The organism is Streptomyces sp. NPDC090021 (genome assembly GCF_044748225.1).
In the GTDB taxonomy this organism is placed as follows: Bacteria; Actinomycetota; Actinomycetes; order Streptomycetales; family Streptomycetaceae; genus Streptomyces.
On the sequence record NZ_JBIVFO010000052.1, the window covers coordinates 1 to 45,335 of the forward strand.

36 protein-coding genes and 2 pseudogenes are annotated in these 45,335 nt (G+C 74.0%); 21 read left to right on the forward strand and 17 right to left on the reverse strand.

Annotated features, from left to right (window positions below; translation table 11 throughout):
• Nucleotides 1-102: 102 nt before the first annotated feature.
• From ACIPXC_RS31025 to ACIPXC_RS31035, 3 genes are all read left to right on the forward strand, one after another.
• Nucleotides 103-744, forward strand: coding sequence for a tetratricopeptide repeat protein (locus tag ACIPXC_RS31025; protein WP_401624749.1), 642 nt, complete (start codon nt 103-105; stop codon nt 742-744).
• A 207-nt stretch (nt 745-951) separates the two neighbouring features.
• The gene (locus ACIPXC_RS31030; protein ID WP_401624694.1) at nt 952-2,085 is read left to right on the forward strand and encodes a hypothetical protein; all 1,134 of its coding nucleotides are present in this window, start codon (nt 952-954) and stop codon (nt 2,083-2,085) included.
• Between the two features lie 74 nt (nt 2,086-2,159).
• On the forward strand, nt 2,160-3,251 hold the full coding sequence (locus ACIPXC_RS31035) for a phosphotransferase family protein (RefSeq protein ID WP_401624696.1): 1,092 nt from the start codon (nt 2,160-2,162) through the stop codon (nt 3,249-3,251).
• Between the two features lie 49 nt (nt 3,252-3,300).
• Here ACIPXC_RS31035 and ACIPXC_RS31040 read toward each other — a convergent pair whose 3' ends face one another.
• Nucleotides 3,301-3,774 (reverse strand): hypothetical protein, encoded by a 474-nt coding sequence (locus tag ACIPXC_RS31040; protein WP_401624698.1) that lies wholly within the window; start codon nt 3,772-3,774, stop codon nt 3,301-3,303.
• A gap of 216 nt (nt 3,775-3,990) precedes the next feature.
• On the opposite strand from ACIPXC_RS31040, the gene ACIPXC_RS31045 reads away from it, so the two are divergent.
• The 4 genes from ACIPXC_RS31045 (at nt 3,991) to fxsA (ending at nt 7,986) form a co-directional block, all read left to right on the forward strand.
• Nucleotides 3,991-4,431 (forward strand): Lrp/AsnC family transcriptional regulator, encoded by a 441-nt coding sequence (locus ACIPXC_RS31045; RefSeq protein ID WP_030663734.1) that lies wholly within the window; start codon nt 3,991-3,993, stop codon nt 4,429-4,431.
• A gap of 92 nt (nt 4,432-4,523) precedes the next feature.
• On the forward strand, nt 4,524-6,152 hold the full coding sequence (locus ACIPXC_RS31050) for an amidohydrolase (protein ID WP_401624700.1): 1,629 nt from the start codon (nt 4,524-4,526) through the stop codon (nt 6,150-6,152).
• A 363-nt stretch (nt 6,153-6,515) separates the two neighbouring features.
• Nucleotides 6,516-7,301, forward strand: coding sequence for a polyprenol monophosphomannose synthase (locus ACIPXC_RS31055; RefSeq protein WP_401624702.1), 786 nt, complete (start codon nt 6,516-6,518; stop codon nt 7,299-7,301).
• Between the two features lie 91 nt (nt 7,302-7,392).
• Nucleotides 7,393-7,986, forward strand: coding sequence for an FxsA family membrane protein (gene fxsA / locus ACIPXC_RS31060; protein WP_401624704.1), 594 nt, complete (start codon nt 7,393-7,395; stop codon nt 7,984-7,986).
• A 69-nt stretch (nt 7,987-8,055) separates the two neighbouring features.
• On the opposite strand, the gene ACIPXC_RS31065 is transcribed toward fxsA, so the two are convergent.
• The 3 genes from ACIPXC_RS31065 to ACIPXC_RS31075 all read right to left on the reverse strand — a co-directional run bounded on the left by ACIPXC_RS31065 (nt 8,056) and on the right by ACIPXC_RS31075 (nt 10,964).
• Entirely contained in the window at nt 8,056-8,430 is a 375-nt protein-coding gene (locus ACIPXC_RS31065; RefSeq protein WP_007262928.1) for an RNA polymerase-binding protein RbpA, read from the reverse strand.
• A gap of 313 nt (nt 8,431-8,743) precedes the next feature.
• Nucleotides 8,744-10,126, reverse strand: coding sequence for an MFS transporter (locus ACIPXC_RS31070; RefSeq protein ID WP_401624706.1), 1,383 nt, complete (start codon nt 10,124-10,126; stop codon nt 8,744-8,746).
• A 67-nt stretch (nt 10,127-10,193) separates the two neighbouring features.
• Nucleotides 10,194-10,964 (reverse strand): glycerophosphodiester phosphodiesterase family protein, encoded by a 771-nt coding sequence (locus ACIPXC_RS31075; protein WP_401624708.1) that lies wholly within the window; start codon nt 10,962-10,964, stop codon nt 10,194-10,196.
• 173 nt (nt 10,965-11,137) lie between these two features.
• Between ACIPXC_RS31075 and ACIPXC_RS31080 the strand changes: the two genes are divergently transcribed.
• On the forward strand, nt 11,138-12,640 hold the full coding sequence (locus tag ACIPXC_RS31080; RefSeq protein WP_401624710.1) for a PLP-dependent aminotransferase family protein: 1,503 nt from the start codon (nt 11,138-11,140) through the stop codon (nt 12,638-12,640).
• Between the two features lie 167 nt (nt 12,641-12,807).
• Here the strand turns inward: ACIPXC_RS31080 and ACIPXC_RS31085 are convergent, their stop codons facing one another.
• Both ACIPXC_RS31085 and ACIPXC_RS31090 read right to left on the reverse strand, forming a co-directional pair.
• Nucleotides 12,808-14,409, reverse strand: coding sequence for a hypothetical protein (locus ACIPXC_RS31085; protein ID WP_401624712.1), 1,602 nt, complete (start codon nt 14,407-14,409; stop codon nt 12,808-12,810).
• A 69-nt stretch (nt 14,410-14,478) separates the two neighbouring features.
• Nucleotides 14,479-14,673, reverse strand: coding sequence for a hypothetical protein (locus ACIPXC_RS31090; RefSeq protein ID WP_030031218.1), 195 nt, complete (start codon nt 14,671-14,673; stop codon nt 14,479-14,481).
• A gap of 301 nt (nt 14,674-14,974) precedes the next feature.
• On the opposite strand from ACIPXC_RS31090, the gene ACIPXC_RS31095 reads away from it, so the two are divergent.
• The gene (locus ACIPXC_RS31095; RefSeq protein WP_401624714.1) at nt 14,975-15,391 is read left to right on the forward strand and encodes an ankyrin repeat domain-containing protein; all 417 of its coding nucleotides are present in this window, start codon (nt 14,975-14,977) and stop codon (nt 15,389-15,391) included.
• A 320-nt stretch (nt 15,392-15,711) separates the two neighbouring features.
• A complete protein-coding gene (locus tag ACIPXC_RS31100) occupies nt 15,712-17,109 on the forward strand; it encodes a HEAT repeat domain-containing protein (RefSeq protein WP_401624716.1) in 1,398 nt (465 codons plus the stop codon).
• Nucleotides 17,110-17,185: 76 nt separating this feature from the next.
• Here the strand turns inward: ACIPXC_RS31100 and ACIPXC_RS31105 are convergent, their stop codons facing one another.
• Genes ACIPXC_RS31105 through ACIPXC_RS31115 form a run of 3 tightly spaced genes read right to left on the reverse strand, consistent with a single transcriptional unit; the run spans nt 17,186 to nt 19,433 of the window.
• Nucleotides 17,186-18,052: a biotin-dependent carboxyltransferase family protein gene (locus ACIPXC_RS31105; RefSeq protein WP_401624718.1), complete on the reverse strand. Its 867-nt coding sequence runs from the start codon at nt 18,050-18,052 to the stop codon at nt 17,186-17,188.
• Nucleotides 18,049-18,669 carry an allophanate hydrolase subunit 1 gene (locus ACIPXC_RS31110; protein WP_401624720.1) on the reverse strand — a complete coding sequence of 207 codons (621 nt, stop codon included), beginning with the start codon at nt 18,667-18,669 and terminating at the stop codon, nt 18,049-18,051. Before ACIPXC_RS31110 ends, ACIPXC_RS31105 begins: the two co-directional genes overlap by 4 nt.
• Nucleotides 18,666-19,433: a LamB/YcsF family protein gene (locus tag ACIPXC_RS31115; RefSeq protein ID WP_401624751.1), complete on the reverse strand. Its 768-nt coding sequence runs from the start codon at nt 19,431-19,433 to the stop codon at nt 18,666-18,668. The genes ACIPXC_RS31110 and ACIPXC_RS31115 overlap by 4 nt, the downstream gene beginning before the upstream one ends.
• A 116-nt stretch (nt 19,434-19,549) precedes the next feature.
• Between ACIPXC_RS31115 and ACIPXC_RS31120 the strand changes: the two genes are divergently transcribed.
• The 4 genes from ACIPXC_RS31120 to ACIPXC_RS31135 are packed head-to-tail and all read left to right on the forward strand — an operon-like array spanning nt 19,550 to nt 27,139.
• Complete coding sequence (locus tag ACIPXC_RS31120) at nt 19,550-21,052, forward strand: hypothetical protein (RefSeq protein ID WP_401624722.1); 1,503 nt, start codon at nt 19,550-19,552, stop codon at nt 21,050-21,052.
• Complete coding sequence (locus tag ACIPXC_RS31125; protein ID WP_401624724.1) at nt 21,049-21,453, forward strand: hypothetical protein; 405 nt, start codon at nt 21,049-21,051, stop codon at nt 21,451-21,453. Before ACIPXC_RS31120 ends, ACIPXC_RS31125 begins: the two co-directional genes overlap by 4 nt.
• A complete protein-coding gene (locus ACIPXC_RS31130) occupies nt 21,450-22,352 on the forward strand; it encodes a hypothetical protein (RefSeq protein WP_376121878.1) in 903 nt (300 codons plus the stop codon). Before ACIPXC_RS31125 ends, ACIPXC_RS31130 begins: the two co-directional genes overlap by 4 nt.
• Nucleotides 22,353-22,411: 59 nt before the next feature.
• Nucleotides 22,412-27,139, forward strand: a complete 4,728-nt coding sequence (locus ACIPXC_RS31135; protein WP_401624727.1) for a hypothetical protein — start codon at nt 22,412-22,414, stop codon at nt 27,137-27,139.
• 225 nt (nt 27,140-27,364) lie between these two features.
• Here ACIPXC_RS31135 and ACIPXC_RS31140 read toward each other — a convergent pair whose 3' ends face one another.
• Nucleotides 27,365-27,799 (reverse strand): hypothetical protein, encoded by a 435-nt coding sequence (locus tag ACIPXC_RS31140; protein ID WP_401624729.1) that lies wholly within the window; start codon nt 27,797-27,799, stop codon nt 27,365-27,367.
• A gap of 384 nt (nt 27,800-28,183) precedes the next feature.
• On the opposite strand from ACIPXC_RS31140, the gene ACIPXC_RS31145 reads away from it, so the two are divergent.
• The 4 genes from ACIPXC_RS31145 to ACIPXC_RS31160 are packed head-to-tail and all read left to right on the forward strand — an operon-like array spanning nt 28,184 to nt 32,534.
• The gene (locus ACIPXC_RS31145; protein ID WP_401624731.1) at nt 28,184-31,036 is read left to right on the forward strand and encodes a nitrate- and nitrite sensing domain-containing protein; all 2,853 of its coding nucleotides are present in this window, start codon (nt 28,184-28,186) and stop codon (nt 31,034-31,036) included.
• Nucleotides 31,033-31,470 carry a roadblock/LC7 domain-containing protein gene (locus ACIPXC_RS31150; protein WP_030964627.1) on the forward strand — a complete coding sequence of 146 codons (438 nt, stop codon included), beginning with the start codon at nt 31,033-31,035 and terminating at the stop codon, nt 31,468-31,470. The genes ACIPXC_RS31145 and ACIPXC_RS31150 overlap by 4 nt, the downstream gene beginning before the upstream one ends.
• A 55-nt stretch (nt 31,471-31,525) precedes the next feature.
• A complete protein-coding gene (locus ACIPXC_RS31155) occupies nt 31,526-31,927 on the forward strand; it encodes a DUF742 domain-containing protein (protein ID WP_401624753.1) in 402 nt (133 codons plus the stop codon).
• Nucleotides 31,908-32,534, forward strand: a complete 627-nt coding sequence (locus ACIPXC_RS31160) for an ATP/GTP-binding protein (RefSeq protein ID WP_030964629.1) — start codon at nt 31,908-31,910, stop codon at nt 32,532-32,534. Before ACIPXC_RS31155 ends, ACIPXC_RS31160 begins: the two co-directional genes overlap by 20 nt.
• 167 nt (nt 32,535-32,701) lie before the next feature.
• On the opposite strand, the gene ACIPXC_RS31165 is transcribed toward ACIPXC_RS31160, so the two are convergent.
• The 4 genes and pseudogenes from ACIPXC_RS31165 to ACIPXC_RS31180 all read right to left on the reverse strand — a co-directional run bounded on the left by ACIPXC_RS31165 (nt 32,702) and on the right by ACIPXC_RS31180 (nt 35,449).
• A complete protein-coding gene (locus ACIPXC_RS31165) occupies nt 32,702-33,892 on the reverse strand; it encodes a lipid-transfer protein (protein WP_401624734.1) in 1,191 nt (396 codons plus the stop codon).
• Entirely contained in the window at nt 33,889-34,347 is a 459-nt protein-coding gene (locus tag ACIPXC_RS31170) for a Zn-ribbon domain-containing OB-fold protein (RefSeq protein ID WP_401624736.1), read from the reverse strand. Before ACIPXC_RS31170 ends, ACIPXC_RS31165 begins: the two co-directional genes overlap by 4 nt.
• Before the next feature lie 70 nt (nt 34,348-34,417).
• Nucleotides 34,418-34,710 (reverse strand): annotated as a pseudogene (locus tag ACIPXC_RS31175) (Mpo1-like protein).
• Between the two features lie 58 nt (nt 34,711-34,768).
• Entirely contained in the window at nt 34,769-35,449 is a 681-nt protein-coding gene (locus ACIPXC_RS31180) for a M15 family metallopeptidase (protein WP_401624738.1), read from the reverse strand.
• 29 nt (nt 35,450-35,478) lie between these two features.
• Between ACIPXC_RS31180 and ACIPXC_RS31185 the strand changes: the two genes are divergently transcribed.
• On the forward strand, nt 35,479-35,988 hold the full coding sequence (locus ACIPXC_RS31185; protein ID WP_401624740.1) for an NUDIX domain-containing protein: 510 nt from the start codon (nt 35,479-35,481) through the stop codon (nt 35,986-35,988).
• A gap of 310 nt (nt 35,989-36,298) precedes the next feature.
• Here the strand turns inward: ACIPXC_RS31185 and ACIPXC_RS31190 are convergent.
• A pseudogene (locus ACIPXC_RS31190) lies at nt 36,299-38,164 on the reverse strand (glycoside hydrolase family 31 protein); the annotation flags it as partial.
• A gap of 1,396 nt (nt 38,165-39,560) precedes the next feature.
• Between ACIPXC_RS31190 and ACIPXC_RS31195 the strand changes: the two are divergent.
• Entirely contained in the window at nt 39,561-41,537 is a 1,977-nt protein-coding gene (locus ACIPXC_RS31195; protein WP_401624742.1) for an acetoacetate--CoA ligase, read from the forward strand.
• A gap of 94 nt (nt 41,538-41,631) precedes the next feature.
• Entirely contained in the window at nt 41,632-42,552 is a 921-nt protein-coding gene (locus tag ACIPXC_RS31200) for a hypothetical protein (RefSeq protein ID WP_401624744.1), read from the forward strand.
• 60 nt (nt 42,553-42,612) lie between these two features.
• Here ACIPXC_RS31200 and ptsP read toward each other — a convergent pair whose 3' ends face one another.
• Both ptsP and ACIPXC_RS31210 read right to left on the reverse strand, forming a co-directional pair.
• On the reverse strand, nt 42,613-44,283 hold the full coding sequence (gene ptsP / locus ACIPXC_RS31205; protein ID WP_401624746.1) for a phosphoenolpyruvate--protein phosphotransferase: 1,671 nt from the start codon (nt 44,281-44,283) through the stop codon (nt 42,613-42,615).
• A gap of 74 nt (nt 44,284-44,357) precedes the next feature.
• The gene (locus ACIPXC_RS31210; RefSeq protein WP_386460078.1) at nt 44,358-44,807 is read right to left on the reverse strand and encodes a PTS glucose transporter subunit IIA; all 450 of its coding nucleotides are present in this window, start codon (nt 44,805-44,807) and stop codon (nt 44,358-44,360) included.
• Nucleotides 44,808-45,335 lie beyond the last annotated feature (528 nt).

The following is a 45,335-nucleotide window of genomic DNA, read 5'->3' on the forward strand; positions in this document are numbered from 1 at the left end:
AGCGGGTACTTCCTCGGCGCAGGCATCGTCTGGGCTCCTCTCATGAGACCCATCTGACCCTCTGTCACCCATCCCCGCATCTCGGGGGAACCTCACTGGGCCCTGTGCGAGGAACGCCGGTTCACCGAAGCCGTTGACGCTTGCCAACAGAGTCTGGCCATCTTCCGTGAGCTGGGCGACAGACACAGGGAAGGGCTGGCCCTGATCGAACTCGCCGTGGCCCTCCAGGGAACACGCCGCTTCGGCGAGGCGATCGAGGTGCTCCGAGAGTGTGTCGCCATCCTCGGTGAACTCGAGGACACGGAATCCCAAGCGGATGCGCTGCTCAACCTGGGCAGTGCCTTGACCAGGGCGAAGCGGTACGAAGAGGCCATTGCGGTGTCCCGGCGGGGACTGGTGATCCAGACCGAACGCGGCGATCGCCATCGAGAAGGCACTGCGCTGTACAACCTCAGCCTGCTTTACCGGGTGACGCGCCAGTACGGCGAGGCCATGAGTGCGTGTCAACGGAGTGCGGCCATCTTCCGCGAAATCGGTGACCGGCGAAGCGAGAGCAAGGTACTCGTCAACCAGGCAGTGGTCCTCATGAAGACACGCCGCTTCATGGAGGCCGTCAACGTCCGTCGACAGGCGGCCCTGATCTCCCGTGAACTCGGTGACGGAGACGCCAGCAGCCGGGCAGCCAACCGGATCTTGGAGATGGAGGAGCGGATGAAGGATCGGTACGGGACACCGCTGCTGTAGTGCCGCGCACCTGCGGACGATTGTCGTTGCAGGAGCCCGTCCTGCCTCCTCCGCCTGTTGATGCGTGCTGAGCTCGCTGCTGACTGCCTCCGCCACTTCGTGCCCTGCTGTCAGAGCGTGCCGGAAGGGTGGTCGCCGGGTGGCTTTCTGACGTACCGTCATATCTGCTCGCGCCGCCCCCCGACGTCACCGCCCCGGAGGTCCGTCATGCCCGCAGACCGGCCCGTCGCCCTCGACGAGTACCCCATCCACCAGGCTCCCTTGTCGATGAAGCACCTCGTCAGCGGTGACCGGAACGCCTACGACCGGTGCATCTTCCACGTCTTCGACCACGCCGGCCGCGCCGTCCTGATCCTCGGCCTCGGCGTCTACCCCAACGCCGGGGTCATCGACGCCTACGCAACCCTCCGCCTCGGCGACGAGCTTCTCGCGGTCCGGGCCTCCGACGCCCTCACCGACGACCGGATGAACCTCTCGGTGGGACCCCTGTCCATCACCGTCGACGTGCCGCTCCACCGGCTCACGCTGCGCTGCGCCCCCGACGCGGACGACCCGCACGGGCTCTCGTACGACATCACCTGGACCGCGGAGTTCCCCGCCGTCTGGGAGCCGCACCACATCCAGCGGCGCGGCGACCGGCTCATGCTGGAAGGCCGGCGCTTCGTCCAGGCGGGCAGCGTGACGGGCGCGATCCGCGCCAAGGGGGAGGAGTTCACCCTCACGGCGGGGGAGTGGACCGGTACGCGTGACCGGAGTTGGGGCGTGCGCCCGATCCCCGGCGAGGAGGGCGGCCGGGCGGCCGAGGAGCACCGTCCCGAGGGCTTCCACTGGCTCTGGATCCCGGTCCGGTTCGCGGACCGCTTCGTCATGGTCATCGCCCAGGAGGACGCCGACGGCCACCGCACCCTGAACGAGGCCGTGCAGGTCTTCCCCGAGGCCGGCGGCCGCGCGGACGTCCAGCTCGGCTGGCCGCACACCGAGATCCGCTACCGCCCCGGCAGCCGACACCCCGAGAGCGCCGTCATCCACCTCACCGACCCGTCACGCAAGCCCCTGGAGCTGGGCGTGGAGATACTGAACTCCTCCCCGCTCGCCGTCGGCGCCGGCTACCCGCCCGCAAGCGACTGGCAGCACGGCACCTGGCAGGGCCGCGGCTGGAGCGACCGCCGCGTCTACGACCTCTCCCACCCCGCCGCCCACCCCATGGCCGCCTTCGGGGTCACCGACCACTCGGCCCGCTTCACCCTCGACGGGCAGACCGGTCACGGCATCTTCGAGCACGGCAGCTTCGGGCGCCACGATCCGAGCGGCTTCGCCGACCACTCCTCCGTCGCCCCGTGAGCCCGTGAGCCCGTGAGTCCGTGATCCGTACGCCAGGTCCAGGTCAGGAGAAGGCCAGGAGAAGAGGGGTACCCATGGCAACCGCACCACGTCCGCGCACCTCCACCCGCGAACCCGAGGAACTCGGCCGCCGCCTCGGAGCCTGGCTCGACGGAAGGCTCCCCGGCGCGAAGGTCACCAACGTCTCCGTCCCCGGCTCGAACGGGATGTCCAGCGAGACCCTGCTCTTCGACATAGAGCACCCCGACACCCCGCTGCGCGCCTGCGCGCTGCGTCTCGCCGCCGACCCGGCGGCCTACACCGTCTTCCCGACGTACGACATGCCGCGCCAGCACCGCGTGATGAGCCTCGTCGCCGAGCACACCGACCTGCCCGTCCCGCGCGTGCAGTGGCTGGAGGAGGACACCGGGCCGCTGGGGGCGCCGTTCTTCGTGATGGCCCGGGCGGAAGGCCGGGTCCCGCCCGACGTCATGCCCTACACCTACGAGGGCAACTGGCTGCACGCGGCGACGGACGCCGAGCGCGGAGCGCTCCAGGAAGCCAGCATCTCGCTGCTGGCCCGGCTGCACGACCAGTTCCCCGCCGAGGAGGCCGAGTTCCTCCTGCCCGAGGGCGAGGGCAGCCCCCTGCGCCGGCACGTGGACGCCCAACGTGCCTACTACACCTGGGTGGTGGGCGGGCTCGCACCCTCCCCGCTGATCGAGCGGGCCTTCGCCCGGCTTGAGGAGCTGTGGCCGACGGACGAGGGCCCCGCCGTCCTGAACTGGGGTGACGCCCGCATCGGCAACGTCGTCTACGACGGCTTCACACCGGTGGCCGTACTGGACTGGGAGATGGCGGCGTACGCCCCGCGCGAGGTGGACCTCGGCTGGACCGTGTACCTCCACCGCTTCTTCCAGGACCTCACCGTGAGCTTCGGCCAGCCCGGCCTGCCGGACTTCCTGCGCCGTGCGGACCTGGAGCGCCGCTACGCCGAACTGACCGGCCACACACCGCGCGACATGGAGTTCCACACCCTGTACGCCGCCCTGCGGCACGCGATCGTGATGCTGCGCATCGCCTACCGGCAGGCCCACTTCGGCGAGGTGGAGGTCCCGGCGGACCCGGACGGCCTGATCCTGCACCACGCCAGTCTGGCCGCCATGGTGCAGGGGACGTACTGGTAGGGGAGCGGAGCAGCGGGAAACGGACGGGGCCGGTGCGCCCCGCCGGTCCTCAGGCCGCCTGGGCGTGCTGCCCGCGCGTCTGCGCCTGCGGCTGCGGCAGCACCGGGCGCACGACGCGGATCGGGCGCGAGCCCGGGCCGCCGACGTGCGAGAACGGCTGCGTCCGCCAGTCCAGGCCCTGCGGCAGGGCCGGAAGGGGGAAGGGGTCGGCCTCCTCCGGTGCCTGCGCCGACTGGTTCGTGCCGAGGCCGGGCAGCGCGTCGGCGGCGGGCCGGCCGGTGCCGGCGCACAGGGTGAGCCCGAAGGGGTTCCACGGGGTCAGGCAGAGCGCGTGCTGCGGCAGGTACTCCTCGTCCGCGACGAGGGCGATCGACTGGCCGCAGTCGGGGCAGACCGCGTGGTGGATGTCGAAACCCTCGGTGTCGTCGAGGTATTCGCCGTCCTCGGGGTAGGTGTCGTCCCCGGAGTCGAGCGGTTCGAGAGGCTCCGGTTCGGTGCGACCGGCGCGCTTGGTGTTCGGCATGGATGTACTCCCCCTTGGGTGGGCCGGGCGGGCAGGTTCTTCGGCCTCGGCCACAGCAACCACTTCCCGCCGAGCGTCACGAGTAACCGCAACGGACCGGCCTCCACCGGCATACCCGTGTGGCCTTGGTCACATGCCCGGTGCAGATGCCTCCAGTGGGCGGACAGCACTGGGCCTGGAGTGCCTTTGGCCGTAAGTTGAGCGGCTATGAGTGCAATGGAGGAGCTGGACCGCCAGATCGTGGATCTGCTCGTGCGGGACGGGCGGATGAGCTACACGGACCTGGGCAAGGCCACGGGACTGTCCACGTCGGCGGTCCATCAGCGGGTACGCCGTCTGGAGCAGCGCGGGGTGATCCGCGGTTACGCGGCCGTGGTCGACCCGGAGGCCGTCGGCCTGCCGCTGACCGCGTTCATTTCGGTCAAGCCCTTCGACCCGAGCGCCCCGGACGACATCGCCGACCGGCTGTCCGGTGTGCCCGAGATCGAGGCCTGCCACAGCGTCGCGGGCGACGAGAACTACATCCTCAAGGTGCGCGTCGCCACCCCGCTGGAGCTGGAGGACCTCCTGGGCCGGCTGCGCGCCCTCGCCCACGTCGCGACACGGACGACCGTGGTCCTCTCCACCCCCTACGAGGCACGCCCGCCCCGCGTGTGACGCGGGGTCCGTCCCGCGCGTGGCACGGGGACGGCCCGGCCGGGGGGACCCGGCGGTCGGAAGGGGCGGGGCGACGCGGGACACTGGTCGGCATGACTGACCGCACCGCCCACTCCGCCGACGCCGCCGGAGCGCCGACCAGGACCGTCCTCCTCCGCGGGGGCGAGGTACACAGCCCCGCCGATCCCTTCGCCACGGCGATGGTCGTCGAACGCGGCCGTATCGCCTGGGTCGGTTCCGAGGGCGCGGCCGACGCGTTCGCCCAGGGTGTCGACGAGGTCGTCGATCTGGGCGGCGCGCTCGTGACCCCCGCCTTCACCGACGCGCATGTCCACACGACCTCCGCGGGCCTGGCCCTGACCGGGCTGGACCTCACCGGAGCGCGGTCGCTGGCCGCCGCGCTGGACCTCGTCCGCGCGTACGCCGCGAGCCGGCCCGCCGACCGGGTGCTCCTCGGGCACGGCTGGGACGCCGCCCGCTGGCCCGAGCGGCGCGCGCCGCGCCGGGCCGAGCTCGACGAGGCCGCCGGTGGCCGTCCGCTCTATCTGAGCCGCATCGACGTGCACTCGGCCGTGGTCACCACGGCCCTGCTCGACCTGGTCCCCGGGGTGCGCCCCCAGGAAGACCTGCCGCTGACCGCCGACGACCATCACGCCGTACGGCGGGCCGCGCTCGCCGCCGTCACCCCGGCCCAGCGCGCCGAGGCGCAGCGGGCCGCGCTGGACCGGGCGGCCTCGCTCGGCATCGGTTCCCTGCACGAGTGCGGCGGGCCCGACATCTCCTCCGCCGACGACTTCACCGCGCTGCTCGCGCTGGCGGCGGAGCGGCCCGGGCCGCGCGTGTTCGGGTACTGGGCCGACCGGGACCTGGGCCTGGCCAGGGAGCTCGGGGCCGTGGGGGCGGCGGGTGACCTCTTCGTGGACGGTGCTCTGGGTTCGCACACCGCCTGCCTGCACACTCCGTACGCCGACGCCTCGCACACGGGGACGGAGTACCTGGACGCGGTGGCGGTCGCCGAGCACGTGGCGGCCTGTACGGAGGAGGGGCTGCAGGCCGGCTTCCACGCCATCGGCGACGCGGCGATCACCGCGGTGGTCGAGGGTGTCCGGGCGGCCGCCGAGAAGGTGGGCCTGGCCCGGGTCCGTGCGGCCCGGCACCGGGTCGAGCACGCCGAGATGATGACCCCGGACACCATCGCCGCCTTCGCGGAGCTGGGGCTGACGGCGTCGGTGCAGCCGGCCTTCGACGCGGCCTGGGGCGGTGCGGACGGCATGTACGCCGACCGGCTCGGGGCCGCACGCGCCCGCACCCTCAACCCGTACGCGGCCATGCTGAAGGCGGGGGTGCCGCTGGCCTTCGGTTCGGACGCGCCGGTGACCCCGCTCGACCCGTGGGGCACCGTGCGGGCGGCCGCCTTCCACCGGACGCCCGAGCACCGGGTGTCGGTGCGGGCCGCCTTCACCGCGCACACCCGGGGCGGCTGGCGGGCGCTGGGCCGTGACGACGCGGGGATCCTGGTGCCCGGCGCCCCGGCCGACTACGCGGTCTGGCGGACGGGCGCGCTGGTCGTCCAGGCTCCGGACGACCGGGTGGCCCGCTGGTCCACGGACCCCCGCTCGGGCACCCCCGGACTGCCCGATCTGACCCCCGGATCCGAACTGCCGGTGTGCCTGGCCACCGTGGTGGGCGGGCGGGAGGTATTCGTACGCCCACAGGGGTGATCCGGTCGGCCTCGGTTCGGTGCGGGCGGCCGGACCCGGATAGGTTCGGCCGGGTCCACCACAGGACGTCGTGCCGGACGGATCCGTCGGCTCAGCGCGCCCGCGCCTCGGGGGCGAGGGAAGGTTTCGCCGGGCGGCGGGTGGCCCCGGGTCGGGGTCCGGCGGTCCAGTAGACAACGGTCACGGCGGCCCGCCGCCAGCGGGAGTCTGATCGGCCCGAAGGACCGCGGGCCCCGATCACCCGGTACGGCGCCGCCGGGGAGGCCCGGGGTCGGCACCGCCGCGGCGGGCCGTGGCCGATGTTCTAAAGTCATCCTCTGCGACCAGACGTACAGGACGTGCGAACGCACAAAAGGGGACTCAGTGAGCGACGGCGGACAGCGGACCTACGGCCCGCTCGGTACGGTCTTGGTGATCATTCCGACCTACAACGAGGCGGAGAACATCGGGCTGATCGTCGGCCGTGTCCGGGCGGCGGTTCCCGAGGCCCACATCCTGGTCGCCGACGACAACAGCCCCGACGGCACGGGCAAGCTCGCCGACGAGCTCGCGGCCGGCGACGACCACGTGCACGTCCTGCACCGCAAGGGCAAGGAGGGGCTGGGCGCCGCCTACCTCGCCGGCTTCGTATGGGGATTGGACGAGGGCTACGGCGTGATCGTCGAGATGGACGCCGACGGCTCCCACCAGCCCGAGGAACTGCCCCGCCTGCTGACCGCGCTGGCCGGCGCCGACCTGGTCCTCGGCTCGCGCTGGGTGCCGGGCGGCCGCGTCGTCAACTGGCCCAGGACCCGCGAGTTCCTCTCGCGCGGCGGCTCGACGTACTCCCGGCTGATGCTGGACGTCCCGATCCGGGACGTGACCGGCGGATACCGGGCCTTCCGACGGGAGACGCTGGAGGGGCTGGGCCTGGAGAAGGTGGCCTCCGCGGGCTACTGCTTCCAGGTGGACCTGGCCCGCAGGGCCGTGCAGAAGGGTTTCCGCGTGGTGGAGGTCCCCATCACGTTCGTCGAGCGTGAGTTCGGCGACAGCAAGATGAGCAAGGACATCGTCGTGGAGGCCCTGTGGCGGGTCACCCAGTGGGGCCTCAAGGCCCAGGCCGCCAAGCTGCTCGGCAAGGACACCGGCAAGCGGGACGGCAGCGCCTGATCCGGCCCGACCGGCACATCGCCACCCCTAGGGGGTGTCCCGTACCTCCGGCTGAGGACACTTTTATCCGGCCCCAGGCACACTGGGTGCTATGACGACCGGCACTGGATCCCTGCGAACGGGCACCCCGACGGCCCCCCGTCGGCGCTCGCCCGCCCGAACCTTCCTCCCCCTGGCCATCGCCGCCTGGCTGATCCTGGAGATCTGGCTGCTCGGCCTGGTCGCCGAGGCGGCCGGCGGGCTCGCCGTGGCCGCGCTGATCGCCGGTGGACTGGTCCTCGGCGGGGTGGTCATCAAGCGCGCCGGGCGCCGGGCCTTCAAGAACCTGACGGACACCTTCCAGCAGGCGCAGCAGGGCGTGCAGCCCACCGCGCAGCAGCCCGGCCGGGGCAACGGCCTGACCATGCTGGCGGGCCTGCTCCTCATGCTGCCGGGCCTGCTCTCGGACGTGGCGGGCCTGCTCCTGCTGCTCCCGCCCGTGCGGGCGTGGGCCGGCCGCAGGGCCACCCGTTCCCTGGAGCGGAAGATGGCCGCGGCCCCCGCCGGCAGCTTCGGCGACGCCTTCCAGCAAGCGCGCATCCACTACCCCGACGGCAAGATCGTCCAGGGTGAGGTCGTCCGAGAGGACCGCCCGGGCCCGCAGGACGGCCCGGACACCACGTACCGCCCGCCGCTCACGCCGTAGGGCACGAGCAAGCCGAGGGGCCCCGCCACAGTGTGGCGGGGCCCCTCGGCTTGTGCGTTCGTCCGGCTGTCAGGCGGACTTGCGGCTGTCCCGCGGATGCACGGCAATGTTCATGGCGCCGGAGCGCAGGACCGCCAGCCGTTCGGCCAGCACTTCCTCCAGCTCCTCGCGAGTGCGTCGCTCCATGAGCATGTCCCAGTGCGTTCGCGCGGGCTTGCCCTTCTTCTCTTCGGGCCCGTCCCCGTCCACCAGGAGTGCCATGGCGCCGCACGCCTTGCACTCCCACTCCGGCGGAATCTCTGCCTCAACCGAGAACGGCATCTCAAATCGATGTCCGTTCTGGCATGCGTACTCCACCGCCTGGCGCGGGGCCAGATCGATGCCGCGGTCCGTCTCGTAGCTGGTAACCACGAGGCGCGTACCGCGGAGAGCTCGCTCACTCATGAATCGTGCCTCCCGGGCTTGTCGCCCACAGGACAGGTGTCGCTGTCGTCGTCATCCGGTCAACGTCCGGTCGGCGGTATAGATTCCCGCTCCGGGTCGTGCGTCGCCCGTCGTACCGCCCCTTGTTGTACCCACCAGTGCCCGTTTTGTCACATCTGGCAGCAGATGTCACCCAACGTCTAGACTTCTTTAGCGCGCAGTAACGGTCCGCCTGGCAGGCCAAAGGCGTACACTACCGGCCCTTCGCCGCAACGTCTAAATCCGTTCGGAATTCGTTCGTGGATCCGGACCGGGCGCGGGCGCGGACCCGGTCTCAGAGCCGCTCCGGTACAGGATTGCCCGCCGCCTCCACCGCGCGCCGCACCGGCACTCGCGCGAGCAGCAGGAACCCCAGTGCGAAGAAGGCCACCAGCGAGATGATCGCGTCCCGGTAGCTGCCCGTCACCTGGTACGTCAGGCCGAAGACGAGCGGCCCCACCCAGCTCAGGCCGCGGTCGCTCATCTCGTACGCCGAGAAGTACTCGGCCTCCTTGCCCGGCGGCACCAGGTGCGAGAAGAGCGAACGAGACAGCGCCTGGCTGCCGCCCAGCACCAGGCCGATCATGGCGGCGAGGGCGAAGAACCACACCGGCGTCCGTGCGGGCAGGAAGTAGCCGACCCCCAGCGTCACCGCCCAGGCGGCCAGCGAGCCCAGGATCGTCCGCTTGGCGCCGTAGATCCGGGCCAGCCGGCCCATGCCCAGCGCGCCGCCGACCGCCAGGACCTGCACCAGCAGCACCGCCCCGATGAGGGTGGACTGCTCCAGCTTCAGCTCCTCCGAGCCGTAGACGGAGGCCTGCGAGATCACGGTCTGCACGCCGTCGTTGTAGATCAGGTAGGCCAGCAGGAACGACAGGGTCAGCGGGTAGCGCCGCATGTCCTTGAAGGTGGCGACCAGCTGCTTCCAGCCACTGACGGCCGGCGCCGCCCCCGGCTCCCGGACCACGGCCCGGTCCCGCAGCCGGCGCAGCGGGATCAGCGCGAAGGCGCCCCACCACAGGCCCGCGGAGGCCAGGCAGATCCGGACGGCCATGCCCTCGGAGACACCGAAGGCGTCATGGCCCAGGTAGAGGGCCAGGTTCATGACGAGCATCACCGAACCGGCGGTGTAGCCGAAGGCCCAGCCACGCGAGGACACGGTGTCCCGCTCGTCCGGAGTGGAGATCTGCGGCAGGTAGGCGTTGTAGAGCACCATCGACACGGACAGCGAGGCGTTCGCCACGATCAGCAGGAACCCGCCCAGCAGGTACCGCTCGCCGCCCAGGAAGAACATCGCGGTCGTCGCCGCGGCCCCGGTGTACGCGGCCACCGCCAGCAGCGGCTTCTTGCGGCCCGTCCGGTCCGCCACCGCGCCCGCGACCGGCATCAGCAGCACGGCCAGGATCACCGAGGCGGAGACCGAATAGGCGAAGAAGGACCCGGCGCGCACCGGTATGCCCAGCGGGTGCACGAAGCCCTCGGGGTCCGCGGCGGCCTTGGCCACCGAGGTGAGGTACGGCCCGAGGAACACCGTCAGCACGCTCGCCGAATACACCGACACGGCGAAGTCGTAGAAGTACCAGCCCCGCTGCTCGCGCTTGCGTGACGCCGCGGCGGCTCTGTCCTCCTCCGCCCCCGGTTCCGCTTCCTCGGTCCTGCTGCTCTTGTCCGCGCTCACGCGTCGTCCCCCTCGGTGGTCCTGTACCGCAACGGCCGCCGCATGCGTCGCGGCGGCCGGGAGCGGGTCAGGCCCAGGCGCCGCGCCGGTCCAGCACCGTGCGCAACATGTCGATGTGGTCGGTCATGATGCCATCGACACCCAGGTCGAGGAGAGCCTCCATACGTTCCGGTTCGTTCACGGTCCACACATGGACCTGCAGGCCCCGCGCGTGCGCGGTCCGTACGAAGCGCCGGTCGACCACGCGGATGCCCGCCTGGGTCTCCGGCACCTGGGCGGCCACCGCCCCCACGCGCAGCGCCGCCGGGATCGCGTACGAGCGCAGCCGCAGCCCGACCACCCCGCGCACGCCGTACGAGGTCGCCAGCCGGGGACCGGCGATCCGCTGGGCGCGCGCCACCCGGCTCTCCGAGAAGGAGCCCACGCAGACCCGGTCCCAGATCCCGGCCCGCGCGATCAGGTTGACCAGCGGGTGCAGCGCCGACTCCGCCTTGATGTCGATGTTCCAGCGGGCGTCCGGGAACTCCTCCAGCAGCTCCTCGAAGAGCGGCAGGGGCTCGGTGCCCGCGACCCGGGCCTCGCGGACCTGCTTCCACGGCAGCTCGGCGATCCGGCCCCGGCCGTCGGTGACCCGGTCCAGTGTGGAGTCGTGGAAGGCGACGAGCTTGCCGTCGGCCGTGGCGTGCACATCGGTCTCGAAGTACCGGTAGCCGGCCGCGGCGGCGCGACGGAAGGCCGCGGCGGTGTTCTCCAGCCCGTCCGCGGCACCTCCCCGGTGCGCGAAGGGGATCGGAGCCGGGTGGTCCAGATACGGATGGCGAAGGCGTACGTGCGTCACGGCGGCAGTATCCCCCGCGGCGGCCGGGACCGGTGGTACGCGAGGTGAACGGGATACGGGAGGGCCGCGTACGGCCTGGTGCAAGTGGACTGACTCGTGGCACGCTGTGCCCCGGACAGCAATCCAATCCAGGCCTCTTCCGAGGCCAATCGGACGAAAGTGGACCGCACGCCATGGCCGAATGGACCTCAGCGGTCGGTGCCGCGCAGCTGGCCCGTCTCATCACCTCGCAGCAGGAGCGGACCGCCGCACCGGGTGCCCGCAAGCCGCCCGCCTACCGCACCCTCGCCGACGGGATCAGGCTGCTGGTGCTGGAGGGCCGCGTCCCGGTCGCCGCCCGGCTGCCCGCCGAGCGCGAGCTCGCCGTCGCCCTGTCGCTCAGCCGCACCACCGTCGCCGCCGCCTACGAGGCCCTGCGCGGCGAGGGCTTCCTGGAGTCCCGCCGAGGCGCCGGCAGCTGGACCTCCGTCCCGGCCGGGAACCCGCTGCCCGCCCGGGGCCTGGAGCCGCTGCCGCCCGAGTCCCTCGGTTCGATGATCGACCTCGGCTGCGCCGCCCTCCCCGCCCCCGAACCGTGGCTGACCCGGGCCGTCCAGGGCGCCCTGGAGGAACTGCCGCCCTACGCGCACACGCACGGGGACTACCCGGCGGGCCTGCCGGCGCTGCGCCGGATGCTCGCCGACCGCTACACCGAGCAGGGCATCCCCACCATGCCCGAGCAGATCATGGTGACCACCGGTGCGATGGGCGCCATCGACGCCATCTGCAGCCTCTTCGCCGGCCGCGGCGAGCGGATCGCCGTCGAGTCCCCCTCCTACGCCAACATCCTCCAGCTGATGCGCGCCGCCGGCGTCCGCCTCGTGCCGGTCGCCATGGGTGACGGCCTGACGGGCTGGGACATGGACGTCTGGCGGCAGGTCCTGCGCGACTCGGCCCCGCGCCTCGCGTACGTCGTCGCCGACTTCCACAACCCCACCGGGGCCCTCGCCTCCGAGGAACAGCGCCGCGCCATGGTCGAGGCGGCCCGCTCCGCGGGCACGGTCCTCGTCGCCGACGAGACCATGCAGGAACTCCAGCTGGATCCGGACCTGGAGATGCCCCGCCCGGTCTGCTCCTTCGACCCGGCCGGCAGCACGGTGATCACCGTCGGATCCGCCAGCAAGGCATTCTGGGCGGGCATGCGGATCGGCTGGGTCCGAGCGGCCCCCGACGTGATCCGCAGCCTGGTGGCGGCCCGCGCCTACGCCGACCTGGGCACGCCGGTGCTGGAGCAGCTCGCGGTGAACTGGCTGATGCGGACCGGCGGCTGGCGGGAAGCGGTGGAGGTCCGCCGGCAGCAGGCCCGGGAGAACCGCGACGCGCTGGTCGCGGCGGTCCGGCGGGAGCTCCCGGGCTGGGAGTTCGAGGTCCCGGCGGGCGGCCTGACCCTGTGGGCCCGCGCGGGCGGGCTGTCCGGCTCCCGTCTGGCCGAGGTGGGCGAGCGGGTCGGCGTACGGGTCCCTTCGGGCCCCAGGTTCGGCGTGGACGGGGCCTTCGAGGGCTACGTCCGGCTGCCGTTCACGGTGGGCGGTCCGGTGGCCGAAGAGGCCGCCACCCGCCTGGCGGCGGCAGCCCGCCTGGTCGCCACGGGCGCGGGAGACAGCGGCACGGAACCGCCCCGCACGTTTGTCGCGTAGACGCGCGCGGGCTGTACGGACGACATCGGCGAAGGTGCCCCACGCCGCCGTCCCGCCCGGGGTAGGGGTCCCGCCCCGGGCCTGCCCGGGGACGTGGGCCCCTGCGTGCCGTCCCGTTCGGCCGGGGCGGAGGTACCCAACCCGGCCCCCGCCCGGGAGGGCGAGGGTTACGCCTCCGGCGCCTCCACGGCCGCGGCCACGGCCCGGGCGGGCGGCTGCCCCTGGAACGCCTTGGCCGACGCCGCCCCCGGCGCGGGCTCCTGCCGGCGCTCCGGCAGGAGATCGAGCACCGCCTGCCGGTGCGCCGGATGCGTGCCCTCGTCGTAGGGGTCCGGGGTGGCCGGCACCTGCAGCCGGTGCACCGGCCCGGTGCCCAGCCGGGCGTACCCGCGCCCCGGCGGCACCTGCGCGATGGGCGTGGTGTGCGGCGGCAGCCCCAGCACGTCGGTGATCTGCTGGATTGAGGCCGGCCCGAGCACGATCCGGGCACGGGTGTGCTGCCACACGGCGTCGTGCAGGACCTCTAGGTGGTCGAACTGCTCGGCCACGGCCACCGTGACGTGCGCCGGCCGGCCGTGCCGCAGCGACACCTGGAGGTGGTTCATGGGATCCGGCCCGCCCTCGGCGACCGCGAGGTGCGCCAGCACGCTCGGCTGGTCCAGCAGGATCCACAACGGGCGGCGGGTGTCCTCCGGCGCGGGCCGGCCGGACTCGCGGGCCCGGTGGGTGGCGATGAGGCGGCGTTCGGTCTCCTGCGCGGCCCACTCCAGCGTGGCGACCGCGCCGACCGGCCCGCACTCCACGGCGAGGACACCGCTTCGGCCGGTCAGGCAGGCGTACTCGCCGCTGCCGCCGCCGTCGACGATCAGGACGTCGCCGCCGTGCCGCAGGGCCTGCAGGGCGAGGGAGCGGAGCAGGGTGGAGGTGCCGCTGCCGGGCTGGCCCACGGCGAGCAGGTGGGGTTCGGTGGAGCGGGAGCCGGTGCGCCAGACGACCGGCGGGACGTCACGGGGCTGGTCGCCCTCCAGTACGGGCAGGGTGCGCTGCACGGTTCCGGAGTCGGTGAAGCCGAGCACGCTCTCCCCCGGGGAGGTGACGAACGGCTGGGCGGCGATGCCCGTCGGCAGCGAGGGCAGCACGCTGAGGTCGAGCCGGTTGCCCTCCTCGTCCCAGTCGAAGAGGTACTCCCGGCCGCGCCCGGACTTGGCGTGCAGCAGCGCCTCGATCCGGGCCCGTGAGGCGGCCTCGCCGTCGGTGAAGTAGGCCGGGTAGCGGATGTGGAGCCGGGTGATCCGGCCCGCCTCGTCGAACGCGTAGCCACTGAAGGCCCTGTCCCACTCCCCGCCGTGGGCGAAGAGCGGGCTGGGGTCGTCCGGAATGGAGAAGTACGGCACGAGGGCTTCGTAGAGGGAGCCGAGCCGTTCGGCCTCGGCCTCGCTCGGTCCGGTCTTCGCGGGGGTACGGTCGCGTCCGTGCCAGGCGGCGGCCGCCATGAGGGTGATCAGGGCGAGGAGCGGGCCGTAGGGGACGAGCGCGACCACGAGGACGCAGGCGGCGCCCAGGAACAGGGCGGGACCGCGCTTGTCCTTGGGGGTCTCGGACCATTTGCGCCGCCCGGCCGCGGCCAGGATGCGCAGGCCGCGTCCGATGACGAGGAGCGGATGGAGGACGTCCGTGGCACTGTCGGCGGCCGTGCGAGCGAGGTCGCGGCCCCGGGCCAGCGACACGGTGCCGCTGCTGAGGATGCGGGGAAGTGGGCGCCGGGCCACGGGCGTCTCCTGGAGTTGTGGTCGTGAGCGTTGTTCCTGGTGGTGCCGGAGTTCCTGCTCGGGGGGCCGCTAGAGCTTGATCCCGCCGAGCAGGCTCGCGAGGCTCGCGGTGCTCGCCGTGATGCTCGGGGCGATGGCGGAGCCGGCGAGGAAGAAGCCGAAGAGCGAGCAGACGAACGCGTGGGTCAGCTTCATCCCGTCCTTCTTGAAGAACAGGAAGCAGATGATGCCGAGCAGGACCACGCCTGAGATGGACAGGACCATGAGAGGTTCTCCTGGTTGGTGGGGACAGTCACCATCAGTTGTTCCAGGCTCACAGGAAGTATCAATGCGAAAAAAGGTGCATACGGGTGAATCGGGTGGTTTTTCACTTGATCGGCTCAGCCCGGGTGGCGCGCCCGCCGCGCAGGGGGTCCGGGGTGATCCATGCCTCGGCCCGACCCGGACATGCGCAGGCCAGGGCGCTACTCTGGCGATTCACCCGTACGGCCGCAGTGCCGTGCACCCCTGCCCGCACGGCCCGGGGAAGCTTCATGCCAGCAGCGAGTGAAAGGCGGTACGCACGATGAGCGAGCACACCGAAGGCGCCTCCCCGGAAGGTCCCGACGAGGACGTCATCGAACTGGCGACCAAGATCTTCGACCTCGCCCGCCAGGGTGAGAGCGCGCAGCTCGCCGGGTACCTCGACGCCGGGGTCCCGGCGAACCTCACCAACGACCGCGGCGACACCCTCGTCATGCTCGCCGCCTACCACGGCCACGCCGACACCGTCACGGCCCTGCTGGCCCGCGGCGCCGAGGCCGACCGCGCCAACGACCGCGGCCAGACCCCGCTCGCCGGCGCGGTCTTCAAGGGCGAGGGCGCGGTGATCCGCGCACTGCTCGCCGGAGGGGCCGACCCGAACGCCGGAACCCCCTCCGCGGTGGACACGGCGCGCATGTTCGCCAAGGCCGACCTGCTGGAACTCTTCGGAGCCGAGTAGTCCGCTTTTTGCCGGGCCAGGACGGCCGCTCAGCTCACAGGTTGGTCACGGCGGCCGTAAATGTGGTCGCGGCGCACAAACCGGCTGGGTCATCATGGCGTCGGATTCGATTCGCGAGCACGGGGGACGGGCAGACGGGCAGGACGCGAAGAGTGTCCGGCCCCGGTCCGGCCACCCCTGGTCACGAACCACCGACGAGAGTGAGAAGACAATGGTCTACATCGAGCGGAACAAGACGGCGGACGTCCTCACATGCTGTTACGCGGCTCTGTGAATCCCGATTCCCGGTTGCGTCCCCAGCTTGATTTGAGGCCACTCCCATGTTCGAACCAGTCATAGCGCCGAGCGGTACCCTGCTCGGCCTCCTCCAGCGGGGCCGTGGCGACGGCACGCTGCACGCACTCGCGGCGCCCAGGGCGGAGGCCCTCGCGGCCCTCAACCAGTGCGTGCTCCGTGATCCGCGCCAGGACTGGCAGGTCGAGAACCGCTCGCTGTACTACGCCAGGCTCTACCTGGACCTCGACGGCCCCCTCGGCGAGATCGAGAGCCACCTCTTCAGCGCCGACGACCTCGTCGACGACACGGACCACCGCACGGGCCTCGCCCTGTCCGTCCTGGGCCACCTGGCCTCGTACGGCCGCGACGACGCGCTCATGCTGCTGCGCCGCTACGCCGCGTCCGGAGCCAACTGGGCCTGGGCCCTCGACGAGCTCGCCCTGCGCGACGACGACGAGGGACTGCGGTCACTGGCCGCACCCGTCCTCGCCCGCTTCCCCGCCACGGCGGAGGGCGAGGCGCGGCTGGCCGCCGCCGTCCGCGACGCCTACGAGCCCCGGCCGTGGTGTGTGTGGGAGGAGTCACCCCTGTACGGGGAGCGGTTGAGCGCCGCCCGACGGCAGGGCTCCTTCGACCGCTGGCAGCGCCAGCTGACCCCGAGCGGCCCCCGGCCCGGCTGGGGCGTCCAGGCCGTGTTCGACTGGGCCGCCGACGGCTTGCGCCGCGGCACCCCGCTGCACGTGCCCGCCGCCCGCTGCCTGGCCGCCGTCGCCCAGCCCGAGGACCGCTCCGCCATCCTCGCGGCCGCCGCCGGCGCCGACGGCGAGGCCGCCCGGGCCACCGCCCTGCACCACCTGGTCCTCGCGGAGCCGGACAACCCGGCCGTGCTGGACCTCATCGAAGCCGCCGCCGACGAGCCCGCCGTGGCCGCGTACGAGCGCATGTGCGGCCCGGAGGCCGTCGAACGGGCCCGGCACTGGGTCCACCGGCCCGACGCCCTCGGCGAGGCCGCCGCGGCCGTCCTGGCCGCCCGGGGCGGGGCCGAGGACGCCCCCCTGGTCCTGAGCGCCCTGCGGTCCACCGTCCGCGGCTCGGGACCGGACACCCAGCGGCTGTTCGCCCTGGTCGACGGGGCCGGCCGGCTCGCCATCGGCTGCGCGGCGCCCGTCCTGCGCCACGTCTACCGCGAGACGTCCTCGTCCCACCTGCGCGGCCGGGCCGCGCGGGCCCTCGCCAGCACCGACCCGTCCTTCGCGGCCGGCTTCGCCGTCGAATGCCTCTGGGACTGCGAGGAGACCACCCGCGAGGTGGCCGCCCGCCACGCCGAGACCGCCGACGCCCGGGTGGCCCCCCGGCTGCGCCGCCTGGCCTCGGACCCGGCGGAGGAGGAGGACGTACAGTCCGCCGTCCGCAGCCGCATCACCCCGGAGTCGGCCGTGTAGCGCCCCCGGGAAGCCGAACCCCCGCGCCCGGGCCCCGTGACGACGGAGCCCGGGCGCGCGCGTTCCCGCCCGCGTTTCACCGGGCCCGTACGAACCTGACCGGAGTGCCCGGCCGGGCCTGCGCCGCCGCGTCCAGTGCCGGGCCCGGCCCGACCACGCCGACCACCGGATAGCCACCGGTCACCGGATGGTCGGCCAGGAACACCACCGGCAGGCCGTCCGGGGGCACCTGGACCGCGCCCAGCACCATGCCCTCGCTCGGCAGTTCCCCGGCCCGGGCACGCACCAGCGCGGCCCCGCCCTCCGTACGCAGCCCGATCCGGTTGGAACTCGGCGACACCCGGAACGCCGAGCGCCACAGCCCGGCGAGGGACGCCCCGGTGAACCAGTCCGCCCGCGGCCCGAGCCGCAGCGGAAGCACCAGCTCCGACGGCGCCGCGGGCAGCCCGTACGCGTCGGCCACGGGCACCGGGTCCGGCCCGGCCGCGCCCACCGCAAGCGTCGTCCCGGCCGTCAGGACCGCCGGCCCGAGGCCCGACAGCAGGTCCGTGGAGCGACTGCCCAGGACCGGCGGGACGGCCAGGCCTCCCCGGACCGCGACGTAGCCGCGCAGGCCCGACTCCGCCCGGCCCACCTCCAGCTCCGCTCCGGCCGGCAGCCCGACCGGTGCTCCCCAGGCCACCGGGCGCCCGCAGACCCGTACCGGACAGGGCGCGCCCGTGACCGCCACGACCGTCGCGGCCAGGGCCCGCAGCGACACCCCGTCCAGGGTCGTCTCCAGCACCGCAGCGTCCGGCGGGTTGCCGAGCAGCCGGTTCGCCAGCGCGTACGCCGCCGTGTCCAGCGCCCCCGAGCGGGGGACCCCCAGGTGCGCGTACCCGGGGCGGCCCCGGTCCTGGACCGTGGTCAGCGCCCCCGCCCGCACCACCAGCAGCCCGGTCACGCCCTCTCCTCCTGCGTGAACCGCACCCGGACCCCCGGGGCGAACAGCGCCGCCGGTTCCCGTTCCGGGTCCCAGAGCACCGCGTCGGTGGACCCGATCAGCTGCCAGCCGCCGGGGGAGGAGCGCGGGTACACCCCGGCGTACTCGCCCGCCAGTGCCAGCGAACCCGCCGGGACGGCCGTGCGCGGGGTGTCCCGGCGGGGTACGTGCAGACGCTCCGGCAGCCCCGTCAGATAGCCGAAGCCCGGCGCGAAGCCGCAGAAGGCCACCCGGAACTCGGTCGCGGCGACGATGCCCGGAACCTCCCCGGCGGCCACGCCCCACAGCCGGGCCACCTCCGCCAGGTCGGGCCCGTCGAAGCGGACCGCGACCGTGACCAGCGGACCCTCCCGGCGGGTGAGCGGCGGCACCTCCCAGCGCGCGATCCGGGCGGCGAGCGCGGCCGGGTCCCGTACGCCGTCCAGCAGGACGGTCCGCGCCGCGGGCACGAGGTCCCGTACGGGCCCCAGCGCGCCCGCGTCCCGGCGGCGCAGCAGCTCGGCGTGGAGCGCGGCGACCTCCTGCGCCGAGTCCAGCTCGATCAGCAGCGCCTGTGCGCCCACCACCAGCGTCCTCACGCGAAGGCCTCCACCCGCACCCCGGCCGCCCCCAGCGACTCCCGGACGCGCAGGGCGAGCCCGGCGGCGCCCGGGGTGTCCCCGTGCAGGCAGAGCGAGCGCGCGGCCACGGGGACGGCCGTGCCGTCGGCGGCCGTCACGGTGCCGCCGGCCGCCATCGCGACGGCCCTCGCCACCACCGCGTCGGGGTCGTGCAGCACCGAGCCGGGCTCGGTACGCGGCACCAGCGTCCCGGCCGGGGTGTAGGCCCGGTCGGCGAACGCCTCGGGCACGGCGGCGAGCCCGGCCTCCTCGGCGGCGGCCAGCAGGAGCGAGCCGGGCAGCCCGAGGACCGGCAGGCCGCCGGTCGCCCCGGCGCCCGCGGCCAGCCGGACGCCCGCGACGACGGCGGCGGCCTGGCCGGCGTCGTGCACGGTCCGGTTGTAGAGCGCGCCGTGCGGTTTCACGTAGGACACCCGTGAGCCGGCCGCCCGGGCGAAGACCTCCAGCGCGCCGATCTGGTAGGCCACCTCGTCGGCGAGTTCCCCGGGAGGCACGTCCATGGCGCGCCGGCCGAAGCCCGCCAGATCGCGGTAGGAGACCTGGGCGCCGATCCGCACGCCGCGCTCGGCGGCCCGTTCGCAGACCCGGCGCATGATGGACGGGTCGCCCGCGTGGAAGCCGCAGGCGACGTTGGCGCTCGTGACGACCGAGAGCAGGGCCTCGTCGTCGGTGAGCGTCCAGCGCCCGAACCCCTCACCGAGATCGGCGTTGAGGTCGATCAGCGGAGTGGATGCGATCATGGAATCCATGCGCCGAGCGTAGAGCAGTGGGCCGGGGGACGATCCGACCGAACCATGCCGTTTGGGATGTTGTCACTGTCAGCGCCTAGTCTTTGTCCGTGACTCTCCCAGCCCCGGCGAAGACCCTTCCCTCCCCGGCGCCGGGCCCGGCCGCCGACGAGGGCCTGGCCCGGCGGCTGCGCGCCCTCGCCTGCACCGCCCCGCTGCACGACCTCGACGTACGCAAGGCCAATCTGGCGGGCGAGTACGGGATCTACGCGATGGCGGAGGTCGCGCTCGCCGCGATCGACCTGGTCACCCTCAACATGGACTTCGACACGGGGGCCGACCACGAGCAGATAGTGGCCAGGCTGCTGCCGCGTGTCGCGGCCCAGGCCCCCGCCCGCCCGGCCGCCGAGCACGAGCGGGTGGCCCGCTGGGTGCTGGAGAACCTGATCAACGTCGGCAGCGTGGACCGCGGCTTCCGCGCGATCTACGGCACCTTCGGGCCCGACGGCGTCTACGTGCGCCGCGACTACGACTTCAAGCTGGTCGAAGAAGTCCCCTACGGCGGCGCCGTCTACCTGCGCACCACCGACGAAGCCGTCAACGTCCTGGTCGGGGCCCTCGACACCGACGTCACCAGCGCCCAGATCGCCGCCGAGGTCAAGCTGGAGGTGCTGATCAGCCGCGGGCGGCTGGCGGACGCCCAACTGGCCGCCGAACAGGCCCGCTACCGGACCGTGCAGTACGCGGAGACCCTGCGCCGGACCCTGGACGCGACCCGGCGCAACGTCCGGGCGGTGGACTGGCTCCAGGCCGTCCCCGACATGATCGCCGAGGCCCTGGAACACGTCGCCGACCGCTACCGCCACGAGAACGCGATCCTGACCAACATCCGCAGGGCGCGCGACGAGGCCGAGGAGCCGGAGAACAAGCGCCGCGCCGCCGAACTCGTCGACATCGTCAAGGACTGCATCCGCCGCCACACCCAGCTGCAGTCCCGCCTGCTGGACGCGGGCCCGCTGTTCCGCGCCGAGCAGGACCGCCAGGCCTTCGCCGCCCCGGCGCCGCGCACCGGCATCGACCTGTACGGCCAGCTCGTCGCCCCGATCCTGCCGCTGCCGGTGGAACAGGCGCGCCGGGTCACCGACGCCTTCTTCGCCGCCGGCACCGGGCTGCGCACGCCCGTCTCGGTACGGGTGGCCGACCTCGTCGAGATCCTGCTCACCCCGCCGGTGGAGCGCGAGCACCTCGGCGCGGAGATGCCCGAGCCCGACCTGATCGCCACCCCGGACGACAGCCGCTTCAGCGAGGAGCAGCTCGCCGCCGCCACGCAGCTCCTGGACCTCCCGCACGACGCCCCGCGCCGGCTCTCCGGCCTGCTCGCCGAGGCCCGCCGCAGCGATCCCGACCTGCCGTACCTGGTGGCCCTGCTGGCCGTCCACGCCGCGAGTCCGGCCGTCGGCACCGCGTACCGCCAGGGCGAGGAGCGGCTGCTCTTCGCCGTCGACGACGGCACCCGGCTCGACGACCCCGAGTTCGGCGGCGCCGACCTCATCGTCGGCACCGCCCTGCTCGACGCGGCCGGCATGGCCGCCGACCGCGCGGAGGCGTCATGACCCGCCGTGTCCCGGGGCCGGCCGGACGCCCGGCGGCCGCCGCCCCGCCCGCGGTGAACCCGGCCCTCCCGGCCTCCGCCGTGGCCCCGGCACGGTCCGCCGCGGTCGCCGTTGCTGCGGCCCCGCTCCGCTCCGCGGCGGCGGTGGCCCGGGCAGGGGCCGGGTGCCCGGCCGTCCCGCCCGTACCGGTTCCGGCCGGGGTGCGGCCGGCCCTCGTTCCGGCCCCGGTCCTCGCCGCCCGGGCCCGGGCCGGGGCCGCGCGGCGGCCCGTACCGCCCGTACCGCCCGTACCGGTTCCAGCCCATGCCGGGCTCCGCCCCGGTGGGCGGCCCGCCCCGGACACCGCACCGCTTCCGCACCGCACCCGTACCCGCAGCAGCGCCGAGGAGACCCGCCCGTGAGCGACCACCACGCCGAGCACCCCGCGTGGAGCGAGCCCGACATGCCGTCGGCTCCCGTCGCGCCCGCCACCGGAGGGTCCGTGACCCCGGCGGACGCCGCCGACGCGGCCCGGCTCGTCGCCTTCGGGCTCCAGCCGAAGCTGGCGCCCGCCCGCGACGCCGAATACGCCGAACTGCTGCGCCGCTACCGAGAGGAGCCCGCCTTCGGCCGCCTCGCCGACGCCGTCGCGACCGGCCTCGGCCTGGTCGTCCTGGAGGTGTCCCCGCGCGCCGGCATGGCCGTGGCCGCCGACGAGGACTCCGTCTTCGCCGTCAGGATGGGCGACTACGCCCGCCGCACCGCCGCCGACTCCGCCGACCGGTTCCTGCACGGCCTCGCCCACCTCGCCGTCGCCGCCCTCGCCTTCCCGCGCCCCGAGGACCTCGCCGACGACGGCTACATCGGCCGCGTCACGGTCAACGGCGTCGACGCCTTCGTCCGGCAGACCTGCCGCCGCCTGGAGGAACGCGCCGAGGAACTCGGCGAGAACACCGACCCGGCCTCCGACGCCCCCGGCCTGGAGGCCGCCTGGCGCGTCTACGCCCGCCGCAGCGCGACCGGCGCCACCAAGGACGCCCGCCGCCTCGCCGGCTCCACCACCGGCATCGTCGGCAAGGCCGCGGCCTTCCTCACCGACTCCGGCTTCCTCCAGCGCACCGGCGACGAGGCCGGCGGTACCTACCGCACCACCCCCCGCTACCAGCTCCAGGTCCGCGACATGGCGGGCAGCTCGGCCATGGCCGAGCTCCTGGAACTCGGCGTGGTCCCCGTCAGCGACGGCTCCGCCACCCTCCTGCCGCCACCCGAGGGCGACGACCTGGAGCTGGCCGCCGACGCCGGGCTGCCCTTCCACGCCTGAGCCCTGAGCCCTGATCCCCGTACACCTGCCTCACCCAGACACCACGAGAGTCCGCCGCCATGTACGAGCTGTCCCGGATCCGCCTCTACTCCATCGGGCCCGCCGGCGCACGCTACGCCGACACCGTGCTCGACCTGCGCGGAGTCGGCGAGCCGGTGCCCCACCCGGCGCCGGCCCAGGCGGAGTTCTTCGAAGAGGAGCCGACCGGGCCGCCGCGCCGCCCGGCCCCGGCCGGCGTGCTCTTCCTGGAGAACGGCGGCGGCAAGTCCGTCCTGCTCAAGCTGATCTTCTCGGTGATGCTCCCCGGCCACCGCAACACCCTCGGCGGCGCCAGCTCCGGCGTCCTGCGCAAGTTCCTGCTCGCCGACGACTGCGGCCACGTCGCCCTGGAGTGGCAGCACACCCGGACCGGCGAGTGCGTGGTCGTCGGCAAGGTCAGCGAATGGCGCGGCCGCCAGGTCTCGGGCGACCCCCGCAAGTTCGCCGAGGCCTGGTACTCCTTCCGCCCCGGCCCGGGGCTGAGCCTCGACAGCCTGCCCGTCGCCGAGTCCACCGCCGTGCGCCCGCCCGTCGAGGGCGCCTCCGGCGCGCAGGGCCGCCGCCGCACGATGAAGGGCTTCCGCGACGCGCTCACCGAGGCGGGCAAGGCGTACCCGCACCTGGAGGTGTACTTCGAGGAGATCCACGACCGCTGGAACGAGCACCTCACCGACCTCGGCCTCGACCCCGAACTCTTCCGCTACCAGCGCGAGATGAACGCCGACGAGGGCGAGGCGGCCGGTCTCTTCGCGGTCAAGAAGGACTCCGACTTCACCGACCTGCTGCTGCGCGCCGTCACCGACACCCGTGACACCGACGGCCTCGCCGACCTCGTCCACGGCTTCGGCAACAAGCTCGGCCGCCGCGCCGAACTCATGGCAGAACGCGACTTCACCGCCGGTTCCGTGGACCTCCTCACCAGGATCGTCGAAGCGGCCGCCACCCGCTCCCGGCTGCGCGACGTCCACGCGGGCGCCGAGCGCCGCACGCGCACCCTCGCCCGCCGGCTGTCCGCCCGCGCCGCCGAGGAACGCGGCCGGGCCGCCGACCTCGCCCAGCGCGTCACCGCCGCCGCCCACGACGTCACCGCCGCCGAGTCCGCCCGCACCCGCAGCGCGGCCGTCTCCGCCGAACTCGCCTACCGGCACGCCTCCCTGGCCCTGACCGTCGCCGACAAGGCCGCCACCGCCCAGCGCCGCGAACTCCTCGAAGCCCGCACCCTGCACTCCGCCTGGCAGGCCGCCGAGACCGTGCTGCGCCACCGCGCCGCCGCCGACCGCTCCGCCCGCGTCGCCGCCGCGATCCGGGAGGCCGAGCGGGACGCCGCCCCGGCGCTCGCCGCCCGCGCCACGGCCGCCGGCGAGCTCGTACGGGCCCTGCACACCGCCGCCGAGGACGGCGAGCGGCTCGCCAACGAGGAGGAGGAGCGCTCCGCCGCCCTCCAGGCCACCGGCGAGGACTCCCACCGCGACGCCACCGCCGCCGCCACCGCCGCCCAGCGGGCCCGCAGCGAGGCCGAACACCTGCGGACCAGGCTCAGCGAGGTCCAGCAGGAGACCGCCGAGGCCGTCCGCGCCGGCTGGCTCGACGACTCCGCGCCCGACGCCGACCCGGCCCGAGCAGCCCTCGCCGCCGCCGACGCGGAGAAGGCGGCCGTGGCCGCCTGCGACGAGTCCCGTGAGGTGGCCCGAACCGCCGCCGAAGCCGCCCGTGAGGCCGCCGCCGCGGAATCCCGGGCCGAGCTGACCGCCGCCCGCGCCGCGGACGCCGCCGAGGCGGCCGAGGCCGCTCACGACGCCGAGCACCGCGCCGCGGCCTCGCTCGCCGCGTCCCCGCGGCTGGCCGAACTCCTCGGGCTGCCCTCGGCGGCGGACAGTGCTGACGTGTCGGTTCCCTCGCCCCGTACGGGCGACAACACCACCGGCGGGCCCGCCGCGGGCCCCGGCACCCCCGGCGGCCCGCACGGCGAGGCGCAGGGCGCCGGACGCGCCGCCCTGGCCACCGCCGTCGGCCTGCTCACCGCCGAGGACCTCGACCGGAACGCCGAGGACCTGTGCGAACTGCTGTCCGAGGGCGTCGCCTCGGCCGAGCGCCAGCTGTTCGAGCTGCGCACCGCAGCCGCCGACGACGCCCGCATCCTCGGCGCGCTCGGCGACGGCGGCCTGCTGCCGCCCGGCCCGGACGTCCTGGCCACCGTCGAGTACCTCGGCGAACACGGCATCCCCGCGCTCCCCGGCTGGCGCTACCTCGCCCAGGCCGTGGATCCCGCCGACCACGCCGCCGTCCTCGCGGCCCGTCCCGAACTCGTCGACGGCGTGGTCATCACCGACCCCGACACCCACGGCCGGGCCCGCGAGGTCCTCGCCGGAGCCGCCCTGCTGCCCCGCTCCACCGTCGCCGTGGGCACGGCCGCCGCACTGCTCGCCCCCGTGCCCGCGGCCGGACCGGACGACGCCGGCTCCGGGATCTTCATCGTCACGCCGAACCCGGCCATGCACGACGAGCACGCCGCCGACGAGGAGCGGCAGGCGCTGCGCACCCGCGCCGGCGCCCGCGACACCGAGATCCGCGAACTCGCCGCCCGCCTGGCGGGCGACCGGGAGCTCTCCGCCCGGCTCGCCTCCTGGCGCACCGGCTGCCCGCCCGGCCGCCTCGCCGAGCTCGCCGAACAGGCCGCGACCGCCCGTCTGTTCGCCGAGGAGACCGACGCCGAGCTCGCGGAGGCCCGGACCGTACGCGCCGAGGCCGACGAGGCGGCGGCCGACGCCGCCCGTGTCCGCGAGGAGCGCCAGGACACCGCCCAGCGCGCCCGCCGCGCCGCCGACGCCCTCGCGGGCCTCGCCTTCCGCCTGCGCGAGCGCGCCGGCTGGCAGGCCCGCGTGCGTGAACTCGCCGACGAGGCCGCCGAGTCCGAGGCCCGCGCCGAGGTCTGTCTGGACCGGGCCCGCGCCGCCGACGAGGACCGCCGGGCCGCCCAGCGCGCCGCCGACGACGCCCGGCGCACCGCCCGGGCCCTGCGCGCCGAACGAGCCGAGATCGCCGGCGCCCCCGACCGGCTGCCCGACCCCGCCGACGGCCCGCGCGTGCCGCTGCCCGACCTCCGCGAGGCCTACCGCGCCGCGTCCCGGCTCTACGAGAAGGTCGGCGTCGGCGCCGACCTGCGGGCCGAACAGGCCCGCGCCGAGAGCGACGAGAGCGCCGCCCTCGCCGAACTCGACCGCCTCACCAACAAGGTCCGCACCCGCGCCGCCCAGCTCCTGGAGGGCACCGACGGCGCCGACGGCCCGTCCCGCCAGGCCGCGGCCGCCCGCGCCGAGTCCCTCGTACAGATGCTGGAGACCCGGGCGTCGGCCGCCAGTGAGCAGCTCGGCCGGCTGCGCGGCGAGGCCGAACGGCACGCCCCCGCCGAGGGCGAGGCGCACACCGATTTGCCCGAGGAACTGGTACCCGGGGACGTCGAGGAGGCGCAGGCCCTGCTGCGTACGGCCACCGCCCAGCTCGCCGCCCATACCGCGGCCGTCGAGGGCGCCCGCGCCGCCCACACCGACCTGCTGCGCGCCCACCGCACGGCCGAGGACGGCGCCGGGGGCTTCGACGAGACCGCGGCGCTCCTGCGGGACCTGCTGCGCGACCACACCCACCAGGACGACGAGCAGGAGCCGGTGGCCCACCCCGGCACCCTGGAGGAGGCCCGCCAGTCGGCCACGGAGGCCCGCCGGTCCCTGCGCGGCTGCGCAGCCGACCTGTCGGCCGCCGAGTCCGCGGTGCGCGAGGCGAGCGACGTCCTCGTCCGGCACGCCAACGCCACCCGCTACGAGCAGGTACGCACCCCCGCGCGCCAGCAGATCCGGGAACTGCCCGCCTCCGCGCTGCCCGAGCACGCGGCGGCCTGGGCGGCGGCCTTCGCCCCCCGGCTGCGCGTCCTGACCGACGAGCTGGCCCAGCTGGAGCGCAACCGCGACAGCATCGTCGACCGGCTGCGCGGCCTGGTCGAATCCGCCCTGGCCACCCTGCGTTCCGCGCAGCGCCTCTCCCAGCTCCCCGAAGGCCTCGGCGAATGGTCCGGGCAGGAGTTCCTGCGGATCCGCTTCGAGGAGCCCGACCAGGCCACCCTCACGGAGCGGCTCGGCGAGGTCATCGACGAGGCGACCCGTACGGCCGTGAGGAAGAACAGCAGCGCCTCCTTCGGCGAGGGCCGCCGCGACGGCATGTCCCTGCTGCTGAGGGGCGTCCAGGCGGCCCTCGAACCCAAGGGCGTCTCCGTGGAGATCCTCAAGCCGGACGCGGTGCTGCGCGCCGAACGGGTGCCGGTGGGGCAGATGGGGGACGTGTTCTCCGGCGGGCAGCTGCTGACCGCCGCGATCGCGCTGTACTGCACGATGGCGGCGCTGCGCAGCAACGACCGGGGCCGCGACAAGCACCGGCACGCGGGCACGCTGTTCCTCGACAACCCGATCGGCCGCGCCAACGCCACCTACCTGCTGGAGCTTCAGCGGGCCGTGTCGGACGCGCTCGGCGTCCAGCTGCTCTACACGACCGGACTGTTCGACACGACCGCCCTCGCCGAGTTCCCGCTGGTGATCCGCCTGCGCAACGACGCGGACCTGCGGGCGGGCCTGAAGTACATCAGCGTCGAGGAGCACCTGCGCCCGGGCCTGCCGCAGCAGTCCCCGGAGGGGGAGACCATCCACGGCGAGATCACGGCCACCCGGATGTTCCGCCGCAGCGCTGCCGCCCCGACCGCCTGACGCCCCACGCGCACCCGGCCAGGGCCCCCGGCATGCCCGGGCCGGGCTGCCCCTCGGCCCGGGCCAGGGCACCCGACTCGGCCAGGGCACCCGACTCGGCCAGGGCACCCGACTCGGCCAGGGCACCTGACTCGGCCCGGGCCAGGGCGCGCTTCCGGGCCCGGGCATGCTCCCGCGCCCTGCGGCGCGGGGACCGGCGGGTCCGGTCCGGCCTTCGGGCCTCGCTCAGTTCCGGCCGAAACCCGCGAGGGGACCGTCCTCGCGGACCGTTCGGGCCGGGCCCGCGAGCCTGCGCGCCGCCCGGGCGGCCGAGGCCGCCCGGCGGGCCTCACGACGGCGCAGCCGCGCCGTGCTGCTCGGCTCCGACACGACCCCGTACCGCTGGTTCCACGTCTGCCGGGTGATCCACACGTCCAGCACGGCCCAGGTGGCCACGACGGTCGCGGCGACCGCACCGAGCACCATCGGGAAGGCCAGCCAGGAGCCGGTCAGGCTCAGGAAAAACGTGATCGTCGCCTGGGTCAGGGTCACGGCCACCACCAGCACCGCCCGGACCGCCGAGACCCGCACCGGGTCGGGCATCCGGCGCCGGCGGGCCGGCTCCTCCACCCACAGGCCGCGCCTCGCCGTACGGGCACCGCCGCTCTCGTCACTGCTCATGGTCCGCTCACTCCCCACCCGCGGTCCGCCACGCCTACCCCCACACGCCTACCCCGACGTGCTCCTCGTACTGACAGACGCCCGACGGCGCCGGGAGATTCCCGGACACCGGATGCTCCACAGGCCTCGATGATCGCGGAACGAATAATTCCAGCCATCCATCAGGGTGCGGGAACTGACGCCCCACCAAGTGTCATCTGCCACAAATCGGGCCTGACTTGACCGGAAGTATCGGACAACTGGTGATCTTCGTCCAGGGGGCAGGCCGAAAACGTCCGGACACGCCTTCGAACCTGCTCCCCAGCAGTAGTAGGCTCACGCCGTTTAAATGACGGAACACCGACCCCCGGCAACGGGGTTGACCTGGGGGAGGCTGGGGAGGCCATGCGCTTTCGCGGGAAGTCCATCCGCCGGAAGATCGTGGCGTTGCTCCTTGTGCCGCTCGTCTCCCTGACGGCCCTCTGGGGCTTCGCCACGTTCATCACGGGCCGTCAGGCGATCCAACTCTTCGACGTGGCCTACGTCATCGACAAGGTCGGTTACCCGATCGAGGACGTCGCCCGCGTCATCCAGAAGGAGCGGCGCCAGACCCTCGTCGTCCTCGGCGACCCCCGCGCCGCCACCGCCACCGCCGAACTGGCCAAGCGTCGCACCGAGACCGACCAGGCCGTCGAGAAGATCAGCGTGAGCGCCCGCGACCCCAAGGTCGTCGACGAGCTCAGCCCGCAGAGCGCCCGGCGCCTGCGCTCGATCGTCTCCGCCTTCCACGGCATCGGCTCCATGCGCCGCTCCGTTGACCAGAACGCCCTCGATCCCGGCCAGGCCCTGGAGCTCTACAACCGGCTGGTCGACCCCTGCTACGACTTCCTGATGAACCTCCACGGCCTGGACAACGTCGAGGTCGACAAGGAGGGCCGTGCCCTCGTCGGCATCAGCCGAGCCCGCGAGCTGCTCTCCCGCGAGGACGCGGTCGTCGCCTCCGCCCTGGCCGCGCGCAACATCACCGCCGGCGACGTCCGCCGCGTCTCCGACTTCGCCGCCAACCGCGCGCTGCTCTACGAGTTCAACCTCGTGACCCTGCCCGCCGCCGACCGGGAGATCTTCGAGGCGTACTGGAAGGACCTCCAGACCCAGCCGCTGCGCGAAGCCGAGGAGCGCTTCATCTCCGGCGGCGCGGTCAACAAGCCGCGCAACCTCACCGCCGCCCAGTGGGACGAGGCGTCCTCCAAGGTCCTCGACGACCTGGCGGGCATGAACACCGAGGCCGGCGACCGCTACCAGCGGCGCATCGAGCCCGTGGCCGCGGACGTCATGATCCAGGCCGCGGGCGCCGGCATCATCGGCCTCTTCGCGCTGGTCGTGTCCCTCGTCCTCTCCGTGCGCATCGGACGCGACCTGGTCCGCGACCTCTCCCGGCTGCGCAAGGAGGCCCACGAGGCCTCCGGCGTCCGCCTGCCCAGCGTCATGCGCCGCCTCGCCGCCGGCGAACACGTGGACGTCGAGACCGAGGCGCCCCACCTCGAATACGAGAAGGACGAGGTCGGCCAGGTCGGCCAGGCCCTCAACACCCTCCAGCGCGCCGCCGTCGAGGCCGCCGTCAAGCAGGCCGACCTGCGACGCGGCGTCTCCGAGGTGTTCGTCAACCTCGCCCGCCGCAACCAGGTCCTGCTGCACCGCCAGCTGACCCTTCTCGACACGATGGAGCGCCGCACCGAGGACACCGAGGAGCTCGCCGACCTCTTCCGCCTCGACCACATGACCACCCGCATGCGCCGCCACGCCGAGGGCCTGGTGATCCTCTCCGGAGCCGCCCCGTCCCGTCAGTGGCGCAAGCCCGTCCAGCTCATGGACGTCGTACGGGCCGCCGTCGCCGAGGTCGAGGACTACGAGCGCATCGAGGTGCGCCGCCTCACCCGCCTGGGCATCGTCGGACCCGCCGTCGCCGACGTCACCCACCTCATCGCCGAACTCCTGGAGAACGCCACCGTCTTCTCGCCGCCGCACACCGCGGTCCAGGTGCACGGCGAACGGGTGGCCAACGGCTTCACCCTGGAGATCCACGACCGCGGCCTCGGCATGACCCCGGAGGCGCTCCTCGACGCGAACCTCCGCCTCGCCGAGACCCCCGAGTTCGAGCTCTCCGACACCGACCGCCTCGGCCTGTTCGTCGTCAGCCGCCTCGCACAGCGCCACAGCGTCAAGGTCGTCCTCCAGCCCAGCCCGTACGGCGGCACCACCGCGGTGGTCTTCCTCCCGTCGGCCCTGCTGACCGACGCTCCGGAGACCAGCGGGACCGGCGTACGGCTGGACGGGCCCCGGCCCGGCAAGACCGGCAGGGCCGCGAAGGCCGGCCAGATCGGCCGTACGCACTCAGAGCGGCCGGTGGCCTCCGCCGCGGAGCGCGCCGCCGTCGGCCGTCCGCCGGCCACCGCCGAACGGCGCGGCCCGGTCGAGCTGGAGGCCCCGCTCGCGGGCCGCGGCCTGGACGGCCTGGACCCGCTCGACGACCCGGCCGCCCCGGTCGACGACCGGGCGGTCGTCACCGGCCTTCCCGGCGCCGGCCGCGGCCCGGCCATGGCGACCCTCGACGACGAGACCCCGCCGAACGGCACCCCGCGCAGCGCCCTGCTGGGCCTGCGCCCGGCGGACCGTCCGCACACCGACCGGCACGCCGACTGGCACGCCGAGCGCAACGGCGCCCGGAGCGGTGCCCGGGGAGGCACCCGCCCGGGCGAGCGCGACCGGGAACGCGAGCCGCTCGCCCCCACCGGACCGGTCCGGCTGGACACCCAGCGTCTGGAAGTACCCCGCCCCGACGGCCCCCGCTCCGCAGGAGCGGTGCCGCTGCCGCGCCGGCGTCCCACGCCGACCCTGGTCGCCGAACACGGCCGCCGGGTGGACCCCCGTCCGGTCTCCGCGGTCCCGCAGAACGCCCCCACGGCCGGATCCGACGACACGGCACCCGCCGCGGGCCCGGACACCGGCGGGCTGCCCCGCCGGATCCGTCAGGCCAGCCTGGCCCCACAGCTCAAGAAGTCCGCGTCGTCCGCGCCCGCCGAAGCCGCCCCCGACCAGGTGGCAGACCGCGACGCGGAGGACGTACGCACGCGCATGTCCGCACTCCAGCGTGGCTGGACGGCGGGCCGCAACCGGCACGCACAGCAGCAGTCCGAGACCGAGGCGGGCACATCCTCCGCCGACGGTCCCGCGAACGAGAACGAAGGGGACGGTCGATGACCGCACCGCAGACCGGCAACGACAGCAGGGGCCGTGGCTCCGGCCCGCTCAACTGGCTCCTCGACGAGCTCGTCGACCGAGTCGGGTCCATCCGCAAGGCGGTGGTCCTCTCCGGCGACGGCCTGCCCACGGGCAGCTCCAAGGACCTGACCCGCGAGGACAGCGAGCACCTGGCGGCGGTCGCCTCCGGGTTCCACAGCCTGGCCAAGGGCGTCGGCCGGCACTTCGACTCCGGCCGGGTCCGCCAGACCGTCGTCGAGCTCGACGAGGCCTTCCTCTTCGTCATGGCCGCGGGCGACGGCAGCTGCCTGGCCGTACTGGCCGACGCCGACTCCGACGTCGGGCAGGTCGCGTACGAGATGACGCTGATGGTCAAGCGGGTGGGGGACCACCTCGCGACGGCGCCGCGCACCGGGCTGCCAGCCGGAGGGTGAGTCGGAAGGCATGAGCGACCCAGGCCAGGACCATCTCGCCGACGCTCCCGTCGGCATGCCCTTCGACCCGTCCGCCTTAGACCAAGCGCACTGGTTCGACGACGACGCGGGTCCCGTCGTACGCCCCTACGCCATGACCCGCGGCCGGACCAGCCACGCGGGCCAGCACCGCCTCGACCTGATCGCCCTCGTCGTCGCCGAACCGGCGGCGGACGATCCGGTCTGGGACATGACCCTCTCCCCGGAACACGCCCACATCCTCGGGCTGTGCCGGGAACGGCCCCAGTCGGTCGCCGAACTCGCGGCCGACCTCGACCTCGCGGTCGGGGTCGTGCGCGTCCTGATCGGCGACCTGGTCGATCAGGAACTGGTCCACGTGACCAGGCCGGTACCCCCGGCAGAACTGCCCGATGAATCCATTCTGCGTGAGGTGATCGATGGCCTTCGGGCGCTTTAGCCGCACCGGTGCCATGCACGCGGTGTCGCCGGTCGAGCCGCTGACCTTGAAGATCCTGGTCGCGGGCGGCTTCGGGGTGGGCAAGACCACCCTGGTCAGCGCGGTCAGCGAGATCAGACCGCTCCGGACCGAGGAACGGCTCTCCGAGCCCGGCGTCGGCGTCGACGACACCGGGGGAGTGGAGGGCAAGAGCACCACGACCGTGGCCATGGACTTCGGGCGCATCACGCTCCGCGAGGACCTGGTGCTGTACCTGTTCGGCACGCCCGGACAGGACCGCTTCTGGTTCCTGTGGGACGAGCTGGCCCAGGGCTCCCTGGGCGCGGTGGTCCTCGCGGACACCCGCCGCCTGGCCGACTGCTTCGCCGCCATCGACTACTTCGAGCGGCGCGAGATCCCGTTCGTGGTCGCCGTCAACTGCTTCGACGGAGCCGACCGCCACCCCGTGGTGACCGTACGGACGGCACTCGACCTCGACCCCGGGGTGCCGGTGCTGCTGTGCGACGCACGGGACCGGGAGTCCGTGAAGGACGTGCTGGTGGGGGTCGTGGAGCACGCGATGTCCCTGGCGCGCGAGCGGCGCCGCAGCCTGTCCGCCGGAGCCTGATCCGCAGACGGACGGACGATCGCACGGGCGCGGCCCGTACCCCCGCCGACTGGGGTACGGGCCGCAGCTCTCACGGGGGGTTCACGATCCCGGTCGCGGCGCGGGACTGTGGAGCGAGTGTGAACCTGCCGCCCGGGGCCGTCAAGCGTTGTGACGGCACGAGCTGCTCAGCGCACGGCGACGACGGCCGACCCGTGCCCGAACAGCCCCTGGTTGGCGGTGATCCCCGCCCGCGCCCCCGGCACCTGCCGCTCCCCGGCCGTCCCGCGCAACTGCCACGTCAGCTCGCACACCTGCGCGATGGCCTGGGCCGGCACGGCCTCCCCGAACGAGGCCAGCCCACCACTGGTGTTGACGGGGATACGCCCGCCCAGGGCCGTCGCACCCTCCCGCAACAGCTTCGCCCCCGCACCCTCGGCGCACAGCCCGATGTCCTCGTACCACTGCAGCTCCAGGGCGGTGGACAGGTCGTACACCTCGGCGAGTGACAGGTCCTGCGGCCCCAGCCCGGCCTCCTCGTAGGCGGCGCGCGCGATCGAGGACCGGAAGGATCCGGCCACCGGTTCCACGGCCGTCGTCGAGTCCGTGGCGATGTCCGGCAGGTCCAGCACCGTCCGCGGATAGGTGGGCGTCACCGTCGACACGGCCCGGATCCGCACCGGATCGGCCACCCCGCGCGAGCGTGCGAAGTCCATGCTGGTCAGCACCAGCGCCGCGCCCCCGTCGGAGGTCGCGCAGATGTCGAGCAGCCGGAGCGGATCGGCGACCACCGCGGAGGCGGCGACCTCCTCGGCGGTGACGGCCGTGCGGTAGCGGGCGTACGGGTTGAGCCGCCCCGCCGCCGCGTTCTTCACCTTCACCAGGGCGAAGTCCTCCAGGGTGTCCCCGTGGACCGCCATCCGCCGACGGGCGTACAGCGCGAAGTACGCCGGGTTGGTGGCACCCAGCACCCGGAACCGCAGCCAGTCCGGATCGTCCGGCCGGTCACCGCCGACCGGGGCGAAGAACCCCTTGGGCGCCGCGTCCGCGCCGACCACGAGCACCACGTCGGCCAGCTCCGCCAGGATCTGCGCGCGGGCCGCCCCGATCGCCTGCGCCCCGGACGCGCAGGCCGCGTACACGCTGGTCACGCGGGCGCCCTGCCAGCCGAGGGCCCGGGCGAAGGTGGCTCCGGCCACGTAGCCGGGGTAGCCGGAGCGCACGGTGTCGGCGCCGACGACCGACCCCACGTCCGTCCAGTCCAGTCCGGCGTCCGCGAGCGCCGCCCGCGCCGCGGTCCGCCCGTACTCGACGAAGCTGCGGCCCCATTTGCCCCACGGATGCATGCCGGCCCCCAGGACGGCGACGTCGGCGCTCACGAGGTTCCCCCGACCGGCCTGAAGCGCCAGGTCAGCCAGGTCGTTTCGGCGTCCTCGTGCAGCACGCCGCCCACCACCTCGACCTCCGTGCCCACCGCCAGGTCGGCGACCTGGATCCCGGGCGCGGCCTGTCCCAGCACGACCATCCCCTCGGCCTCCAGCTCCACCGCGACCAGGGTGTACGGCTCCCAGGGCTCGGCCGGGTCGGACACGTACGGCGCGGGCGGCCGGTAGCGCCCGTCGGTGCAGGACCAGACACGGCCCCGGGGTGAGAGCGGCACCTCGGCCAGCTCCCCGCCGCCGGGGCACCGCGGATTGCGGCAGTAGGCGTCCTCACGGGGGAAGAACACCGCGGTGCAGGCCGAGCACCGGGTGCCGAGCAGCCGGAAGCCGCCCCCGTCCGGCGCGTTCTCGGTGAACCACCCGCTCACGACGGGTGTGCGTGTGCGTGCCAAGACCCCTCCCATGCTGAAGAGCTGACGCATCGTCAGAAGTTAGGAGTCTGCCACGGCCGACCGGCCCGGGTCACCGGTTCCCGGCGAGCCACTTGCCCGCGATCTCGTCCGGCTCCCCGTCCCGCCCGGCCGGCATCATCCGGATCATCTGCGCGTCCCCGCGCAGCGACCGCGCCGGATGCCCGAAGGTGGCCGGGTTGTTCCCCTCGATCAGGAAGTGCGCCGGCCAGGCGGTCCCGTACCCGATGAGGGGAAGGGCGGCGAGGTGGCGCCCGCGGCCCCGCTCCCCCCGTAGGCGGTCAGCGCCGGACCGGTGAGCGTGCCGGTGAGATGCACCCAGCGGGTGACGGCCCGGGAGTGCATCGCGACGTAGTACGGCCAGCATTCCTCGTACGAGCGATAAGCCAGGCGGGCAAGGTACTCACGGCCGGACCTCGGCGACAGCGACGGGGAAGTCGAAATACGTGTCCGGGTACGCCTCCGGCTCGTAGGTGAAGTGCCACCACTCCTCGGGAAGGTTCACGAACCCCTGCGCGCCCAGCACCCGCTTCAGCACCTGCCGGTTGGCACGGGCGGCGCCCGTCACCCGCGGATCGTCCGTGTGCGACAGCGGATCGAAGAAGTCGAAGGGGGTCCCCATGTCGACCTCCCGGCCCGCGAGTTCCTCCAGCGTCACGTCGACCGTGCTGCCCCGGCTGTGCCCGGACCTCTCCGCGATGTACCCGTCGGCGATCAGCCGGCCACGCTCCACCCGCGGATAGAACTCCGCCTTGCGCGCCAGGTCCTGCGGACCGTCCTCCTCCCGGGCCCACCGCCCGAACCGGTCCACCGCCCGCTGCGGCCGGTAGCAGTCGTACACCCGCAGCGAGTAGCCCCGCCGCAGCAGCACCCGCTGGGCCCGCCGCAGCGCCTGTGCGGCCGGGCGGGCCAGCAGGCACTCCGGCTCCTCGTACCCGTCGACCACCGCGCCGGTGAAGTTCCGCTCGCCCGCATAGCGCATGTCCTGCCGGATGCCCGGATCCACCTCCCGTAGCGCAGTGAACCCCGACGGCGCCGCGGCCCCGCCCGCCAGCACCCCGACCAGCCCCGCAACAGCCGCCATCCGCATATCCCTTGACATACCATCACGGCATGCCGGAACACCTGAGGGACTCGCACTGCTCCACCTGCGGAGCGCCGTACGGTACGACCACCTGGCCCCGCACCTGCCCCTCGTGCGGTACCACCGCCTACCGCAACCCCCTCCCCGTGGCCGTCACCCTCCTCCCCGTCGAGGACGCAGACGGCACCGGCCTGGTGGTCATCACCCGCACCATCGAACCGGCCCTCGGCGGTGTCGCCCTCCCCGGCGGCTTCATCGACTTCGGCGAGGACTGGCGCGACGCCGTCGTCCGCGAGCTGCGCGAGGAGACCGGCATCACCGCCTCCGCCGCGGACGTCACCCTGGCCGACGCCCTGAGCTCCCCGGCCGGCCACCTCCTCCTCTTCGGCCTCCTCCCGCCCCGCCGCGCGGACACCCTCCCCGCCTCGAAGCCGACGGACGAAACCACGGGCTGGCACGTCCTGCGCACCCCCGAGACCCTGGCCTTCCCCCTCCACACCCGGGCGGCGGCCTCCTGGTTCGCAGGCGGCTACGCCTGACCCTCCGGCCCCGCCTGCGTCCGCGCCCACTGCCGGCCTCACCGGCGTCCGGCGTCACCTCCCGCCCGCCCGGCTTGCAGGCGCGGCTTCTTCCGACCCTGCCTGCGTCCGCGCCCACTGTCAGCCTCACCGGTGTCCGGCGTCACGTCCCGCCCGCCGGCGTTGCAGGCGCGGCCTCTTCCGGCCTCTCCGACGTCCGAGGTGCGGGGCCCCATCCGCCCCCCACTCCCAGCCTCGCCGGCGTTCGAGGCGCGGGGTCCGGAGCGGAACCCCGTTCTGGAACTCGCTCCGGCCCCCACGGCTCGCCCGCCTACAACCCCCGCACCACCACGCCCTCCACCGGCGCCCCCGCCTCGTCCTCCACCACCACCGCGTCCCCGGCCCACCGCGAGGTGTACCGCTCGACCGAACCCGCCCCGAACCCCGGCCCCGGGTCCCGGACCACCACCCCGCCGCCCGTGCGCCCCCGGGCCGGCGCCCAGACCTCCAGCTCCACCCCGCCGCCGCCCGCGGACCGCACCGGCAGGAGCGCACCCGCCCGCGCCAGCACCGGGATCCGGCCCCGCGGAGCGTCCAGCAGGATCTGCCCCGGCCCCTCGTACGCCGCCCCCGTCGCGGTGTCGTACCACCGGCCCCGTGGCAGCCGTACCGCCCGCCGGTCCGCCCCGCACTCCAGCACCGGGGCGACCAGCAGCGCGTCACCCAGCAGGAACGCGTCCTCGCAGTCCCGCAACCGCCGGTCCTCCGGCGCGCCCCACCACACCGGCCGCACGTACGGAGCCCCGGTCCGGCGCGCCATGTGGGCCAGCGTCACGAAGTACGGCCGCAGCCGCTCCCGTTCCGCCATCACGGCCCGCGCCTGCTCCGCCACCTCCGGCCCGAACTCCCACGGCTCCCGCCGCCCCGCCCAGATCGCCGAATGCGTGCGGAACAACGGCAGGTAGGCGCCCAGTTGCAGCCACCGCACGTACAACTCCGGCGACGGCGACCCGCCGAAGCCGCCCACGTCCGGTCCCGAATACGGCACGCCGCACAACCCCAGCCCCAGCACCAGTGCCAGCGAGGCCCGCAGCCCCTCCCAGCTGGTCTCCACATCGCCCGACCAGGTGCCCCCGTACCGCTGCATGCCCGCCCAGCCCGACCGGGAGAACAGGAACGGCCGCTCCGCGGGCCGCAACCGGACCAGGCCCTCCCATCCGGCCCGCGCCATCCCCAGCGCGTACACGTTGTGCGCCTCGCGATGGTCACCGCCCGCCCCGTCCATGGCGTGCCGTGCCGACCGCGGCAGCGTGGCGTCCCCGAACGCCGCGAAGGACACCGGCTCGTTCATGTCGTGCCAGAAGCCGGAGAAACCCTGCCCGAGCCGCTCCTCGTACAGACCGCCCCACCACTCCCGGACCTCGGGATCCGTGAAATCCGGATAGGCGCACTCGCCCGGCCACACCTCCCCGCGCACCTCCCGCCCGCGCGCGTCCCGTACGAAGGCGCCCCCCGAACCCACCGCCAGCCCGGCCGCGTGCAACGCGTCACCCGCCTTCACCGCGGGGTCCACGATCGACACGAGCCGCACCCCCTGCTCGCGCAACTCCCGCGCCAGCCCCGGCAGATCCGGGAACCGCTCCTCGTCCACGGTGAACACCCGGTGCCCGTCGTAGTGGTCGATGTCCAGGTGTACGGCCGACAGCGCGAGCCCGCGTGCCGCGTACCCCGCGACCACTCGCCGTACCTCCGCCGCACTTCCGAACCCCCACCGCGCGTGCTGGTACCCCAGCGCCCACTCGGGCGGCACCGCGGCCCCGCCCGTCAGCGCCGACCAGCTCTGGAGCACCCTGGCCGGCGTTCCCACCAGCACCCAGCACCGCAGCGGCCCGCCCTCCATGCGCAGTTCGCTCGCCCCGGGACGGTCCGGCCCCGAACCGACTCCCTCCTCGCCCTCGCGGAGCACCACCCGGCCGTCCCAGCAGTTGTCGTGGAAGACCAGATGGGTGCCCGCGTCCGCCACGACCATCTGCACCGGCATGGTGAGGTAGAGCGGATCGACGCCCGGCCCGAAGCCGCCCTTGGGGTCGGTGTTCCACAGCCGGTACGTCCCGTCGGCCAGCCGAGGCCCCGCGGCCCGGCCCCCCAGCCCGAAGAACCGCGCATCCGCCGGCACCTCACTCCGCACCCCCCACCGCCCCCCGCACCCGGCCGACGCCGTTGCCCCGAGGCCCGCGCCGTCCCCCCGCTCGCCCACACCGGCCCCGCCTGAGGCCGTTCCCGCCCCACGGACACCCGCCCCGGCCGGGCCGGGGTCGGCCGCCGCAACCCGGCCGGAGCCCGCCCCCGTCCTGCCGGAGCCCGTCCCGGAGCTTCCGGAGCCCGCCCCCGTCCCGCCGGAGCCAGGCCCCGGCCCGTTGGGGCCTGCCGCTGCCCGATCGGAGCTGCCGGAGCCCGCCCCGGCGCTGCCAGATCCCGCCCCGCCCCCGCCGGAGCCTGTCCCGGCCGGGCCGGAGCCCGCCCCCGTCCCGCCGGAGCCAGGCCCCGTCCCGTTGGGGCCTGCCGCTGCCCGATCGGAGCCCGCCCCCGTCCCCCCGGAGTCCGTCCCGGAGCTTCCGCAGCCAGGCCCCGTCCTGCCGGAGCCCGTCCCGGCGCTTCCGGAGCCCGCTCCGGTCCGGTCGGATCCCGTCCCGGCCGGGCCGGAGCCCGCCCCCGTCCCGCCGGAGCCAGGCCCCGTCCCATCCGTACTCGCCCCGGCCCGGCCGGAGAGGCCCCCCGTCCCGCCGGTACCGGTACCGGCCACGCCGGAGCGTGCCCCCGCCGCCCCCGCAGGCCGGGGCCCGGCCGAGCCCACCCCCTCCGCGCCCTGCCCGGCGAGGGCCACCGGTTCCCACCACCGCGGCGGCGACTCCCGCCGCAGCACCGTCCCGCCAGGGGTGCGCACCTCCAGCGCCCCGTACCGGGACACGGCCACCGTCACCCGCTCCGACACCACCCGCCAGCCGCCCCCGGTGTCCGGTTCCAGCACGGCCCGCAGGTCCGGCTCCGGCCCGCTCCCCACGACCGCGTACGACGGCGTCGCCCCGGCCCCGTCCCAGGCCCAGAACACCACCCCGCCCGCCATCACCCGCACCACCAGCTCCGAGCGCGCGAACCGCAGCACGCCCCCGCCCGGCCTGGGCTCCGTACCGACCAGCAGGCCCGGCACCCGCGCCCGTTCCGCGCCCCGGCGCGGGAGCCCCACCGCGTCCGCGCGCCGCCGGCGCCAGGCCGAGAGCCAGGCCCGCCGCCCGCGCTCCGTACCGATGTCCTTCACCGCACGCACCAGATCACGACCGTCCATGCCGTTCACCCTGCCACCGGCCCCCCGCCGAGGGGACGGCGTTCAACTGCCGTTCACCCACCGGCGGCAGCAACCGCCGGTCACCCGACCGGCCAGGTCGGCCCTGGTGCAGCCGCCGATCACATGGCATCGTCCCTGTGAGCCGCCGCGCGCACCCCCCCCGCGCGGTGGCGCCGTACGCACACGTACGCACCTGTACCCGTACACCGCACACGAAGCGCGAGCCGCAGACTTGACCGGGAGCCGACCCATGACCTCAGCCACCCAGCCGGAACCCCTCTGGGCGCCGGGCCCCGACCGGATCGCCGCGGCCCGGATCACCGCCTTCCAGGCCTGGGCCGCGACCCGCTTCGGAGCCCCCGCGGACGGCGGCTACCCCGCCCTGCACCGCTGGTCCGTCGACGAGCTCGACACCTTCTGGCAGGCCGTCGCCGAATGGTTCGACGTCCGCTTCACCACCCCGTACGAGTCCGTCCTCGCCGACCGCTCCATGCCCGGCGCCCAGTGGTTCACCGGAGCCACCCTCAACTACGCCGAGCACGCGCTGCGCGCCGCCGAGGACCCGGCCCGCGCCGACGACCCCGCCCTGCTGTACGTCGACGAGACGCACGAGGCCGTCCCCGTCACCTGGGCCGAGCTGCGCCGCCGGGTCGGCTCCCTCGCCGCCGAGCTGCGCGCCCTCGGCGTACGCCCCGGCGACCGGGTCAGCGGCTACCTCCCCAACATCCCCGAGGCGGCCGTGGCCCTCCTCGCCACCGCCGCGGTGGGTGGCGTGTGGACCTCCTGCGCCCCGGACTTCGGCGCGCGCAGTGTCCTCGACCGCTTCCAGCAGGTCGAGCCGGTCGTCCTGTTCACCGTGGACGGGTACCGCTACGGCGGCAAGGAGCACGACCGCCGCGAAGCCGTCGCAGAGCTCCGCGCCGAGCTCCCCTCCCTGCGCGCCGTCGTCCACATCCCCCTCCTCGGCACGCCCGCCCCCGAAGGCGCCCTGGAATGGTCGGCCCTCACCGCCGCGGACACCGAGCCCGTCTTCGAGCCGGTCCCCTTCGACCACCCGCTCTGGGTGCTCTACTCCTCCGGTACGACCGGTCTGCCCAAGGCCATCGTCCAGTCGCAGGGCGGCATCCTCCTCGAACACCTCAAGCAGCTCGGCCTGCACTGCGACCTCGGCCCGCAGGACCGGTTCTTCTGGTACACCTCCACCGGCTGGATGATGTGGAACTTCCTCGTCTCCGGTCTCCTGACCGGTACGACGGTCGTCCTCTACGACGGCAGCCCCGGCTACCCGGACACGGGCGCCCAGTGGCGCATCGCCGAGCGTACCCGCGCCACCCTCTACGGCACCTCCGCCGCCTACGTCATGGCCTGCCGCAAGGCCGAGGTCCACCCGTCCCGCGATTTCGACCTCTCCGCGGTGAAGTGCGTGGCGACCACCGGGTCCCCGCTGCCGCCCGACGGCTTCCGCTGGCTGCACGACGAGGTCGCCGAAGACCTCTGGATCGCCTCCGTCAGCGGCGGCACCGACGTCTGCAGCTGTTTCGCGGGCGCCGTCCCCACCCTGCCCGTCCACATCGGCGAGCTCCAGGCGGCCTGTCTCGGCACGGACCTGCAGGCCTGGGACCCTTCCGGCAAGCCGGTCGTCGGCGAGGTGGGCGAACTCGTCGTCACCAACCCCATGCCGTCCATGCCGATCCACTTCTGGAACGACCCCGACGGCAGCCGCTACCACGACAGCTACTTCGAGATGTTCCCGGGCGTCTGGCGCCACGGCGACTGGATCACGATCACCGGCCACGATTCGGTGATCATCCACGGCCGTTCCGACTCCACGCTCAACCGCCAGGGCGTCCGGATGGGCTCCGCCGACATCTACGAGGCCGTCGAACGGCTCCCGGAGATCAAGGAGTCCCTGGTCATCGGAGTGGAGGAGCCGAACGGCGGCTACTGGATGCCGCTCTTCGTCCACCTGACCCCCGGCGCGGCCCTGGACGACGACCTGCGCGCCCGGATCAAGGCGACGATCCGCGAGGAACTCTCCCCGCGCCACGTCCCCGACGAGATCATCGAGGTACCGGCGATCCCGCACACCCTCACCGGCAAGCGGATCGAGGTCCCGGTCAAGCGGCTCCTGCAGGGCACGCCGCTGGCGAAGGCGGTCAACCCCGGGTCCGTCGACAACATCGACCTCCTCGGCTTCTACGAGGAACTGGCCCGCACCCGCAGCTGAGCCCCGCCACCCCTCCTGTCACTGTCAGTGGCGATGGTTACGCTGAGTGAGCAGACGTTCGCAGTCAAGCGACCGCACTCAGGGGGAGCCAGCCATGCCACGCAAGAACGACACCGGTACCCACCGGACCCGCAGCACCCACCGGCGCCGCGCGCTGCGCCGCGAGGTCCCCGGAACAGTCGGCCTCCTGGCCGACGCCGGGGACTTCGCGGCCATGTGCGGCTACCGCACCTTCGGCTTCGACCGCCAGGCCGACTACGCCGACTACCTCCACCACGTCGACGGCCTGCTCCGGTCCTTCGCGGCCAGGGGCCTCCACACCACGGTCGCCCTCTTCGACCCCGACGAGTACGCCGAGTACTGCGGGGAACACGGCCTGGACCCGGACACGCCCGGGACGCGCACCCGCTTCACCGCCGAACTCGCCGGCAGCGGGACAGTCCTGCCCTACACCGGCCAGCCCATCGACGAACTCGTGCCCCTCCTCGTCGACGAGGCCGTCCGGCAGGCCACCTGGGAGTACGCCACCGGGGTCCTCGCCGGAGTGGGCCGCTGTGCCGACTGCGGCGAGGACATCGGCCACGCCTCCTTCGACCGCGCCACCGATGCGCTCAAACGTCTCCTGGCCGGCGCGGGCCCCGGCCACCACCACTTCGTCTGCAGCGTCCCGACCGAGGACGAGCAGCTCGTCGCCGTCCTGCACGCAGACGCCACCGGCGACCCGGACGCCCTGCCGCGCGTCGACGGCCGTGGGAGCCTCGATTTCGTGACGGTCCTCGCCGCGGGCCTCGCCCTCGGCGGCCCCGGGGGACTCGTCCTACGCAGCACCGCCGAGGGCCATCGGGACCGGGTCCACGGCTGGCGCCTGGACCGAGGCCGTCTTACGGCCCTCTCGGCGGCGGCCGTGTTCAACGCGTACTGCACCGACGCCGACACCGGGGACCTCGTCGCCCCCGAACCCGGCGTCGAATACTGCCCGGGCTACGAGGTCGACGACCCCGACACCCACCACTGAGCGGCCCGAGGGGCCCCCGCCACCGGCGAGGGCCCCTCGTTCCTCACGACAACCGTCCGGCTACTCGCCGGAGAGCACCGCCTGGGCGGCCACGCGGGCCTCCTCGGCACTGTCGGCCGCACGGGCCGCCGCCGCTGCCCGCTCGCACTGCGCCAGCGTGTGCTTGGCGAGCGTCGCCCGGACGTACGGGATCGACGCGGCACCCATCGACAGGGAGGTGACACCCAGGCCGGTCAGCACGCAGGCCAGCAGCGGGTCGGAGGCCGCCTCGCCGCAGACACCGCAGCTCTTGCCCTCGGCCCCGGCAGCCTCGGCCGCCATCGCGATCAGGTCGAGCAGCGCGGGCTGCCACGGGTCCTGGAGCCGGGAGACGGCGCCGACCTGCCGGTCTGCGGCAAAGGCGTACTGCGCCAGGTCATTGGTGCCCAGCGAGAGGAACTCGACCTCCTGGAGGATCGAGCGCGCACGGAGCGCGGCGGAGGGGATCTCCACCATCGCGCCGAACTTCGCCTGGAGCCCGGCCTCGCGGCAGGCGTCGGCGAAGGCCTTCGCGTCGGCGCGGTCGGCCACCATCGGGGCCATGACCTCCAGGTGGACCGGCAGCCCCTGCGCGGCCTTCGCCAGCGCGGTGAGCTGCGTACGCAGCACCTCCGGGTGGTCCAGCAGCGAGCGCAGCCCGCGCACCCCGAGAGCCGGGTTCGGCTCGTCGGCCGGGGTCAGGAAGTCCAGCGGCTTGTCGGCACCCGCGTCGAGCACACGTACGACGACACGTCCCTCGGGGAAGGCCTCGAGCACCTTGCGGTAGGACTCGATCTGCTTCTCCTCGGACGGAGCCTTCTTGCTGTCGTCCAGGAAGAGGAACTCCGTGCGGAACAGGCCCACGCCCTCGGCCCCGGCCTCGACGGCCGCCGGTACGTCCGCGGGACCGCCGACGTTGGCCAGCAGCGGCACCTTGTGACCGTCGGACGTCGCACCGGGACCGGACGAGGCGGCCAGCGCCGCCTTGCGCTCGGCGGCCGCGGCCTCCAGCTCGGCCTGCTTCTCGGCGGACGGGTCGACGAACAGGTCACCCGTGCTGCCGTCCACCGCGATCATGGTGCCCTCGGCGATCTCGCCGGCCCCCGGCAGGGCCACGATCGCCGGCACGCCCAGGGCGCGCGCCAGGATCGCGCTGTGGCTGGTCGGCCCGCCCTCCTCGGTCACGAAGCCGAGGACGAGGGCCGGGTCGAGCAGGGCGGTGTCGGCGGGCGCCAGGTCCCGCGCGATCAGCACGTACGGCTCGTCGCTGTCGGGCACACCCGGCATCGGTACGCCGAGCAGCCGCGCCACGATCCGGTTGCGGACGTCGTCCAGGTCGGCCACTCGGCCGGCCATGTACTCGCCGGCCCCCGCGAGCAGGTCGCGGTAGGCGGCGAAGGCGTCGTACACACCGCGCTCGGCGGTGCTGCCGACGGCGATCCGCCGGTCGACGTCCGCCATCAGCTCGGGGTCCTCGGCGATCATCGCCTGAGCCTCGAGCACGTGCTGGGCCTCGCCACCGGCCAGCTGGCCACGCGCGACCAGGTCGGCCGCCACGGCTTTCACGGCCTGACGGGCGCGCCCCTGTTCGCGCGCCGCCTCATCGGCGGTGATCTGCCTGGCCGGCGGTTCGAGGACCGCCGTACCCATGTGCCGCACCTCGCCGATCGCCACTCCGTGGCTCACGCCGACGCCTCGCAGCGTTGTCTCCATTTCACCCGTCTCCGATTGGGCGGCGGCCCCGGCCGCCGCGATGGATGTCCGTCACGCCCGTGCGGGCGGAAGGCTCACTGCCAGCTGAAGAGCGTGTCGTCGGCCTTCACGTCGCCGGACTCGACGACGTCGGACAGGGAGTCGGCGGTCGCCTCGAGTGCCACGACGGGGCAGATCGGGGACTTGCCGAGCTCCTCGACGGCAGCGGGGTTCCAACGGATGACCGCCTGGCCGCGGGTCACGGTGTCACCCTTGTTGACGAGCAGCTCGAAGCCCTCGCCGTTGAGCTGGACGGTGTCGATGCCGAGGTGCGTGAGTACGCCGTGGCCCTCGCCGTCGACGACTACGTACGCGTGCGGGTGCAGGGAGACGACCACACCGTCGACGGGGGACACCGCCTCCGAGGGCTCGCGCACGGGATCGATGGCGGTGCCCGGGCCCACCATCGCGCCGGAGAACACCGGATCCGGCACTGCCGCGAGTCCGATGGCGCGACCTGCAAGTGGGGACGTCACGCTGGTCATGAGGGGCCTCCCAGGGGTGGGGCTCTTGGTGTCGCCGTCACTGACTGTCGCGAACGGCGTACTCTTCAGAAGGATAAGTCACTAGATGTTCGGGTTAGTCCGATGTAGGTCCCGATCCGGACTGGTCCCTTCGGCACGGAGACTAGTGGACTAGACCGGTGGACTAGACCATACGCCTGAATCGATTTGCTTGGGCACCCCCCGGCCTGTACTGTCGTGACTCCCGCCAGGACGCCCCGCGTGAACATCTCGCGAACGGCAGCTGGACGGGACCCTCCTCTTCAGCTTCGATCTCGATCTCCATCTCTCTTTCGTATGCCCTTTCGGGAATGCGGCGAGTGGTCGGGGAGAAGGAAAACCGCTGATAGAGTCGGGGTCGCCGGAAAGGGAAACGCGAAAGCGAGAACCTGGAAAGCACCGAGGAAATCGGACACGAAAGAGTCTGATAGAGTCGGAAACGCAAGACAGCAGAACGAAAGCCCGGAGGAAAGCCGCAGCCGAGAGGCTGAGGTGAGTACGAAGGAAGCG

Excerpts from the sequence above, each read along its gene's own strand:
- ACIPXC_RS31150 (WP_030964627.1), top strand. The coding sequence starts at position 31,033 with ATGACCGCACCGCAGACCGGCAACGACAGCAGGGGCCGTGGCTCCGGC.
- ACIPXC_RS31045 (WP_030663734.1), top strand. The coding sequence starts at position 3,991 with ATGGAGGAGCTGGACCGCCAGATCGTGGATCTGCTCGTGCGGGACGGG.
- ACIPXC_RS31095 (WP_401624714.1), top strand. The coding sequence starts at position 14,975 with ATGAGCGAGCACACCGAAGGCGCCTCCCCGGAAGGTCCCGACGAGGAC.
- ACIPXC_RS31065 (WP_007262928.1), bottom strand. The coding sequence starts at position 8,430 with ATGAGTGAGCGAGCTCTCCGCGGTACGCGCCTCGTGGTTACCAGCTAC.
- ACIPXC_RS31195 (WP_401624742.1), top strand. The coding sequence starts at position 39,561 with ATGACCTCAGCCACCCAGCCGGAACCCCTCTGGGCGCCGGGCCCCGAC.
- ACIPXC_RS31160 (WP_030964629.1), top strand. The coding sequence starts at position 31,908 with ATGGCCTTCGGGCGCTTTAGCCGCACCGGTGCCATGCACGCGGTGTCG.
- ACIPXC_RS31200 (WP_401624744.1), top strand. The coding sequence starts at position 41,632 with ATGCCACGCAAGAACGACACCGGTACCCACCGGACCCGCAGCACCCAC.
- ACIPXC_RS31030 (WP_401624694.1), top strand. The coding sequence starts at position 952 with ATGCCCGCAGACCGGCCCGTCGCCCTCGACGAGTACCCCATCCACCAG.
- ACIPXC_RS31155 (WP_401624753.1), top strand. The coding sequence starts at position 31,526 with ATGCCCTTCGACCCGTCCGCCTTAGACCAAGCGCACTGGTTCGACGAC.
- ptsP (WP_401624746.1), bottom strand. The coding sequence starts at position 44,283 with ATGGAGACAACGCTGCGAGGCGTCGGCGTGAGCCACGGAGTGGCGATC.
- ACIPXC_RS31090 (WP_030031218.1), bottom strand. The coding sequence starts at position 14,673 with ATGGTCCTGTCCATCTCAGGCGTGGTCCTGCTCGGCATCATCTGCTTC.
- ACIPXC_RS31035 (WP_401624696.1), top strand. The coding sequence starts at position 2,160 with ATGGCAACCGCACCACGTCCGCGCACCTCCACCCGCGAACCCGAGGAA.
- ACIPXC_RS31140 (WP_401624729.1), bottom strand. The coding sequence starts at position 27,799 with ATGAGCAGTGACGAGAGCGGCGGTGCCCGTACGGCGAGGCGCGGCCTG.
- ACIPXC_RS31210 (WP_386460078.1), bottom strand. The coding sequence starts at position 44,807 with ATGACCAGCGTGACGTCCCCACTTGCAGGTCGCGCCATCGGACTCGCG.
- ACIPXC_RS31185 (WP_401624740.1), top strand. The coding sequence starts at position 35,479 with ATGCCGGAACACCTGAGGGACTCGCACTGCTCCACCTGCGGAGCGCCG.
- fxsA (WP_401624704.1), top strand. The coding sequence starts at position 7,393 with ATGACGACCGGCACTGGATCCCTGCGAACGGGCACCCCGACGGCCCCC.
- ACIPXC_RS31135 (WP_401624727.1), top strand. The coding sequence starts at position 22,412 with ATGTACGAGCTGTCCCGGATCCGCCTCTACTCCATCGGGCCCGCCGGC.
- ACIPXC_RS31180 (WP_401624738.1), bottom strand. The coding sequence starts at position 35,449 with ATGGCGGCTGTTGCGGGGCTGGTCGGGGTGCTGGCGGGCGGGGCCGCG.
- ACIPXC_RS31080 (WP_401624710.1), top strand. The coding sequence starts at position 11,138 with ATGGCCGAATGGACCTCAGCGGTCGGTGCCGCGCAGCTGGCCCGTCTC.
- ACIPXC_RS31050 (WP_401624700.1), top strand. The coding sequence starts at position 4,524 with ATGACTGACCGCACCGCCCACTCCGCCGACGCCGCCGGAGCGCCGACC.
- ACIPXC_RS31040 (WP_401624698.1), bottom strand. The coding sequence starts at position 3,774 with ATGCCGAACACCAAGCGCGCCGGTCGCACCGAACCGGAGCCTCTCGAA.
- ACIPXC_RS31100 (WP_401624716.1), top strand. The coding sequence starts at position 15,712 with ATGTTCGAACCAGTCATAGCGCCGAGCGGTACCCTGCTCGGCCTCCTC.
- ACIPXC_RS31125 (WP_401624724.1), top strand. The coding sequence starts at position 21,049 with ATGACCCGCCGTGTCCCGGGGCCGGCCGGACGCCCGGCGGCCGCCGCC.
- ACIPXC_RS31145 (WP_401624731.1), top strand. The coding sequence starts at position 28,184 with ATGCGCTTTCGCGGGAAGTCCATCCGCCGGAAGATCGTGGCGTTGCTC.